Source organism: Ruegeria sp. HKCCA5839, from assembly GCF_013035585.1.
Classification (GTDB): domain Bacteria; phylum Pseudomonadota; class Alphaproteobacteria; order Rhodobacterales; family Rhodobacteraceae; genus Ruegeria.
The window spans coordinates 343,215-399,056 of record NZ_WQIE01000002.1 but is presented as its reverse complement, the minus strand read 5'-3'; the positions used below and the strand labels follow the sequence as shown (position 1 = coordinate 399,056).

Annotated in this window: 59 protein-coding genes (2 of these 59 running past the window's edge); 19 read left to right on the top strand and 40 right to left on the bottom strand. The window is 57.9% G+C overall.

Annotated features, from left to right (window positions below):
* From GOV38_RS07525 to GOV38_RS07455, 15 genes are all read right to left on the bottom strand, one after another.
* On the bottom strand, positions 1–459 hold the 5' portion of the coding sequence (locus tag GOV38_RS07525; RefSeq protein ID WP_371808512.1) for an ABC transporter permease. 405 nt of this gene lie to the left of the window's left edge; the window shows 459 of its 864 coding nt (coding positions 1–459); its start codon is at positions 457–459; its stop codon lies beyond the left edge, outside the window.
* A 21-nt stretch (positions 460–480) separates the two neighbouring features.
* Complete coding sequence (locus tag GOV38_RS07520; protein WP_171208687.1) at positions 481–1,521, bottom strand: PotD/PotF family extracellular solute-binding protein; 1,041 nt, start codon at positions 1,519–1,521, stop codon at positions 481–483.
* A 36-nt stretch (positions 1,522–1,557) separates the two neighbouring features.
* Complete coding sequence (locus GOV38_RS07515; RefSeq protein ID WP_171208686.1) at positions 1,558–2,490, bottom strand: PfkB family carbohydrate kinase; 933 nt, start codon at positions 2,488–2,490, stop codon at positions 1,558–1,560.
* The gene (locus GOV38_RS07510) at positions 2,487–3,521 is read right to left on the bottom strand and encodes an ADP-ribosylglycohydrolase family protein (protein ID WP_171208685.1); all 1,035 of its coding nucleotides are present in this window, start codon (positions 3,519–3,521) and stop codon (positions 2,487–2,489) included. Before GOV38_RS07510 ends, GOV38_RS07515 begins: the two co-directional genes overlap by 4 nt.
* A 2-nt stretch (positions 3,522–3,523) precedes the next feature.
* Positions 3,524–4,225 (bottom strand): GntR family transcriptional regulator, encoded by a 702-nt coding sequence (locus GOV38_RS07505; protein ID WP_254430515.1) that lies wholly within the window; start codon positions 4,223–4,225, stop codon positions 3,524–3,526.
* A 626-nt stretch (positions 4,226–4,851) separates the two neighbouring features.
* Positions 4,852–5,952: a M56 family metallopeptidase gene (locus tag GOV38_RS07500; RefSeq protein WP_171208683.1), complete on the bottom strand. Its 1,101-nt coding sequence runs from the start codon at positions 5,950–5,952 to the stop codon at positions 4,852–4,854.
* On the bottom strand, positions 5,939–6,334 hold the full coding sequence (locus GOV38_RS07495; protein ID WP_171097950.1) for a BlaI/MecI/CopY family transcriptional regulator: 396 nt from the start codon (positions 6,332–6,334) through the stop codon (positions 5,939–5,941). The genes GOV38_RS07500 and GOV38_RS07495 overlap by 14 nt, the downstream gene beginning before the upstream one ends.
* 66 nt (positions 6,335–6,400) lie before the next feature.
* Positions 6,401–6,670: a DUF2160 domain-containing protein gene (locus tag GOV38_RS07490; RefSeq protein ID WP_371808515.1), complete on the bottom strand. Its 270-nt coding sequence runs from the start codon at positions 6,668–6,670 to the stop codon at positions 6,401–6,403.
* Between the two features lie 140 nt (positions 6,671–6,810).
* On the bottom strand, positions 6,811–7,608 hold the full coding sequence (locus GOV38_RS07485) for a carbohydrate ABC transporter permease (protein WP_170401963.1): 798 nt from the start codon (positions 7,606–7,608) through the stop codon (positions 6,811–6,813).
* On the bottom strand, positions 7,605–8,468 hold the full coding sequence (locus GOV38_RS07480) for a carbohydrate ABC transporter permease (RefSeq protein WP_170670891.1): 864 nt from the start codon (positions 8,466–8,468) through the stop codon (positions 7,605–7,607). The genes GOV38_RS07485 and GOV38_RS07480 overlap by 4 nt, the downstream gene beginning before the upstream one ends.
* Entirely contained in the window at positions 8,465–9,541 is a 1,077-nt protein-coding gene (locus tag GOV38_RS07475) for an ABC transporter ATP-binding protein (RefSeq protein ID WP_171131162.1), read from the bottom strand. The genes GOV38_RS07480 and GOV38_RS07475 overlap by 4 nt, the downstream gene beginning before the upstream one ends.
* A gap of 1 nt (position 9,542) precedes the next feature.
* Positions 9,543–10,592: an ABC transporter ATP-binding protein gene (locus tag GOV38_RS07470; RefSeq protein WP_171097944.1), complete on the bottom strand. Its 1,050-nt coding sequence runs from the start codon at positions 10,590–10,592 to the stop codon at positions 9,543–9,545.
* Positions 10,593–10,673: 81 nt separating this feature from the next.
* Positions 10,674–12,413 carry an ABC transporter substrate-binding protein gene (locus GOV38_RS07465; RefSeq protein ID WP_171097942.1) on the bottom strand — a complete coding sequence of 580 codons (1,740 nt, stop codon included), beginning with the start codon at positions 12,411–12,413 and terminating at the stop codon, positions 10,674–10,676.
* Positions 12,414–12,925: 512 nt separating this feature from the next.
* The gene (gene gyrB, locus GOV38_RS07460; protein ID WP_171208647.1) at positions 12,926–15,343 is read right to left on the bottom strand and encodes a DNA topoisomerase (ATP-hydrolyzing) subunit B; all 2,418 of its coding nucleotides are present in this window, start codon (positions 15,341–15,343) and stop codon (positions 12,926–12,928) included.
* Between the two features lie 102 nt (positions 15,344–15,445).
* Complete coding sequence (locus GOV38_RS07455; RefSeq protein WP_171208646.1) at positions 15,446–16,018, bottom strand: TetR/AcrR family transcriptional regulator; 573 nt, start codon at positions 16,016–16,018, stop codon at positions 15,446–15,448.
* Positions 16,019–16,117: 99 nt separating this feature from the next.
* Here GOV38_RS07455 and GOV38_RS07450 point away from each other — a divergent pair, with 99 nt between their 5' ends.
* On the top strand, positions 16,118–16,684 hold the full coding sequence (locus tag GOV38_RS07450; RefSeq protein ID WP_171097937.1) for a carboxymuconolactone decarboxylase family protein: 567 nt from the start codon (positions 16,118–16,120) through the stop codon (positions 16,682–16,684).
* Here the strand turns inward: GOV38_RS07450 and recF are convergent.
* The 6 genes from recF to mutM all read right to left on the bottom strand — a co-directional run bounded on the left by recF (position 16,681) and on the right by mutM (position 23,288).
* A complete protein-coding gene (gene recF, locus GOV38_RS07445) occupies positions 16,681–17,778 on the bottom strand; it encodes a DNA replication/repair protein RecF (RefSeq protein WP_171208645.1) in 1,098 nt (365 codons plus the stop codon). The two genes, GOV38_RS07450 and recF, sit on opposite strands and share 4 nt — an antisense overlap.
* 59 nt (positions 17,779–17,837) lie before the next feature.
* Entirely contained in the window at positions 17,838–18,959 is a 1,122-nt protein-coding gene (gene dnaN / locus GOV38_RS07440; RefSeq protein WP_171208644.1) for a DNA polymerase III subunit beta, read from the bottom strand.
* Between the two features lie 228 nt (positions 18,960–19,187).
* Entirely contained in the window at positions 19,188–20,564 is a 1,377-nt protein-coding gene (dnaA, locus tag GOV38_RS07435; RefSeq protein ID WP_171208643.1) for a chromosomal replication initiator protein DnaA, read from the bottom strand.
* Positions 20,565–21,100: 536 nt separating this feature from the next.
* The gene (gene rpsT / locus GOV38_RS07430; protein WP_171097928.1) at positions 21,101–21,364 is read right to left on the bottom strand and encodes a 30S ribosomal protein S20; all 264 of its coding nucleotides are present in this window, start codon (positions 21,362–21,364) and stop codon (positions 21,101–21,103) included.
* A 229-nt stretch (positions 21,365–21,593) separates the two neighbouring features.
* On the bottom strand, positions 21,594–22,370 hold the full coding sequence (locus tag GOV38_RS07425; protein ID WP_171208642.1) for an enoyl-CoA hydratase: 777 nt from the start codon (positions 22,368–22,370) through the stop codon (positions 21,594–21,596).
* Between the two features lie 66 nt (positions 22,371–22,436).
* Positions 22,437–23,288: a bifunctional DNA-formamidopyrimidine glycosylase/DNA-(apurinic or apyrimidinic site) lyase gene (mutM, locus tag GOV38_RS07420; RefSeq protein WP_171208641.1), complete on the bottom strand. Its 852-nt coding sequence runs from the start codon at positions 23,286–23,288 to the stop codon at positions 22,437–22,439.
* 86 nt (positions 23,289–23,374) lie between these two features.
* On the opposite strand from mutM, the gene ubiE reads away from it, so the two are divergent.
* Both ubiE and ubiB read left to right on the top strand, forming a co-directional pair.
* Complete coding sequence (gene ubiE / locus GOV38_RS07415) at positions 23,375–24,127, top strand: bifunctional demethylmenaquinone methyltransferase/2-methoxy-6-polyprenyl-1,4-benzoquinol methylase UbiE (RefSeq protein ID WP_171208640.1); 753 nt, start codon at positions 23,375–23,377, stop codon at positions 24,125–24,127.
* Positions 24,128–25,657 (top strand): 2-polyprenylphenol 6-hydroxylase, encoded by a 1,530-nt coding sequence (gene ubiB / locus GOV38_RS07410; protein WP_171208639.1) that lies wholly within the window; start codon positions 24,128–24,130, stop codon positions 25,655–25,657. It begins immediately after the preceding gene.
* 98 nt (positions 25,658–25,755) lie between these two features.
* Here the strand turns inward: ubiB and GOV38_RS07405 are convergent, their stop codons facing one another.
* Positions 25,756–26,931, bottom strand: a complete 1,176-nt coding sequence (locus tag GOV38_RS07405) for an acetyl-CoA C-acyltransferase family protein (protein WP_171208638.1) — start codon at positions 26,929–26,931, stop codon at positions 25,756–25,758.
* 111 nt (positions 26,932–27,042) lie between these two features.
* Between GOV38_RS07405 and GOV38_RS07400 the strand changes: the two genes are divergently transcribed.
* The 10 genes from GOV38_RS07400 to GOV38_RS07355 all read left to right on the top strand — a co-directional run bounded on the left by GOV38_RS07400 (position 27,043) and on the right by GOV38_RS07355 (position 35,212).
* A complete protein-coding gene (locus GOV38_RS07400; protein WP_171097917.1) occupies positions 27,043–27,609 on the top strand; it encodes a helix-turn-helix domain-containing protein in 567 nt (188 codons plus the stop codon).
* Between the two features lie 109 nt (positions 27,610–27,718).
* The gene (locus GOV38_RS07395; protein WP_171208637.1) at positions 27,719–28,906 is read left to right on the top strand and encodes a glycine C-acetyltransferase; all 1,188 of its coding nucleotides are present in this window, start codon (positions 27,719–27,721) and stop codon (positions 28,904–28,906) included.
* Positions 28,903–29,853 carry a cysteine synthase family protein gene (locus tag GOV38_RS07390; protein WP_171208636.1) on the top strand — a complete coding sequence of 317 codons (951 nt, stop codon included), beginning with the start codon at positions 28,903–28,905 and terminating at the stop codon, positions 29,851–29,853. Before GOV38_RS07395 ends, GOV38_RS07390 begins: the two co-directional genes overlap by 4 nt.
* Positions 29,854–29,872: 19 nt before the next feature.
* Positions 29,873–30,901: an L-threonine 3-dehydrogenase gene (gene tdh / locus GOV38_RS07385; protein ID WP_171208753.1), complete on the top strand. Its 1,029-nt coding sequence runs from the start codon at positions 29,873–29,875 to the stop codon at positions 30,899–30,901.
* Between the two features lie 72 nt (positions 30,902–30,973).
* The gene (locus tag GOV38_RS07380) at positions 30,974–31,801 is read left to right on the top strand and encodes an alpha/beta hydrolase (RefSeq protein WP_171208635.1); all 828 of its coding nucleotides are present in this window, start codon (positions 30,974–30,976) and stop codon (positions 31,799–31,801) included.
* 170 nt (positions 31,802–31,971) lie between these two features.
* Positions 31,972–32,526, top strand: a complete 555-nt coding sequence (locus GOV38_RS07375) for a putative glycolipid-binding domain-containing protein (RefSeq protein ID WP_171208634.1) — start codon at positions 31,972–31,974, stop codon at positions 32,524–32,526.
* Positions 32,527–32,791: 265 nt separating this feature from the next.
* On the top strand, positions 32,792–33,064 hold the full coding sequence (locus GOV38_RS07370; RefSeq protein WP_171133615.1) for a PepSY domain-containing protein: 273 nt from the start codon (positions 32,792–32,794) through the stop codon (positions 33,062–33,064).
* A gap of 23 nt (positions 33,065–33,087) precedes the next feature.
* Positions 33,088–33,582, top strand: coding sequence for a LuxR C-terminal-related transcriptional regulator (locus tag GOV38_RS07365; protein ID WP_171208633.1), 495 nt, complete (start codon positions 33,088–33,090; stop codon positions 33,580–33,582).
* Between the two features lie 154 nt (positions 33,583–33,736).
* Positions 33,737–34,426, top strand: coding sequence for an outer membrane protein (locus tag GOV38_RS07360; protein ID WP_171208632.1), 690 nt, complete (start codon positions 33,737–33,739; stop codon positions 34,424–34,426).
* Between the two features lie 54 nt (positions 34,427–34,480).
* The gene (locus GOV38_RS07355; RefSeq protein WP_171208631.1) at positions 34,481–35,212 is read left to right on the top strand and encodes a glycosyltransferase family 25 protein; all 732 of its coding nucleotides are present in this window, start codon (positions 34,481–34,483) and stop codon (positions 35,210–35,212) included.
* Between the two features lie 73 nt (positions 35,213–35,285).
* Here the strand turns inward: GOV38_RS07355 and GOV38_RS07350 are convergent, their stop codons facing one another.
* Positions 35,286–35,936, bottom strand: coding sequence for a peroxiredoxin (locus tag GOV38_RS07350; protein WP_171097899.1), 651 nt, complete (start codon positions 35,934–35,936; stop codon positions 35,286–35,288).
* 222 nt (positions 35,937–36,158) lie between these two features.
* Between GOV38_RS07350 and GOV38_RS07345 the strand changes: the two genes are divergently transcribed.
* The gene (locus tag GOV38_RS07345) at positions 36,159–37,598 is read left to right on the top strand and encodes an aldehyde dehydrogenase family protein (RefSeq protein ID WP_171097898.1); all 1,440 of its coding nucleotides are present in this window, start codon (positions 36,159–36,161) and stop codon (positions 37,596–37,598) included.
* 112 nt (positions 37,599–37,710) lie between these two features.
* On the opposite strand, the gene GOV38_RS07340 is transcribed toward GOV38_RS07345, so the two are convergent.
* The gene (locus GOV38_RS07340; protein WP_171208630.1) at positions 37,711–38,418 is read right to left on the bottom strand and encodes a helix-turn-helix domain-containing protein; all 708 of its coding nucleotides are present in this window, start codon (positions 38,416–38,418) and stop codon (positions 37,711–37,713) included.
* A 142-nt stretch (positions 38,419–38,560) separates the two neighbouring features.
* Between GOV38_RS07340 and GOV38_RS07335 the strand changes: the two genes are divergently transcribed.
* Entirely contained in the window at positions 38,561–39,367 is an 807-nt protein-coding gene (locus GOV38_RS07335) for a class I SAM-dependent methyltransferase (protein ID WP_171208629.1), read from the top strand.
* Between the two features lie 209 nt (positions 39,368–39,576).
* On the opposite strand, the gene infB is transcribed toward GOV38_RS07335, so the two are convergent.
* The 6 genes from infB to pip all read right to left on the bottom strand — a co-directional run bounded on the left by infB (position 39,577) and on the right by pip (position 46,879).
* Positions 39,577–42,051 (bottom strand): translation initiation factor IF-2, encoded by a 2,475-nt coding sequence (infB, locus tag GOV38_RS07330; RefSeq protein ID WP_171208628.1) that lies wholly within the window; start codon positions 42,049–42,051, stop codon positions 39,577–39,579.
* Positions 42,052–42,059: 8 nt separating this feature from the next.
* On the bottom strand, positions 42,060–42,683 hold the full coding sequence (locus GOV38_RS07325) for an RNA-binding protein (RefSeq protein ID WP_171208627.1): 624 nt from the start codon (positions 42,681–42,683) through the stop codon (positions 42,060–42,062).
* A 22-nt stretch (positions 42,684–42,705) separates the two neighbouring features.
* Positions 42,706–44,319: a transcription termination factor NusA gene (gene nusA, locus GOV38_RS07320; protein WP_171208626.1), complete on the bottom strand. Its 1,614-nt coding sequence runs from the start codon at positions 44,317–44,319 to the stop codon at positions 42,706–42,708.
* Entirely contained in the window at positions 44,319–44,909 is a 591-nt protein-coding gene (gene rimP, locus GOV38_RS07315; protein ID WP_171208625.1) for a ribosome maturation factor RimP, read from the bottom strand. Before rimP ends, nusA begins: the two co-directional genes overlap by 1 nt.
* A 174-nt stretch (positions 44,910–45,083) precedes the next feature.
* Positions 45,084–45,905, bottom strand: coding sequence for an ABC transporter substrate-binding protein (locus GOV38_RS07310; protein ID WP_171208624.1), 822 nt, complete (start codon positions 45,903–45,905; stop codon positions 45,084–45,086).
* A complete protein-coding gene (gene pip, locus GOV38_RS07305; protein WP_171208623.1) occupies positions 45,902–46,879 on the bottom strand; it encodes a prolyl aminopeptidase in 978 nt (325 codons plus the stop codon). Before pip ends, GOV38_RS07310 begins: the two co-directional genes overlap by 4 nt.
* 48 nt (positions 46,880–46,927) lie before the next feature.
* Between pip and ubiG the strand changes: the two genes are divergently transcribed.
* Complete coding sequence (ubiG, locus tag GOV38_RS07300) at positions 46,928–47,674, top strand: bifunctional 2-polyprenyl-6-hydroxyphenol methylase/3-demethylubiquinol 3-O-methyltransferase UbiG (RefSeq protein WP_171208622.1); 747 nt, start codon at positions 46,928–46,930, stop codon at positions 47,672–47,674.
* A 2-nt stretch (positions 47,675–47,676) separates the two neighbouring features.
* Here ubiG and GOV38_RS07295 read toward each other — a convergent pair whose 3' ends face one another.
* The 4 genes from GOV38_RS07295 to GOV38_RS07280 are packed head-to-tail and all read right to left on the bottom strand — an operon-like array spanning position 47,677 to position 50,022.
* Entirely contained in the window at positions 47,677–48,117 is a 441-nt protein-coding gene (locus GOV38_RS07295) for a MarR family winged helix-turn-helix transcriptional regulator (protein WP_171208621.1), read from the bottom strand.
* A gap of 14 nt (positions 48,118–48,131) precedes the next feature.
* Positions 48,132–48,962: a carbon-nitrogen hydrolase family protein gene (locus GOV38_RS07290; protein ID WP_171208620.1), complete on the bottom strand. Its 831-nt coding sequence runs from the start codon at positions 48,960–48,962 to the stop codon at positions 48,132–48,134.
* The gene (grxC, locus tag GOV38_RS07285) at positions 48,962–49,219 is read right to left on the bottom strand and encodes a glutaredoxin 3 (RefSeq protein ID WP_171208619.1); all 258 of its coding nucleotides are present in this window, start codon (positions 49,217–49,219) and stop codon (positions 48,962–48,964) included. Before grxC ends, GOV38_RS07290 begins: the two co-directional genes overlap by 1 nt.
* A 38-nt stretch (positions 49,220–49,257) precedes the next feature.
* Positions 49,258–50,022, bottom strand: a complete 765-nt coding sequence (locus tag GOV38_RS07280; RefSeq protein ID WP_254430511.1) for a ComF family protein — start codon at positions 50,020–50,022, stop codon at positions 49,258–49,260.
* Here GOV38_RS07280 and GOV38_RS07275 point away from each other — a divergent pair.
* On the top strand, positions 50,003–50,833 hold the full coding sequence (locus GOV38_RS07275) for a methyltransferase domain-containing protein (RefSeq protein WP_171208618.1): 831 nt from the start codon (positions 50,003–50,005) through the stop codon (positions 50,831–50,833). The genes GOV38_RS07280 and GOV38_RS07275 overlap by 20 nt on opposite strands.
* Positions 50,834–50,890: 57 nt before the next feature.
* Entirely contained in the window at positions 50,891–51,940 is a 1,050-nt protein-coding gene (gene hemH, locus GOV38_RS07270) for a ferrochelatase (protein WP_171208617.1), read from the top strand.
* Between the two features lie 65 nt (positions 51,941–52,005).
* Here hemH and GOV38_RS07265 read toward each other — a convergent pair whose 3' ends face one another.
* Both GOV38_RS07265 and GOV38_RS07260 read right to left on the bottom strand, forming a co-directional pair.
* Entirely contained in the window at positions 52,006–52,188 is a 183-nt protein-coding gene (locus GOV38_RS07265) for a hypothetical protein (RefSeq protein ID WP_171097871.1), read from the bottom strand.
* A gap of 139 nt (positions 52,189–52,327) precedes the next feature.
* On the bottom strand, positions 52,328–52,927 hold the full coding sequence (locus GOV38_RS07260; RefSeq protein WP_171097869.1) for a L,D-transpeptidase: 600 nt from the start codon (positions 52,925–52,927) through the stop codon (positions 52,328–52,330).
* 170 nt (positions 52,928–53,097) lie between these two features.
* Here GOV38_RS07260 and GOV38_RS07255 point away from each other — a divergent pair, with 170 nt between their 5' ends.
* Positions 53,098–53,613, top strand: a complete 516-nt coding sequence (locus GOV38_RS07255; protein WP_171097867.1) for a CAP domain-containing protein — start codon at positions 53,098–53,100, stop codon at positions 53,611–53,613.
* A gap of 52 nt (positions 53,614–53,665) precedes the next feature.
* Here the strand turns inward: GOV38_RS07255 and GOV38_RS07250 are convergent, their stop codons facing one another.
* The 4 genes from GOV38_RS07250 to GOV38_RS07235 all read right to left on the bottom strand — a co-directional run.
* Entirely contained in the window at positions 53,666–54,130 is a 465-nt protein-coding gene (locus GOV38_RS07250) for a PTS sugar transporter subunit IIA (RefSeq protein WP_171208616.1), read from the bottom strand.
* A 61-nt stretch (positions 54,131–54,191) separates the two neighbouring features.
* Entirely contained in the window at positions 54,192–54,755 is a 564-nt protein-coding gene (gene hpf, locus GOV38_RS07245; protein ID WP_171097863.1) for a ribosome hibernation-promoting factor, HPF/YfiA family, read from the bottom strand.
* Between the two features lie 253 nt (positions 54,756–55,008).
* Positions 55,009–55,767, bottom strand: coding sequence for an LPS export ABC transporter ATP-binding protein (gene lptB / locus GOV38_RS07240; protein ID WP_171208615.1), 759 nt, complete (start codon positions 55,765–55,767; stop codon positions 55,009–55,011).
* Positions 55,767–55,842: the final stretch of an LptA/OstA family protein gene (locus GOV38_RS07235; protein WP_171097860.1), read on the bottom strand. Its footprint extends 419 nt past the window's final position; 76 of the gene's 495 nt are visible here — the last part of the coding sequence; its start codon lies off the right edge, out of view; its stop codon occupies positions 55,767–55,769. The genes lptB and GOV38_RS07235 overlap by 1 nt, the downstream gene beginning before the upstream one ends.

The window sequence follows — 55,842 nt, the reverse complement described above, 5'->3', positions numbered from 1 at the left end:
CAGGCCCAGACGAATGTCAAAAGGCAGCACCCAGTTTACCGCCAGTTCCAAAACGCCGTTGCCACGCAGCACGATTGCCCAGGAAAAGATCCGCACCAGCGAATTCGACCAGAAAGGCAAGATGATCAAAAGGAAAAGCGCCTCGCGCGAGCGGCCCTGGATCACCTTTGCCAACACCAATGCGCAAGGAAAGCCAAGCAGGACACAGATAACCGTGACCGTCAGGCCCAGCTTGATCGACTTCCACAAAAGCGAGGCATAGGTGCCGGTTTCGAAAAACGCTCTGTAGTTCTCGGACGTGTAGTACCAGTCAGCCTCAGGTCCAAAGGGAACGTCCGACAGAAAGCTGAAATAGAGCATGGCCACAAGTGGCAGAAAGATCGCCACCGTCAGCCACAGATAGGCAGGGGTCAAAAGGCCCGCCGCACGCCGCGTATCCTGTGAAAGAATGTTTGCCACGGGCAGGCCTCCTGTCAGGTCTTACTGCGCAGCTTTCAGCGCCTGCCACATCTCAAGATAGGCCTCGCGGTTCTCCTCCGAAACAGGCTCCATGAACTGGACCCGCGCAGCCACCTCTGGATCACCCAATACCTTGCGATTGAAGGCGTCCTCGGGCAGAGCTGCCGCTGCGGCAGCGTTGGCAGAAGCCGGTGCGCCATTCGCGTTCCATTCCGAGTAGAATGCCGGGTCGATCATCCAGTTGATGAAGGCATGGGCAGCGTCGACATTCTCTGAGGAGGCTGGAACGGCCAGGCCGTCAAGCCAGCCGATTGCACCCTCTTCGGGTACCACGAACTGCACCGGCAGGCCCGATGCAGCCGATCGCTCGGCGGAACCAGACCAATAGCTCGCCACGTCAAGTTCGCCCGCAGCCATGAACTGGTTCCAGTCGTTTTCCGATCCCCAGAATGTGCGGATTTGCGGCATCAACGCACCGAGTTTGGCCTCGACCGCGTCCATGTCCTGGATGTCGTTGATGTTCTGGCCTGTCGCCAGCGCCGCCAATTGCACCGCCTCAACCGCGTCATCGCGGATCGACACACGCCCCTTATGGGCCTCATCCCACATAACGTTGATCGAGCTTGGCGTCTCGGAAATGGTTGAGGAGTTGATCGCGATCGAAGTTAAGCCCCAGGTCCACGGCACGCCATATAGTGAGCCGTCGACGTTCAGACTGTCATTGGCGGCAAAGTCCGGGGCCACATCGGCGAAGTTCGCGACCTTCGAGGTGTCGATCGGTTGCAGCAAATCCTCGGCCAGCACGTCCGGGAAAAAGGCCGCGTTGATCAGCACCACGTCATAGGCGCCGGGGTTGGTCCTGAGCTTGGTGAGCATCTCCTGTTCCGAATTGAAATAGTCGTGGACGACGGTGTGGCCGGTCGCCTCGGTAAATGGTGCAAGTGCGAATTCCTGATCCGTGCCATAGCCTTGCCAGTTCAAGACACGGATTTCGTCGGCCATCGCGCCCGAAGCGATCAGAACCAGCGCAGACGCTACAGCAGCCTGTTTTTTCATGTTCATGTCAGTCTCCCTTTCAATTTGGTTTTCCGTTGGTTTCTATCCCGCTTCTTTTAGGCGAAGCGTTTCCTCGATTGTGGTCAGGTCCGGCGCAGTTGCAGGCCCATGCTGCGTGGTCGAAATCGCGGCGGCGATATTGGCGTAGAGCGCGGCCTCGGCCGCGTCTTGTCCCCGCGCCAGGGCCGCGATGAAAGCGCCGATATGGGCATCCCCCGCGCCGTTGGTGTCTACCGCCACAACTGGGTTGCCTGGAACCCGCCGGTGGCGCCCGTCCCATGCCACGATAGAACCTTCGCTTCCAAGACGAACCACTGCGCCACCAGCGCGATCCTCGGCCAGCCTTTGAGCGGCGTTCAACGGGTTGCGTTCGCTCGTCAAAACCGCGGCTTCGGCGGCATTCGCACTGACCCATGCCGCTCGGGACAGAACTGCAGCAATCGCTTCGGGTCGGACAGAAGCAATCAGCGGTCCGGGGTCAAATACGAGGTTTGGAATCTTCGGCTCAACCTCAAGCCAGCGGGTCAAAGCCGGGCCGGAACCTTTGTAGTAGAGCGTATAGCCCGATATGAGGCTCCAATCGAATTCCGCCGTCGCTATGCGACGTAAGTCGGGCTCGGCAATATGTCCCTCGGCACCCTCAGCAGCAACGAATGTGCGTTCGCTCGCTTCGTCGATCATCACGCTGCAGCACCCCTGATCGCGCTCGCTATCGCGCGGATGCAGGCATTCGATCTCTTCGGCGTCCAACGCAGCACGCACCATCTCACTCAGCGGACCGGTCCCCAAAGACCCGGCATAGATGACGGTGAGCCCCGACCGCTTGGCCGCCACCATGGCATTATACCCGCCACCGGGGGACATATCGAAACCGTGCACGATGGTCTCGCTGCCCGGCCTTGGAACAGCCTCGACGCGGTAGATCAGATCTACAATCACACCATGAAGCTGCAGCAAGCGCGCGGGAGCACTCATGATACAACCTCCCTCGAATGGACGGGTGCGCGCCTACGCAAGGCAATTAATCCCTCCGATATGTCTTCGATTTCAAGGGCGTTCGCCGATTTCAGCCTTTCGAGATGCTCTTGCGGGAGTCCATCCATGCCACATCCCGACGCACACATTGCACAAGCCATCGCTCCGATCGTGTCGGTGTCATCGCCGATATTCGCCGCCAACAACCCCGCGCGCCAGACATCGCCCGCCGCCATGCGCATCAGACCGAACGCGGCGGGGACAGCCTCGTGGCTGACCACCGAGGTGCCGACACGTTCGGCAAAGACATCCACCAGGACCCCCGCTCCCGCAAGTTTGACCGCATGCGCGATGCGCTCTGCCATGTCACCGATACCAGCCGTGTGGCCCCGCTTTTGTCCCAACTCGGCAGCTCTGATGGCGGTTTCGAAAGCAGCACTGTCACCGGCGCCCCCGACCCGCGCGCTGATGTAACCTGCCACAGCGGCCGCAGCGGCGATGGCCTCGCCAGTGTTGTGGGTCACGCGACATGTCACTTCAACCGCAGCCACCAGAGCGTCGATATCCTCGGCCGGAACCATGATGCCCACAGGGGCGATGCGCATTGCCGCCCCGTTTGTTGTTCCCGACTTGCCCGCCTCTGCAGGGTTAGCTCCGTGGCGGATCGCCTCCAGTGCGGCTTTGCTTGAAGGCCCGAGCAGATCCAAAAGGCCGCGCGCCTTAACCCCGGCTTCCCACTCAAGCAGGTCCTCTGTCCAACCTTTGGCGTCAAACGCACCCGGGCAGTCGATCAATCGGCGTGCCAAGAGAACGGTCTGCTCGGTGTCGTCGGTGACCTGGGCAGCATCAAGCCCGTCGGAAACCGGGTGGCCCGCGAATGGGGCCACGAACCCTTCTATGGTCCCATAGTTGCGGCGGATCTCTTCCCGCGTGAGGGTCTGTGACGGCATCCCGAGCGCGTCCCCCAAGGCCAGCCCGTAGAGCGTCGCCGCCGCCCGATCCCTCTCTATATCCTGACCGTCGGCGCTCATGGTCAAAACTCGAAGCTTAGGGCGAAGAGGTCAGGGTCCAGCAGGCTTTCGACGAACTCCACTACGCTGTTGTTCGCAGCGCGGCTAACCCTGCGAAGCTTCAGCATCGGCAGCCCGGGGTCGCAACCCAAAAGCGCTGCGTCCTCCTCGGACAAAGCGCGTTCCACACCAGCCCATTCACGCCCTCCAAGTGCAGTCAGGCCGCGTGATGTCAATGTCTCGGTAATCGAGCCTTCGACCAGGCCATGTTCGAGAACATTCGCAAACCCGTCGTGCCACGGGATACGGCTGCGTTCCAGCGATACGCCCCGCCCGGTTTCGACGCGGAACCGAATGCGGTCCACTTTCAGGCAATCACTGCCCAATGGCAGTTCGTGGCAATCAATCTCCATCGGGCCCCGTGACAAGGACAGGATACGGGATTGTAGCCTTGAGGCTTTTGCGGACAACGAAACCGACCATCCTGCCGCGCTGTCAATTACCTCTCCGTCATAGGTCACGAAAGATCCGCTGCCGACCCGCGTGGAGATCAGCCCCTTCTCGACGAGCAGAGCAAGGCTCTTGCGGATCGTATTGCGGCTCACCGAAAACCGGGAAACCAGCGCGGCTTCACTGGCCAGAGCATCCCCAAAGGCAATCCGCCCAGCACGGATATCTGCCTCGATGGTAGCAGCGATCCGCTCGAATTTCGCGAGATGGGCCATCTGTTCTAAGTTCCTCATCTAATAAGGAACAGGTTAGTACAGATATTTTGATGGTGTCAACATGGCCTGGTTTTTCGGACGCGCTTGATAGCTATTACCGCTCCCTCAAAGCTCGGCTATTTCCACCAACCGGTCATTGCCCAGAGGAAAAGGCCGACAAAGCCACGGAGAATAGGATTGCGAATAGGAATACCTCTGGGCATCTGTCGTAACGGGCTGCCACACGCTGGCCATCCCATCAGCACCTGCGCAAAGATGCCCTTATCGTTCCATCACTTCCAACGTTCATCGAGCGTTTACGGGGTTTTCGCGGTTTTACAGAGGCCAAGATCCCGTTCAACTAAGTTGACCGTATTCCTTTGGTGTTTCAGGCCAGCGTGAGCCATCGGGGCTGCAAAAGACAATCTCGTACAGAACCTGTTTTTCATCAACGCGAGGCGCGCCGTGGGACTTGGAAACAAAGCTCTAGAGGCGCGAACTGCGCGTCGCTCAACTAGGAAAGATCAGACAGTTCCCGCTCTCGTTGTTGAGACGTGAACCATCCCCATTTTCAGCGGTCGATGGGCCCTGAACCTTGCAAAAACGGCAAGTAAAACCCTCAGCCCGCAATGGACGTAAATTACAGCTTATTCACTGCCCTGATTCCGAGCTTCCAGCCGTTCCAAGTTTACGACCGTCGAAAGCATAATACGATCATGGCTCCAGTTTTGAGTTTGACGAACCGAGGCCGAGCCAATTGCAAGCACAACGACCAGGGAAAGTGTTAGGCCAAAGAAGATAGCTGACAATTGGGTTGTCTTCACTGGCGCGTCGGTCAAGGCAATCACACGCTGACGCAGAACACGCTTTGCTTTCGGCCCATTAACCAGGGCCACATGAAGAATACGCGGGACTTTCAGGTTAACCGATCGTGCGCAGTAGTCCAGCAAACAGGCCGTATAGTCGGTCGCCTCAATCCCTTTGCGCGAGACGACGGACTGATCGCATGCCAATTCGCGAAGCCGGTCAAACTGATGCTTTATGGCCAGATAGGCCGGGTTCCAAAACAGCAGCGGGCGCAAAAGCTCGAAACCCAGCTCCCATTCCACGTCGAGTGCGCGGATATGCTGGAATTCATGTGCCAGAGCAAAGCGCAAATCGCGTGGCGAGTTCAGCAGATGGCTGGGCAAAACGACGTGACGGCGACGCAGGCCGCGTACAGCAAAGGGCACGGTCACGCGATCTGAAAGACGAATGTCCACTTTAGCCGATTGTCGCCATAGAAAGCTGGTCCGAACGGCCTTGCGAATTGCAAGCGCGTTCAGCGCAACCCGAATTGCCAGAACAGCCGCCAGCAAAGCAAGTACGCTCAACGCGAAAACCACAAAGGCAGAGCCGCCTGACAGGACATGATCAACCCAACGTTCGCGTGTGTTCAGAAGGGTTTCAAACTGCGCAGCCGGCATGGCGATTTCGCCGCGCAGATAGGCCGCCACTGCGATATCCCCTAGCGCGACAGCGCGTTCTGGCCACACCTGACTGACAAAGCTTGAAACACCCATCGCCAAGGCCGGGCTGAGCATAACGCCGATGCAAAGTATCTTGAGCGAACGAAGCTGAGCAACAAAGCCATACCGCATTGGCGTAAGCGACAATGTCCCACGCACTGCCAGCCAGATCAGCGCCGAAAATCCAAGCACAACGTTGAACTCAAGAAACGCATCGAGAACCGGTTTAACCGCTGTCATTTTGCAGTCTCCTCTCTACCAGTGCTCGAATTTCCTCCAAGTCATCTTCTGTCAGCCCTTCATCGTCTACCAGCCTAGCAACCAATGTTGCGGGTGTATCGTCAAACAGGGTCCGGGAAAGATTCTGCAGCGACCGCGACTGGTACCTGTCTTTTTCCAGCAGCGGTCGGTAGGTCAGCGACTTGCCGTTCTTTTCGCTTTCAACGAACCCTTTTTCATCAAGGATCCGCAGAATGGTCGCGCCGGATGTGTAGGCGAGATTGCGATCAGGTGGCAGGCGATCAAGGACATCGCGGACCGAGCCCTGACCCAGCGCCCAGAGCTCGTTCATGAACTCCAGTTCCACTTCGGTCAGTAGATTGGATGTCTTTTTCTTTCGCATCGGTCCAAGTGTCGCCATTTCTTAGTATGCCTGCCAGACAAGCATCCTTTCATCATTTCTCAAAGCCTAAACTTTCCAGAAAACGAAAATGCCCCAGCCGATTGACAGGAAAAGAGGGGTCCAGACCGGTTGTCCAACCAATCCAAGCCAGGCGAGGAAAATGTACGCCGATCCCAGCAGCGTGATAAACAGACGATCCCCAAGCGTGGTCGTCAAACCCAGAACTCCGCGCCGTTCTATCCCGTCACGGAACTTGAAGCCCTCAAGCAAGCCGATCAGAGTTATGGCCGAGAAAATCCCGACAAATAGCGCCAGTGTTGCCGGGGTCCAGGCCATCCAGAAATCAGGCCACAACGGATCGGTCAAAGAGAAACCTTTTTCTTCTTGCTGGCCGACATTGCCCCAACCGGCCTGTTGGGCAAATGCGGCAGTGGGGAGAAAGGGCAGGATGAGAAGACGTTTACGCATTTCGAACCTCACACACGTCCCATCGCGAAACCGCGCGCGATGTAGTTGCGGACAAACCAGATGACGATGGCGCCGGGAATGATGGTCAGGGTGCCGGCTGCGGCCAGCAGGCCTAGTTCATACCCCGCACTGGACGCGGTCCGGGTCATCACAGCGGCGATGGGCTTGGCTTCAACTGCGGTCAGCGTCTTGGCCAGCAGCATTTCCACCCATGAGAACATGAAACAGAAGAAGGCCGCCACCCCCACACCCGCCTTGATGTTGGGCAGGAAGATTGTGACAAAGAAACGTGGGAAGGAATAACCGTCGACATAGGCCGTCTCATCCAGTTCCTTCGGGATGCCGCGCATGAAGCCTTCGAGAATCCACACCGCCAGCGGCACGTTGAACAGCGTATGTGCCAGCGCCACGGCCAGATAGGTGTCGAAGAGGTGGATCGACGAATAGAGCTGAAAGAACGGCAGCGCGAACACGGCTGCAGGGGCCATCCGATTGGTCAACAGCCAGAAGAACAACTGCTTGTCACCCAGGAACCGATAGCGCGAGAATGCATAGGCAGCTGGCAGGGCAACACAGACCGAAAGCACGGTGTTGATCGTCACATAGATGATCGAGTTGATATAACCCCAGTACCACGTCGGGTCGGTGAAGATCGTGACATAGTTCTCCAGCGTGAATGTCTGGGGGAACAGGGAAAAGCCCGACAGGATCTCGTTCGTGGTCTTGAAAGACATCGCCACCAGCCAATAAATCGGCAACATCAGGAACGCGATATAGAGGATCGGGATAAGAGACCGCTTCTTCATTGCGCGTCATCCTTTGTCATCAGAGTGTAAAAGACCCAACTGACCAGCAGCGTGATTGCGAAATAGATCAGGCTCATCGCCGCCGCAGGGCCAAGGTCGAACTGTCCCAGCGCGATCTTCACAAGGTCAATCGACAGCAGGGTGGTCGAATTTCCGGGGCCACCGCCGGTCAGAACGAAGGGCTCGGTATAGATGTTGAAACTGTCCATAAATCGCAGCAGGACAGCGATGGTAAGAACCGTTTTCATCTTGGGCAGTTGAATGTAACGGAACACCGACCAGGGGCTTGCACCATCGATCTTGGCCGCCTGGTAGTAGGCATCCGGGATCGACACGAGCCCTGCATAGCACAGCAGTACCACCAAAGAGGTCCAGTGCCACACATCCATGACGATAACCGTGATCCAGGCCGACAGCGGCTGTTGGGTCATGTCATAGTTGATGCCAAGAACGTCATTCAGGAAATAGCCCATCAATCCGATTTTGGGCAGGGTGAAGATGTTCCACATCGAACCGACCACGTTCCATGGGATGAGCATCGGCAAGGCCATCAGCACCAGACAAACAGGCACCCAAAACCCTTTGCGCGGCATCGACAGAGCCACGATAATACCCAAGGGCACCTCGATCAGCAGGATCAGGAAGGTAAAGAGGAACTGCCGACCGAGGGCCGCTTGGAAACGGTCCGAGCGCAGGATTTGCTCGAACCAGCCCAACCCTTCCCAGAAGAATTGGTTATTGCCGAAGGTTTCCTGCACAGAGTAGTTGACCACCGTCATCATCGGCACCAACGCGTTGAAAGCGACAAGCGCCAGAACCGGCAGGACAAAGAACCAGGCTTTTTGGTTTTCCGTTCTCATTGCGCCCGCTCCTCGGTTGCGATCCAGCCGTCGCGGTAGACGCGCGATTGTTCGGCTTTGAAATTCAGATAAACATGCGATCCGGGGTCGGGCGCGTTGTGTTCAGCGACAGCTTTCACTGCGGTATTGCCGACCATTGCGCTGACCACGAAATGCCGGCCAACATCCGACACTTTGGTGACATGTGCCGGAATGCCGGTCTCGCCAAAACTGATGTATTCCGGGCGGATACCCAGATCCGTGCGGCCGCCTTCGCCGTTGGTCGTACCCTCCAGCAGCACCTCGTGACCTTCAAAAATTGCACGGTCACCTTTGGCTTCGCACGGTAGGACGTTCATGCCAGGTGAGCCGATGAAATGGCCAACGAATGTGTGTTGAGGACGCTCGAACAAGTCCACCGGCGTGCCGATCTGGACCACTTCACCTTCCTGCATCACCACGACTTCATCGGCAAAGGTCAGAGCCTCGGTCTGGTCGTGGGTCACATAGATCATCGTGGCTTTGACGCGCTGGTGCAGTTCTTTCAGCTTGGACCGCAGCTTCCATTTCAGATGCGGATCGATCACGGTCAGCGGTTCGTCGAACATGACCGCGTTCACGTCGTCGCGCACCAACCCGCGCCCCATTGAAATCTTCTGTTTGTTGTCCGGGCTGAGGCCGCTGGCACGGGTGTTCAGCATATCCGTGACATCAAGCATCTCGGCAATCTCATCGACTCGGCGCTTGATCGTGGCCGCGTCTACGCCCCGGTTCTTGAGTGGAAACGCCAGGTTCTCGCCCACGGTCATCGTATCGTAGATCACAGGGAACTGGAAAACCTGCGCGATGTTGCGCTGATCCGGAGGGAGTGCGGTTACGTCCTGGTCATCAAATAGTATCCGACCTTCTGAGGGGGTTAGAAGGCCGGATATGATGTTCAGCAGCGTAGACTTGCCGCAGCCCGACGGCCCGAGCAGAGCATAGGCCCCTCCGTCGCGCCAGGTCACATCAATTTCCTTCAGCGCATAGTCCTCGGGACCTTTCGGCGCGGGCATATAGCTGTGTCGCAGGTTGGAAAGTTTGATTTGTGCCATCTTAGGCCACCCTTTTGCCGTCTTGGCCGAAATACCGGCAATGGGCCGGGTTCATGTAGAAACTGTGATCCTCGCCCACCTGATAAGGATGCACACCGGCAGCCAAAGACACCCAGTCATCCGCCCCATGCCGAAAATGCGCGCTTGAATCTGAACCAGACAGCTCGGTCACGATAACACGGCCCGTCAGTTCGACATCAGCATCCGAAGCGCGAAACGGTGTCACCCGATGCGGACGCACTGCCACCATGTATTCACCGTCAGCCATATCCGAGACAGACCAGCCGCCACCGCCTTCCAGTTGAGCTTGCGCACCTGAAACGGTGATCCGGGCCACGTTGATTGGCGGGTCCGAGAAGACGCGGGCGGCAGCCAGATTATCAGGATTGCGGTAGATATCCGCAGTCGGGCCAAATTGGGTAACGCGGCCGTCTTCCATCAGGGCAGTGTGACCACCCAAAAGCAGCGCTTCTTCAGGTTCCGAGGTGGCATATACCACCACCGCACCGCGCCCGGCGAACAGGTCCGGCAGTTGCTCACGCAATTCCTCGCGCAGCTTGTAGTCGAGGTTCGCCAAAGGTTCGTCGAGGAAAACGGCACGGCTTTCTTTGGCAATCGCGCGGGCCAACGCGGTCCGCTGTTGTTGACCACCGGACAATTCATGCGGACGGCGGTTTAGCATCGGGCGCAATTGCAGCAGGTCGGCCGCCTCTTCTACACGACCTTCAATTTCGGATTTTGCCATCCCCGCAACGCGCAGGGGCGAGGCGATATTATCGAAAACGGTCATATGCGGATAGTTCACAAAGAATTGGTGAACCAGGCTGATTTGCCGCTTCTGCGTGTTCAGCTTTGTGACGTCCTGCCCATCCATCAGGACCTTGCCCGAGGCCATTGGATCCAGCCCGGCCATCATCTTGATCAGCGAGGTCTTTCCCGATCCTGTAGCGCCCAACAATACGTTGAAATGGCCAGTCTGAAGCGTCAGAGACGTCGGTTTGATATGGATGACGTTGCCAACCCGTTTGGTCGCGTCTTGAAGTTCAATCATGTCCGTGAATTCCGATCCCGCAGCGCGATCACGCTGTCTTGGTGTGGGGATGCCGCGAACGGCACCCCCGGTTGCTTTGGTTTACTGAGACTGCCAGCGCGCAACCAATTCGTCATAGTTGACGGTCTGGCCTTGCGGCTTTTCGTTCTCAAGCTTGGCCTTTGGCGAACCTGGCTTTTCCAACCAGAAGGCAGCGTCCTGTGGCTCGTTCAAGCGCGGACCACAGCCACCGTAGACACCGGCGCTTTCATCCGCGGCCTGCATCCGGGCCATGGTGATGTCCATCTCTTCTGCCAGACGGTCCATCGCCTCTTGCGGGGTGAATGCGCCCGAGTTCACGTCACCGATCTGCTGCCACCAGATCTGGGCCAGCTTCGGATAGTCCGGCACGTTGATGCCGGTCGGCGACCATGCCACGCGATCAGGCGAGCGGTAGAACTCGACCAGACCACCCAGCTTGGGCGCGCGCTCGGTGAACGACTCGTGGTTGACCGAGCTGTCGCGGATGAAGGTCAGACCCACATGGGACTTCTTCACGTCGACAGTCTTGGAGGTCACGAACTGAGCATAGAGCCACGCAGCCTGAGCACGATCTTCCGGGGTCGATTTCAGGAAGGTCCACGACCCCACGTCCTGATAGCCAACTTTTTGGCCCTCTTCCCAGTAGGGGCCATGTGGGCTGGGCGCCATCCGCCATAGCGGCGTGCCTTCGTCGTCCACAGTGTTGTTGCCTTCAGACTTCGGCTTTACCATGTCGGCGGTGAAGGCCGTGTACCAGAAGATCTGCTGGGCCACGTTGCCCTGGCTAAGCGCCGGCAGCGACTGATAGAAGTCATACGACGCCGCGCCCGGAGGCGCATAGTTCCGCAACCACTCGTCCCATTTGCGGATCGCATAGACCGCAGCCGGACCGTTGGCCGCACCACCGCGCGAGACAGATGCCCCGACAGGGTTACAGGTGCCCGCTTCCATGCGGATGCCCCATTCGTCGACCGGAACACCATTCGGCTCGCCGACGTCACCGGCACCAGCCATAGACAGCCAGGCATCGGTCATACGCCACCCCAGGTCGGGTGCGCGCTTGCCATAGTCCATGTGGCCATAGATCGCGACACCATCGACTTCTTTCACGTCATTGGTGAAGAACTCGGCGATGTCTTCATAGGCCGACCAGTTGACCGGAACGCCTAGGTCATAGCCGTATTTCGCCTTGAACGCGGCCTTGTTGTCTTCATCGTCGAACCAGTCCTTCCGGAACCAATAAAGGTTCGCGAACTGCTGATCAGGCAATTGGTACAGTTTGCCATCCGGACCTGTCGTGAACTGAATGCCCATAAAATCATCCAGATCCAAGGTTGGCGAGGTTGTCGCCGCCCAGCTGCCTTCCATCATATCGGTGAGCGGATAGGCCAGTTGCAGTCGCGAGTGCGTACCGATCAGGTCACTGTCATTGACGTAGCCGTCATAGAGGTTCCGGCCGGTTTGCATCTGCGTTTGAACGGCTTGAACCACTTCGCCTTCACCGAGGATCTGGTGATTGACCTTGATCCCTGTGATTTCCTCGAACGCCTTGGTCAGAACCTCGGATTCGTAGGAATGCGTCGGAATACCCTCGGACAGGACGTTGATTTCCATGCCCGAATACGGTTGTGCAGCTTCGATAAACCACTTCATTTCGGACAATTGCTCGTCCTTCGACAAGGTCGAAGGCTGGAACTCGTCGTCAATCCAACGTTGTGCTGCGGCTTCGTCGGCCCAAGCAGGACCGTGCCCCGCAATGACGGCCGCTGCCGCCACTGCGGAAAGTAGATGTCTCCGCATCTGTCTCCTCCCAAAGATAATGTGATCCGGCGCACACCGGATGACAAACAGCATCGGTGATATTCGGCGCCGCTGTCAAACTAAAATTTTAGTAATAGAGGTTTTTCAGCATATAATATTGATTTTATGGAAAAATTTATACCTAGTGGAATGCTAAAGTTTGAATATACGTTCAAACATCTGCTGTCCGTTGGAGCTCAAAGCATCGCGAAATGGTTCGTTCAAAGTTGACTCAACATCAGCCGTTCCAACGCAATTTAGGTGAAAGACAACGCTCAACGTCGGCCAATTTCAAAGCTCAACTAGCATATTCGCTGTTGCGGCGAACGACCGTCTCCCACCTACTAGTAAGGTTTCAAAGATGGCTCGCGCCGCTCTAATACGCAAGGTGTGGTGCCTGAGCGGACCTAGTCCAGGCCCGACTGATTTCAGCCGAACCGCAGCGATACCCATTTTTCTGTGGATCAGTTCCAAGTTCGCTCGCGAACGATTATGGGCATCCCTAAAAGGCTCTAAAAGTCCAGATTCTCCACGCTCAGCGCGTTTTGTTGGATGAACTCGCGACGCGGCTCGACAACATCGCCCATCAGCTTGGTAAAGAGGTCATCGGCCTCGACCATATCATCCACGCGCACTTGCAGCAGCGTGCGGGCATCGGGGTCCAGCGTGGTTTCCCACAGCTGATCGGGGTTCATCTCACCCAGACCCTTGTAACGCTGTAGCGACAGGCCCTTTTCGCCCTCTTCCAGAATGGCACGCAGCAGGTCCAGCGGGCCGTGGATGACCTGAGTCCGGTCACGGCGCACCAGGGTTGCTGGCGTGTTGTAGATCTCTTGCAGGCTTTGGGTGAAACTGCCGGTCTTGCGTGCCTCGCCCGAACGCAGCATCGGACCGTCCAGTGTACGCACCTCTTCTACACCGCGCAGGATACGTGCCAGTCGAATGCCATGATCCTGGGTGATCCGGCCCTGCCAGCCGCGCTCATATTCCAGCGCGATCAGATCCAGACGCGCGGCAACCTTGTCGGCCACGCCTTGCAGGTCGGCATCTACCGCGCCGGGAACAAAGGCCCCGGCAACAGCGGCCTGTTCAAGAATGTGGCGCGGATAGTGTGTCGGGAACGCATCCAGCACACGTTTCAACTGCCGCGCTTCGTCGACTACGCGGGTCAAATCCTGGCCGATGATCTCTTCGCCCGAGCCGAGTTTCAGCACCGCACCTTCGACGCCCTGATTGATCAGATAGTCATCCAGCGCCGCTTGGTCTTTCAGGTAAACCTCTGATTTACCACGCGAAACCTTATAGAGCGGCGGCTGCGCGATATAGAGGTATCCGCCTTCGATCAGTTCCGGCATCTGCCGGTAGAAGAAGGTCAGCAGCAGGGTGCGGATATGCGCGCCGTCCACATCCGCATCGGTCATGATGACGATCTTGTGGTAGCGCAGCTTTTCGATGTTGAACTCATCGCGGCCGATCCCGGTGCCCAGCGCCATGACCAGATTGCCGATCTCCTGGCTCGACAGCATCCGGTCAAACCGCGCCCGTTCCACGTTCAGGATCTTGCCGCGCAGGGGCAGAACTGCCTGTGTCAGGCGATCCCGACCCGTTTGGGCCGACCCACCGGCCGAATCCCCCTCAACCAGAAAGACTTCTGTTTTGGAGGGGTCTTTCTCGGAACAATCCTTCAGCTTGCCCGCCAGATAGTTCACGTCCATCGCTGTCTTGCGACGGGTCAGTTCGCGCGCCTTGCGGGCGGCCTCGCGGGCCAGAGCGGCCTCGATGATCTTGCCAACGATGGTTTTGGCCTCGTTGGGGTTTTCTTCGAACCACTCTGCCAGCTTTTCGTTCATCAGCCCTTCGACCGCCGGGCGCACTTCGGAGCTAACCAGCTTGTCCTTGGTCTGGGATGAGAATTTCGGGTCCGGCACTTTGACCGACAACACGCAGGTCAAACCCTCACGGGCATCGTCGCCGGTGAAGCTGACCTTTTCCTTTTTCGCAATCCCGCTGGACTGCGCATAGTTGTTGATCGTTCGGGTCAGAGCACCGCGGAAACCGGCCACATGTGTGCCGCCGTCGCGCTGCGGGATGTTGTTGGTGAAAGGCAGGACCGTCTCGTGATAGCTGTCGTTCCACCACATGGCGATTTCAACACCGATCTCATCGCGCTCGCCTTTGATATAGATCGGCTCGGGCATCGCAGCCGTTTTTGACCGGTCGAGATACTTGACGAATTCCTTGACGCCACCTTCATAGAACAGCTCGGTTTCAAGCCGTTCCGCTGGGCGTTCATCAATCAGGATGATCCGCACGCCCGAGTTCAGGAACGCCAGTTCGCGCAAGCGCTTTTCCAGCGTTTCAAAGGAATATTCGAGGTTCGAGAACGTATTGGTCGAGGCCAGAAACCGCACTTCCGTTCCGGTGCGGTCGCCGCACTCACCCACCACTTTCAGGTGCTCAGCGGTCTCGCCACCCTCAAAGCGTGCCACATGCTCATTGCCATCGCGCCAGATCCGTAGCTCCAGCCAATCCGACAGCGCATTCACCACCGAAACGCCCACCCCATGCAGACCGCCCGATACCTTATACGAGTTGCTGTCAAATTTGCCGCCCGCGTGCAGCTGGGTCATGATGACCTCGGCCGCCGATACGCCTTCTTCGGGGTGAATATCCACCGGAATTCCGCGCCCGTTGTCGCTGACCGATACGCTGGAATCCGCGTGAATTTTGACGGTAACGTGGTCGGCATGCCCGGCCAAAGCTTCGTCGATCCCGTTGTCGACGACTTCATACACCATATGGTGCAGACCCGAGCCATCATCGGTGTCTCCGATATACATGCCGGGGCGTTTACGAACAGCCTCCAAGCCCTTGAGAACCTTGATGGATTCCGCGCCGTATTCCTGGGGTGCCTGTGCGTCTTCGGACATTCAGTCAGTACCTATATTATTTTCGTATTTTATACGTTTTCTGGTAGGGAATGTCACGCGATCCCCCAATATTTTGTGTGGAATTGGGTGTTTTTTTGTGGATCAAAGCCGATCCAAATCAGCCGCGATTTCATTGGCGATTTCAACACCATTCACGTCATCACGTTCAGCCGACAGTCGCAATCCCAACAGGTCAGATTGATAACGCGCGGCCAACCGATCGGGATCATGGTCTGTACCTATTTCACCCGCTTCCTGAGCGCGCCGAAAAAGCTCTGCAAAACACGCCTTCATCTCAACCATATGCGCCCGCGCCTGAGCTGCCAACTCGTGATCCCGAGCCTGCAACTCGGCGTAGGTCTTTGACAGCATACAGGCCTTGGTCGGTATGTCCGCAGCTTCGATCACACGCAACGGCTGAGCCTTGAGCGCTCCAAGCGGCCCTAACTCTTGCGCCATGACCATCATGTTGGTCACGCCGTCCTGCGCATACCGCTCGAGCGCCAGGGCATAAAGCGCGTCCTTTGACCCAAAGGCCGCGTAAAAGCTGCCGGGCTTCAGCTTCAACTCGCGCTCCAGATCTTTCAGCGACGTCCCGGCCCAACCGTAACGCCAAAAGATATCACGCGCCTGTGCGATCAGCGCGTCTCGGTCATAGGACGGTTTGCGGGGCATGGGATCACCATTTCTTGAACGTTCGCTCAAATATATACTTGAGTGATCGCTCAATAAAGCCTAAATACGACTCATCCCGCCAGAAACAGGAGTTTTGATATGGCCGATTTCCCGTCACACGACCTCACCACCGCACCCGAAGCGTCCAAACCGCTGTTGGAAAAATCTCAAGCTGCTTTTGGGCGGCTGCCCGGCCTGCACAAGGTCATGGCGGAAAGCCCCCAGCATCTGGAAGGCTATCAGGTACTGCACGGCCTCTTCATGCAGACCGATTTCGACAATGATGAAAAAACCGTTGTCTGGCAGACGATCAACGTCGAGAACGAGTGCCACTATTGCGTCCCCGCCCACACGGGCATCGCCAAGATGATGAAAGTTTCGGACGAGATCACCGAAGCTCTGCGCAATGAAACGCCATTGCCGTCGGCCAAGCTCGAAGCGCTGCGCACCTTCACCCTGCAAGTGATGGAAACCCGCGGCAACCCGACCGAAGCGCAGCTTCAGGCCTTCTTCGACGCAGGCTATTCGCACCGCGCGGTTCTGGATGTTGTTCTAGGTCTGGCGCAGAAAACCATGTCGAACTATGTCAACCACATGGCCCAAACACCCGTAGACGAGGTCATGCGCGGCTTCCTGTGGGAACGCAAAGTCAGCGAACCTGCCTAGCCGGCCACGGTTGAGCCTTCGGTGCCTTCGGTCACAACCAGCATCTGGGCTCTGCTTTCCAATTCCGCAAACAGCTCTGGCCCGGTGCCCGTCATCCAGGCCTGAGCACCCAGCGCGCAAATCTCGTCGTAAAGCGCCGCCCGCCGACCCGCATCCAGATGCGCGGCCACCTCATCCAATAGAACAATTGGGGGTGCGCCAATCAGGCGTGCCAAAGCCCGGGCATTCGACAGGATCAGCGACACCAACAGCGCTTTTTGCTCACCTGTCGAACAATCCCGTGCGGGCACGCCCTTGGCGGCAAATACCCCATAAAGATCCGACCGGTGCGGCCCGACCAGCGTGCGCCCCGCCGCCAAATCGCGGAACCGGCTTTCACTGAGTGCCTCGCGCAGATCCTCTGCTGTTTCAGGCATCGCGCCTTCGGTCTGGATCAGATCCAGCTCCGCCGACGGAAACGCGGTTTCGGCCTGTGCCTGTGCTGCGCGCAGATGCTCCAAAGCTGCTAAACGCGCCTCGTGGATCCGGTGTCCCGTCTCGGCCATCTGCGTCTCAAGGGCTGCATACCAATGCGCGTCCCGCACCTGCTCTTTCAACAGCCGGTTACGCTCACGCATGGCCTTTTCATAACTCAGTGACGCATCGGCATGAGATGGATCAAAGCTCAGCGCAATACGGTCCAGAAACCGCCGCCGCCCATCGGCACCTTCGATCCACAAACGATCCATCGATGGCATCAACCACACGACGCGGGCCAGCTTGCCCAGATCAATCTGGCTCGCCGCCTTGCCGTCAATCCGAACCTGCCGCGCCGCGCCGCCTTCAGACCAGGTCTCGATCTCATAGCGTTGACCCTGCGCATCCAGAACCGCCGACAGCTTCCACCCCAACGCCTCGGGGCGACGAGTCATTTCGGCCGCGCTCGCCCGCCGCATCCCGCGCCCGGGTGAAAACAGTGACACCGCTTCAAGAATATTGGTCTTGCCTGCCCCGTTCGGCCCATGGATCGCCACCGGTCGCCCATCCAAAGACAAGCGTGCCAGTTTGTGCGACCGAAAATGCGAGACCGTAAGCTCGGTCAGGGCCAATACCATGACCCCTCCCTTCTTCTGTTCAAAAATACCTCCGCCGGAGGCATCGCGCGTCAGCGCGATCAGACGCGCATCGGCATGACCACATAAACCGCGCTTTGATCATTGCCTTCACGCATCAAGGTCGGATCACCCGCCGAGTTGAACATAAACACCGCGTTTTCGCGATCCACCTGACTGGCGATCTCCAGCAGATATTTGGCGTTGAACCCGATTTCCAGCCGCTCGTCGCCATAGGCCACGGCCAGCTCCTCCTCGGCGGCGCCGCTGTCAGGCGCATTGACTGAAAGGATCAAACGGTCCCCGTCCAGCTGCAATTTCACCGCCCGCGAGCGTTCTGACGAGACGGTCGCCACACGATCCACGGCCTGGGCAAATTCCGCCGCATCCACTTCGAGCTTGCGGGTGTTGCCCTGCGGAATGACGCGTGTGTAATCGGGGAAAGTCCCGTCGATGACTTTCGAAGTCAGGGTAATCTCTGGAGTTGCAAAACGCACCTTGGTTTCGCTGACAGACACCGCAATGTCCATCTCGTCATCTTCCAGAAGCTTGCGCAGCTCACCCACTGTTTTACGCGGAACAATGACGCCCGGCATATCCGCTGCGCCTTCCGGCAGATCGGCATCAACACGCGCAAGCCGGTGTCCATCGGTCGCCACACAGCGCAGCACTTTGCCACCATCCGATCCATCTGCCACATGCATATAGACGCCGTTCAGATAATAGCGTGTTTCTTCCGTCGAGATCGCAAATTTCGACTTGTCGAACAACCGACGCAGCAACGCGGCTGATGCTGTAAAGTTCGACTGGTATTCCGAGGACGCCATCACCGGGAAATCCTCTTTCGGCAGCGTCGCAAGCGAGAAATTCGACCGACCAGCTTCAACCGTCAACCGACCCGCCGCACGGTCAGCGGTCAGGGTCACCAGCGCCCCGTCTGGCAGCTTGCGCACGATCTCATGCAGGGTTGTGGCCGCAACCGTTGTTGCGCCTGCCTTTTCGACCTGCGCTGGCGCCTTGTCCACCACTTCGATATCCAGATCGGTCGCGCGGAACTGTACCTGATCGCCTTCAGCCTCAATCAGCACATTGGCCAGTATCGGGATAGTGTTGCGACGTTCCACAACGGATTGGGCCTGTGAAACGGCCTTGAGAAGGGTGCCGCGTTCGATGCTGATCTTCATACCCTCTATTCCTCTGACTTGAGTGCCAAAATGGGCGGGACTGGCACGTTAGCGTCTCAGCCCGCGGGCACAAGGAGTTTTTACGGTTTTCTGGGTCGGAATACCCAAAGCGTCAAGGGGCGCGTGCACGATCCAAGACAGTTAACTATGGATCGTGGACAATTATGCACAAGAAAACGCCCCGAACCTGCAAGTTCGAGGCGTTCTGTGAGTGGCTGGTTTTATGTCTCAGGCTTCCAAAGCGCGGCGCAGCATCTCCACGTCTTCGGCAATCTGACCATCGGTCAGTTTCAACTCTTCGATGCGTTTGACCCCATGCATGACTGTTGTGTGGTCGCGCCCACCAAAACGACGCCCGATCTCGGGCAGCGATCGGCTGGTCAGCTGCTTGCACAGATACATGGCCACTTGGCGCGGACGGGCGTAAGACCGCAAACGCTTGGGGCCGACAATGTCACTGATACGGATGTTGTAATATTCCGAGACCTTGCGCTGGATCTCTTCAACCGTGATCTTGCGTTCGGACGCGCGCAGCACATCCGCCAGACAATCCTGTGTCAGCTCCATGTCAATCTCGCGCCCGACCAATGAGGCGAAGGCGAAGAGGCGGGTCAGTGCGCCTTCCAGCACGCGCACATTGGTCGAGATGCGGTGGGCCAGAAACTCCAGAACGCCATCCGCTATGACCAGATCAGGATAGGTTTTGCTGTATTGCTGTACCTTGTTTTGCAGGATGCCCAAACGCAGCTCATAGTCGGTTGGATGCAGATCCACGACCAGACCACATTGCAAACGGGATTTCACGCGGTCCTCAAGATCCTTGATCTCACCGGGTGCGCGATCTGCCGAGATAATGATCTGTTTGTTCTGATCAACCAAGGCATTGAAGGTGTGAAAGAACTCTTCCTGAGTAGAATCCTTGCCGGCGATGAACTGCACGTCATCCACCATCAGCACATCGACAGACCGGAACAGATGTTTGAAATCCATCATCCGACGTTCGCGCAGTGCCTGAACAAAGCGATACATGAACTGCTCGGCCGACAGATACAGGACATTCAGTTCCGGATGTTTGGTTTTCAGCTCCCACGCGATGGCGTGCATCAGGTGGGTTTTGCCAAGCCCTACACCACCATACAGCACCAGCGGGTTGAACGTGACCGGCCCACCTTCGGAGACCCGACGCGCTGCCGCATGAGCCAGCTCGTTGGGTTTGCCCACAACAAAGCTGTCAAAAGTAAAGCGTGCATCAAGTGGTGCTGCCTGCAGCGATTCCATCTGGCCCTGCGCAGGCGCATGGACGGGTGGATCAGCCTGTACCATGTCCGGCTTTTCCGCGGTGTCCGACGGACGTACCGGAGAATTCGCCGCCGTGCGAAACGACAGGCGTTGTACAGTCTCGCCTGCGGTATTCAATTCATACAATATCAGATCAGCAAAATTCTGGCTAACGTAGTTACCCATAAAATTGGTCGGTGCCGAAAAGACGGCAACGCCATCCTTCAACTCTTGAAACTCCAAAGGCTCGATCCAGGTCGTAAAATTGTTCTGTCCAATGGCCTTCAGCAACTTGTTACGCAGTAGTCCCCATTTCTCTTGTGTCATTAAGCGCCTCACGCATCCCATTCTTTATTGGCCTGTCGGCCTTATTCATGTCGCCCGGTCCCCCGGATCGCGGAACTCACACACACAGGAACCCTATCGCCAGACCAAGAGATCTGACGGTTTGGTTTTCCGTCGCTCAACGCAATACCTCTCGATACCCCGCAGTAGGGCAGCCCAGATCGGTAGGCGCATCACGCTTCAATTTTGACAGGGCTAAGATCGTCGGCAAACCCGAGACCCAGAGCAGATCGTCCATCCGGCATAAACCGGTTTTCGAACATTCGTCCCATGTGATCCAGTCAATGCCCGTCAGCAAGATCGTTGGAACAGCCTGTCCCCCCAAGCGAGTGAATCGCTGAATCAGTGGTAGCAAGAGCCGGGCGCTTCGGGCAACGAAACTCTGATATTGACTCGGGTCTGAGAGCGAAAGAATCTCTCGGTTTCGTGAGGGCGCGGCATTCTGGCAACAACAAAAAAGGGCGCCGCAATGCGACGCCCATGCTTAGCAGCATTTGCTGATTTTGGCTAACGTCAAGTTAACCCAGCGCTTTCACCCGCGCCGAAAGGCGCGACATTTTGCGAGACGCTGTGTTCTTGTGAAAAACGCCTTTGGTGACGCCGCGCATCAGTTCGGGCTGAGCTGCGCGCAATGCTGCGGATGCAGCTTCCTTGTCACCGGATTCGATTGCTTCTTCTACTTTGCGCAGGAAAGTACGGATGCGCGAACGACGTGCTTTGTTGACTGCGAAACGCTTTTCGTTCTGACGCGCGCGCTTCTTTGCCTGGGGCGAATTTGCCATGTGTCTCTGACCTTTGTTCGGTACGGTTATCTAGGGTTGCGCGCCACGGAATTATCCGCACCGGATCAGAAATCACGAGTGTGAGTCGGGCCAAGCGGGCCGCACGCGCATGTATGACGGCGGTTACTATCCAAGTTGTCCGGCTTTGCCAAGCGGATTCTTGATCGTAACCAGCGCCCACAAAAAAGGCGGGCATTGGCCCGCCTGATCGTTGTGTTCAGACCCCGGCCTATTTGTCGCGGAACTGCGCGGCCCGTTTTTCAAGAAACGCGGCCATGCCTTCTTTTTGATCTTCGGTGGCAAACATCGAATGGAAAACCCGACGTTCGAACAACATACCTTCGCTCAGCGGCAGTTCATAGCTGCGGTTCACAGCCTCTTTGGCCGCAATTGTGCTCAGCTGCGATTTTTCTGCAATCTTCTGTGCGGCACCCACAGCTTCCTCGATCAGCTTTTTGGCAGGTACCACCCGGCTGACTAGACCAGCTCGTTCTGCTTCTTCGGCATCCATAAAACGGCCGGTCAGGTTCATATCCATCGCTTTGGATTTACCCACGAACCGCGTCAGGCGCTGTGTTCCACCCAGGCCGGCGATGACACCCAGATTGATCTCGGGCTGACCGAACTTGGCCGTATCAGCGGCGATGATGAAATCGCACAGCATCGCCAGTTCACACCCACCGCCCAGCGCATAGCCCGCAACGGCGCCGATGATCGGCTTGCGAATGGCAGACACACGGTCATTGGCATCGGCAAAGAGGTTAACGTTGAACACGTCAACAAAGCTCATCTCGGACATCTCTTTGATGTCCGCACCAGCGGCAAACGCTTTGTCCGAGCCGGTGATGACGATGCAGCGCACCTTGTCATTCTTATCCGCGTCTTCCAGCGCATCGCACAATTCCCCCAGCAACTGGGTGTTCAGCGCGTTCATCGCATCTGGACGGTCAAGTTTGATGAGGGCGACGTGGTCTTCGATTTCGACGATGATCGTCTCAAAAGCCATGAGGTAAAAGCTTCCGGTTGTTCCGTTCAGATACGATTCCTTATCATCTGATTTCGTCGGATCAAGTTATCTTTGGCATTGCGCACAATAGAAGGATGAGCGACCAGACTGGGTGATTCTCTTGATCGTCCCACCGCATCCTGCGGTGCGGCAGGGTTCACCTTCGCGCCCATACACGTCAAAGCTGTGTTGAAAATATCCAAGCTCTCCATCAGCTTGGCGGAAATCGCGCAGGGACGATCCGCCCGCTTCGATGGCATCCTGCAACACTTGCCGAATGATCGGCACAAGCGCCGCAATACGCGCCGCAGAAATCTGCCCTGCTTTGCGACGTGGCGACACCTTGCCGCGAAAAAGGGCTTCGCAGACGTAGATATTTCCCAAACCCGCAACGATTCCCTGATCCAGCAAGGCCGATTTGACCGGTGAGTTCTTGCCTTTAAACGCCTCAATCAGATGCTGCTCATGAAAATCATTGCCCAAAGGCTCAGGCCCCAGAACCGACAGCAGCTTGTGCTGCTCCGCCGTTGCGGTTGGCAGCAGATCCATCGCGCCAAAGCGACGCGGGTCGTTGAAAGTGATGCGCGCACCATTGGCCATGTGGAACACCATATGGTCATGCTTTTGCTTGGCGGGATGATCATGCACGAACTGCCCCAAAGGATCCCCCGAGACCGTCATCCGCCCCGACATGCCCAGATGGATCAGCAATGTCTCTGCACTACTGAGATCGGCCAGAATATATTTCGACCGTCGCCGCAACCGCTCCACCCGCTTGCCCGTCAGCCGTTCGGCCATATGGTCCGGGAAAGGCCAGCGCAGATCTGGGCGATTGACGTCAGCCCGCGCAATCACAACCCCTTCCATCGCCGGGATCAGACCGCGCCTTACTGTCTCGACCTCGGGCAATTCGGGCATGACTTGGCTCCTGTTCCAAAGGGCCGCATTGTGCCCGCCTGTTATGGCCCTATAACAGAGGCGAAATTCGACAAACGGCAAGGCAAATGTCCGACAGCAACGACAAGACCACTCATTTCGGGTTCGAAACCGTGCGCGAGGCTGAAAAGGCCGGGCGGGTGCAAGGCGTATTCAACTCGGTCGCCTCGAAATATGACGTGATGAATGATGTCATGTCGATGGGCATTCACCGGGTCTGGAAAGACGCAATGATGGATTGGTTGGCCCCGCGCCCCGGTCAGCACCTGCTGGATGTGGCAGGCGGCACCGGCGACATTTCCTTCCGCTTTCTCAAACGCGCGGGCCACGGCCACGCCACCGTTTTGGACCTGACCGAACCCATGCTGGTCGAAGGCCGCCAGCGCGCCGAAGCCGACCAGATGGCCGATAGCCTGAACTGGGTGGTCGGCGACGCGATGGCCCTGCCCTTCGACGACAACAGCTTTGACGTCTATACGATTTCTTTCGGCATCCGGAACGTGACCCGCCCGCAAGAGGCTCTGAATGAGGCATATCGCGTTCTGAAACCCGGTGGCCGCCTGATGGTGCTGGAGTTCAGCCAACTGCCCAATGATGGACTTCAAAAGCTCTACGACCTCTACAGCTTCAACGTCATTCCCCACATGGGCAAACTGATCGCCAACGACTATGACAGCTATCAGTATCTGGTGGAATCGATCCGCAAATTCCCCGACCAGGATACCTTTCTGGGCATGGTCCGAGCCGCTGGATTTGAAAACGCCAAATACCGCAATCTCAGCATGGGCATCGCGGCGCTGCATTCCGGTTGGAAGATCTGAATGCGCGGCCCCCACAACATCATCCGCCTGATCCGCACAGGCGCCACGCTGGAGCGCACCGGCGCCATGAACGTGGTGTTGGACGCGTTCGAGGCCCCGCGCGCCTTGCGGATCGTGGCGCATGCGTTGGGCAAACCGTTCCAATGGCTGGGCTACAAAGGCGACCCGTCAATGCCTCCGGCCACCCGCGCGCTCACGGCTCTGGGCCCGGCCTACATCAAGTTCGGACAGGTGCTCTCGACCCGCCCCGATGTGGTCGGGGATGAACTGGCCGAACAACTTCGCGTGTTGCAAGACAAGCTGCCTCCTTTCTCCAAAGCCAAGGCCATGGCCGAAGTTGAGAAAGAGCTGGGTCAGCCCGTCTCGGACATCTTCAGCGAGTTCAGCGAACCCATCGCAGCCGCCTCGATCGCGCAGGTACACAAGGCCAAGCTGGTCAGCACCGGCGAGGATGTTGCGGTCAAAGTGCTGCGCCCGGGCATCGAACGCGCCTTCCGCAAAGATGTCGACGCGTTCTATTTCGCAGCCCGCATCGTTCAGCTTTGTGCCCCCGGGGCCCGCCGTCTGCGCCCGATGGAAGTGATCGAGCATTTCGACGGCGTGGTCCGAGGTGAGTTGGACCTGCGCCTGGAAAGTGCCGCAGCCTCGGAATATGCCGCAAACACCAAGGATGATGCAGGGTTCTGGCTGCCGCCGGTGGTCTGGTCCCTCTCTGCCCGCCGGGTGATGACACTCAGCTGGGCAGATGGCATCCCGTTGGGCGAAAATGACGCCCTGGATGCGGCTGGCCATAATCGCCACGACCTGGCCCAACGCGTTCTGCGCCTATTCTTGCTGCACGCCCTGCGCGATGGCTATTTCCACGCCGATATGCACCAGGGCAACCTCAAGGTCGCGGCCAATGGGGATATCATTGCGTATGACTACGGCATCATGGGCCATATCGACGAATACACCCGCCGGGTCTATGCCGAGATCCTCTTTGGCTTCATCCGCCGCGACTATAAACGCGTCGCCGAAGTGCATTTCGAGGCTGGATATGTCCCCGCCAACCAGGACGTCGACGAATTTGCCCGCGCCCTGCGCGCCGTGGGTGAACCGATCTTTGGCATGGACGCCACCCATATCTCGATGGGTCGCCTTCTGAACTATCTGTTCGAGGTCACCGAGCGTTTCGGCATGGAGACCCGCACCGAGCTGATCCTGCTGCAGCGCACGATGGTGGTGGTCGAAGGCGTCGCCCGTTCGCTGGACCCCCATATCAACATCTGGGAGGTCGCGCGCCCTGTGGTCGAAGACTATATCAAACAGTCGATAGGCCCGCGCGCGGCGCTCCGCGATTTTGGCAAAACCGCTTTGGTACTGGCTCGGTTCGGCCCACGCCTGCCTGCGCTGGTCGAAGACGCCCTGATCGCCCAAACCCAAAAAGACGACCCCAGCGGCAAGGGGCTTGGCGCGACCCTGCTACCGGCGTTCATCGGCGCTGCCGCGGGCGTCGTCGCAACACTGTTGATCATGACACTCGGATAAACCCAACCCGTTTGCTTTGTCTGGCTGAAGATATCCTCGCGGGGAAACACTCCCTCAGCGTGAAGGGGGGCGGACAGCCCCCTTCCTAAACAGGCGGATCAAAGTCGCTCTATGGCAATCGCTATCCCCTGACCACCGCCAATACACATGGTGATCAGCCCTTTTGAGCCTCCGATACGCACCAGTTCATACAGAGCCTTCAAGGTGATGATCGCGCCGGTCGCACCAACCGGGTGCCCCAAGGCAATCGCACCCCCGTTCGGGTTCACTTTGGCAGCGTCCAGTCCAAGTTCCTGATTGACCGCCAAAGCCTGCGCGGCAAAGGCCTCGTTGCTTTCGATCACATCGAAATCATCGGCGGACAAGCCGGTCTTGGCAAACAGGTTCTGTACCGCAGGAACGGGACCAATGCCCATCACCTCAGGCCGAACACCCGCGTGGGCATAACCGAGAATGCGCGCTTTAGGCTTCAAACCGGCCTTCGCTGCCGCATCCGCCGTGGCCAGAACCATCGCTGCCGCACCATCGTTGATGCCCGATGCATTGCCCGCAGTCACGCGCCCGTCTTTCTTGAACACCGGACGCAAACCGGCCAGTGCCTCAGCCGTGGTCGCTTTGGGATGTTCATCCACCTTGAAATCGACCACGTCGCGTTTGACCTTGACCTGCACCGGCGCGATTTGGGTGTCGAAATACCCGGCCTCAATCGCCTCCGCTGCCCGGCTCTGACTGGTCAACGCAAACGCATCCATCTGTTCCCGGCTGATCTGATGCTCGTCCGCGACATTTTCCGCCGTCACACCCATATGACCAGTGCCAAAGGGACAGTTCAACGCGCCCAGCATCATATCCAATGAGGTCACATCCCCCATCTTTGCGCCCCAGCGCGCCTGCGGCACGATATACGGACTGCGCGACATGCTTTCGGCCCCACCTGCCACGGCAAACTCGGCATCGCCTAGCATCAACGATTGAACCGCCGAAACAATCGCCTGCGCGCCCGATCCACATAACCGGTTCACATTCATTGCAGGCGTTCCGTTGGGAATGCCCGCCTGCATCGCAGCGACCCGCGACAGGTACATATCGCGCGGCTCGGTATTGATGACGTGACCGAATACAACATGCCCGATCTGCGCGCCTTGAACACCAGACCGTTCCAGTGCTGCCTCGGTCGCGACTGTCGCCAGATCAATCGGGGCTGTCGAAGACAAAGCGCCACCAAACGTGCCGATGGCGGTCCGCGCACCATCCAGAATTACTACATCCGTCATGTTTTCTCCTCCAAACTCTGCGCGTTTTGCTCTTGCAACATGATCTGCATATTCCGTGAGCTGTCACGACCGGAATTGACATTACGTTACGCAACACGCATGGATTCCGTCATGACGGAAGACACAGACGATATCCTGAACCTTTTGCCCGCCCGACTAAAAGAGGCGCGCCGCGCCAAAGGGCTGTCCCTTGAGGCGGTTGCAAATCTCAGCGGTGTCTCACGCTCGATGGTCAGCCAGATCGAGCGCGGTGAAAGCAGCCCAACGATATCGACATTGTGGAACCTGACACGCGCCTTGCAAGTGGACTTTGCCGGGCTGCTGGATGGCACCAAAGCCGAAGACCAGATCGAGGTGCTCAGAAAAGCCGAAGTGCCCAGCATCGACAATATGGGGCAGAACTGTCGGATCCGCATTCTCTCACCCCCTGAAGAAGCGGGGGGGCACGAGGTCTATGACATCCGTTTCGACACAGGTGGCGCGTTGCACAGCCAACCGCATATGCGCGGCGCGCAGGAACAGCTGACTGTGTTGGAAGGTGACGTGAGCGTCACTTCAGGCAACGCAACCTCAGAACTGACGCAAGGCGACACTGCCCGTTATAATGCGGATGTTGCCCACTCCATCGCATCACTTGGTGGCCCGGCGCGGGTCTTTCTGATCGTCAAGAACGCCTGACACGGCAGATTTCCGCCTTCACGGAAACTTTTCCGTAATTACGAACATCCCCTATTTGGGAAATCCATCCGTTATGTTAGATACGCGACTCAGATGAACGGAGATCGCCATGGCAGATGCATTCCTGTCCCACATTGCGGACACCCTTGTGCAAATCGAATCCGAGGGGCTTTATAAACACGAACGCATGATCACCTCGCCCCAGGGCGGAGAGATCACGGTGGGCGACCGTCGCGTAATCAACCTCTGCGCCAACAACTATCTGGGTCTGGCCGATCACCCGGCGCTGATAGACGCGGCCAAGGGCGCGATGGAACCCAAAGGGTTCGGCATGGCCTCGGTCCGCTTCATCTGCGGCACGCAGGATATTCACCGTGAGTTGGAACAGAAGCTGGCGCAGTTTCTCAACAAGGACGACGCGATCCTCTTTGCTGCCTGTTTCGATGCGAATGGAGGTCTGTTCGAGCCTTTGTTAGGCCCGGAAGATGCGATCATTTCGGACAGTCTGAACCATGCGTCGATCATCGACGGCGTGCGCCTGTGCAAGGCCAAACGGTATCGTTACATGAACAATGACATGAACGACCTCGAAGCCTGGCTCAAACAAGCGCGCGCTGATGGTGCGCGGCATATCATGATTGCCACGGACGGCGTGTTTTCGATGGATGGCTATTTGGCCAATCTGCCCAAGATCCGCGAACTGGCCGACACATATGACGCGGTTGTCATGGTCGATGATTGCCACGCCACTGGTTTCATGGGGCCACGCGGTGCAGGAACACCAGATCACTTCGGTGTGGACGTCGACATTCTGACGGGAACCTTGGGCAAAGCACTGGGGGGAGCAATCGGCGGCTATATCGCAGGGCCGCAGCCAGTGATCGACCTGCTGCGGCAGCGGGCGCGGCCCTATCTGTTTTCGAACTCGCTGCCGCCCTCGATCGTTGCTGCCGGGCTGGAGGCGATCCAACTGGTTGAACATGGTGAGCAGTTGCGCGCGCAGCTGTTCGACAATGCAAAATATTGGCGCGCGGGGCTAGAGGCCCTTGGCTTTGACCTTTTGCCTGGTGAACACCCCATCATCCCAGTGATGCTGGGCGAAGCAACGCTGGCGCAAGAGATGGCCTCGCGCCTGTTTGACGAGGGCGTTTATGTGTCGGGCTTTTTCTTCCCGGTTGTTCCACGCGGGCAGGCCCGGATCCGTACTCAGATGAACGCCGCTTTGACTCAAGATGAACTGGACCGCGCCCTGGCGGCCTTTGGCAAGGTTGGCAAAGCGCTTGGTGTGATCTCGTGATCCTGCCCTCTGTCATCGACGCAATTGGAAACACGCCGCTTGTCGAGTTGACTCGGTTGAGCCAGCAGCTTGTCCTGGACGGCCGCATTCTGGCCAAGCTCGACTATTTGCTGCCAGGATTTTCCAAGAAGGACCGTGCCGCCAAAGCGATCATCGAAATGGCGCGCGCGGACGGCACATTGGCCCCGGGGCAAACCGTGGTCGAATTGACCTCGGGCAATATGGGAACCGGTCTGGCGATAGTCTGCGGCATTCTGGGCCATCCCTTCATCGCGGTGATGAGCGCAGGAAATTCGGTCGAACGCGCCCGAATGATGCGCGCCTTGGGGGCCGAGGTTGTGATCGTACCGCAGGCCGATGGCAGCAAACCCGGCGAAGTTTCGGGCGCTGATCTGGCCCTGGTGGACGAGGCGGCACAACGGATCACGCAGGAACGGAACGCCTTTCGCGCAGATCAGTTTGGCCATGTCGGAAACCCCTTGGCCCACGCAACAGGCACCGGGCCCGAAATTTGGGACCAATCAGGCGGCGCTGTCACCGCCTTCTGCGACTTCGCCGGTTCGGGCGGCACACTGGCAGGAGCAGCGGAATACCTGACACCGCGCGGCGTGAACTGCTATGCGGTTGAGCCGGAAGGGGCCCGCGCATTGGCCGGGGAACCCATCAACGCACCGGATCATCCCATTCAAGGCGGCGGTTACGCGATGAGCGAACTGGCGCATCTGAATGAAACGGTTTTGGCCGGTCACCTCTCTGTTTCTGGCGACGCAGCCCGCGATTGCGCACGGCTGCTGGCGCGGACCGAAGGCATTTTCGCGGGCTACTCCGCCGGGGCCAACCTGGCCGCCGCGATTCAACTGCTGCGCGGGACAGAAAGAGGCGGCTGCGTTGCCATCATCATGTGTGACAGCGGATTGAAATACCTGTCCACCGATCTGTGGGAGTGACCCCATGAAACCCAACACGATGAAAGCGCTCGAAAAGTCCAAGCCCAAGGAAGGTCTGTGGATGGTACAGGCTCCAGTGCCCGAAATCGGACCGGATGAGGTTCTGATCCGCGTCACCAAAACCGGGATCTGCGGCACCGATATCCATATCTGGAACTGGGATGAATGGGCCGCCGCAACCGTTCCTGTACCGATGATCACCGGACATGAGTTCGCCGGTGAGATTGTCGAGATCGGGCGCAACGTCACCGGGTTGAACATTGGCCAGCGCTGCTCGGGCGAAGGGCATCTGATCACTCCAGACAGCCGTCAAAGCCGCGCAGGCAAGTTCCACCTTGACCCGGGCACGCGCGGCATCGGTGTGAATGAACAAGGCGCGTTTGCGCAATATCTGAAGCTGCCAGCCTTTAACGTTGTCCCACTGCCCGATGACATTCCTGATGAGATCGGAGCGATCCTTGATCCGCTGGGCAACGCTGTGCACACCGCGCTGAGTTTCGATCTGCTGGGTGAGGATGTACTGATCACAGGCGCCGGCCCCATCGGGATCATGGCCGCCGCTGTCGCCCGCCATGCCGGGGCGCGGCATGTGGTGATCACCGATATCAACGCCGACCGCCTGACCCTGGCCGAACACGTGGTGCCAACCGTGCGCACCGTGAATGTGGCGAAAGAAGCACTGCCCGACGTCATCACGGAACTCGGCATGACGCAGGGCTTTGATGTCGGGCTTGAGATGTCAGGCTCACAAGCGGCGCTCGACCAGATGGTCGAAGCCCTTGTCATGGGCGGTAAGATCGCCTTGCTGGGGATCCCACCCGGCACGTCGCCGGTGGATTGGTCGCAGATCGTGTTCAAGGCCATCACCATCAAAGGCGTCTATGGCCGCGAGATGTTTGAGACCTGGTACAAGATGATCGCCATGTTGCAGAACGGTCTGGATGTCAGCCGGGTCATTACCCATCGCTTTGCCGTGGATGATTTCGCCCAAGGGTTCGCAGCGATGAAGTCCGGCCAATCGGGCAAGGTGGTTCTGGACTGGCGCTAAGCGGTTGGCAAACCCGTGAAGTGCCCTCTAAACATAAGGCACAGGGCAACCCAGCGGAGCCAAAATCACCCCATGCTGTATCGCGGATTTTCGCAAGACGAACTTGAACAGGCCTATTCCCCAAGCTCGATGGTCGGGGGCGACATCTCCCCCTATCTGGCCAGCTATGCCGCCCTCAGCGCGCAGGCCCGGGCAGACAATACAGTGCGCGAAAATCTGCGCTATGGCGACGCGCCCATGCAGGTTCTTGACTTCTTTCCAGCGCGCGATGCGAATGCGCCGTTACATGTGTTCATACATGGTGGCTATTGGCGCGCGCTCAGCCAGCGCGACTCGGCCGTGATGGCCCCGGCAATCGTTGATGCCGGGCAGAGTTTTGCGACACTGAACTATACGCTGGCCCCCGATGCCCGTTTGCCTCAGATGATCTCGGAATGTCGCGATGCTCTGCTCTGGCTCGCCCAAGAGGCTCAGGCGCTGGGCATAGACCCGCGTAGGATCACCCTGTCGGGCCACAGCGCCGGCGCGCATCTGGCCGCCATGGTGATGGCCACATCCGCCGACGCGCTCGCCAAAGCAGGGCTGCGGTTGCGCGAGGTTATTCTGATCAGCGGCGTTTTTGATCTGGAACCGATCAGCCTTGTATCGGTGAACGAGCCCCTTCAATTGACCCCCGTCGACATTCACGACCTGTCTCCGATCCTGCACCTCCCCACCCCCGGCCCGCACTATCACGTGACGGTGGCCGAACACGACACACCCGAATTCATCCGCCAAAGCCGTGAATACGCCGAAGCCCTGCGCAAGGCCGGGCATTCGGTGAGTTTCGAATTGCAACGCGGCATGCAGCATTTCGACATCATCATGCACCCAAAGACGTTTTTGTCGGGCACGCGGTAGGCGGTGGTTTTAGGGTTGGGCGATTTTGCCACTAACTCACGAGCCAAAGATACAACAAATCGCGTATTCGCGTGGCGCCGTGAGATGGCCCAAACTGCCGCTGTTGTCGCCCATAATAGAGCGTGCCAACATTATTTGGATTCGAAGGCACGGTTACAAAGGTTCGGCATATGCGCACTGCTTGCATACTTTGGCAAAGATTGGATGTTCGAGGTCATGATGCCTGTCGTCTTGAAAAATTGGATGATGGATGGGCATTGAGAGGGACGACAGTTTTCTTAGAAAAGCAAACCGCGACCAGCATCAATTATGAAGTGCGCCATGACGCGGATTGGAAAACGCAAGCGGTTTACGTTTCAGGCTGGGCCGGTGAGACCAACCTGAGCATTGAAATTATACGCAAGGCCAGCGGCACATGGATTCTCAATGGAAGCGTCGCCGAAAGTGTTCGCGGTTCCATAGATATTGATCTGGGATTTACACCCGCGACGAACACCACCGCAATAAGGCGGCTAAACCTTGATGTGGGCCAAAAAGCGCAAGGAGTAGCAGGGTGGCTTGATACTGCTGATTGGCAGCTAAAGCCTCTTGAGCAGTATTACCTGAGGCGGTCTCAGTTTTCGTATGAATACGGCTCGCCAGCTCATCAGTTTCGTTCGGACCTCACAACTAACAGTAGTGGTCTGGTGACGGATTATCCGGGCTTCTGGACTTGCGATAAATGATAGCTTTGTCCGCAGGACGGGCTTTCTTCAAAAACGCCGCGGAACATAGCCACCGCCACATGAAACCCAAAGCCGATAAATCTTAAAATAACAATATATTATACTGAACATCAAGAGTCTTCCAATCTCCTACTCGGGCAGCGGTTGGAATGAAAACCGACATAAACCTTAGTCCAATCCGGCTCATTTCAACCAAAATCCAATCGCAACCACCCTGCCCCGCCCCCAGCTCAATGGCATCGAAACGCGAAAAAGGAGATGCGATATGGAAAACCTGAAAATGCTGACACTTGCCGGATTGATTGCAGCCGTCCCCGCCCTGGCTTTGGCCAATGTCGGGCTCGGCGACAAGCTGGGTACGGATGAGGCCGAAATCCGTGCGGCGCTGGAAGCGCAAGGCTATGTCATCGAAGAGATCGAGTTCGAAGATGGCGAGATCGAGGTTGAACTCAGCAAAGATGGTGTGGAAACTGAACTGGTTCTGTCCGAAACAGAAGGTGTCGTGACCGCCATCGAATTGGAGCAGGACGACGACTGAACGCATGTTGAAAAAGGGGCCCTATGAAGATCTCGCAAACGTCTTTGCTTTGGCTCCTTCTGGTGGTGCAGGCGGTCTGCGCCACCTTCTTCCTGACCGATGCCGCGATGGACTGGACCGGAGGTGAAAGCCCTGGTTTTCGCCATTTGCACGGGTTCGAACTGTTTCTGTCCTTGGCTCTGATCGCAGGGTTGATGGCCACCGTCACATTGATCCGGGAACAGGCCAAACGCGTCCGCGACCTGCAGCGCCAATTGGGTGTGGCCCAGGGTGCCTTCGCGCAGATCATCGAAGCGCAATTTACCGAGTGGAAGCTCAGTAACGCCGAGCGAGACGTGGCGATGCTGTCGCTCAAAGGTCTCTCGATTGCCGAGATCGCCCAGCTGCGGCAAACCAAAGAGGGCACAATCAAAGCCCAAAGCGCCGCGGTTTATCGCAAAGCCGGTGTCACTGGCCGTTTGCAGCTCCTCAGTTTTTTCGTTGAAGAGTTGCTGCCGGACACCGTTTCAAGCCAGTGACATCCTTAACCTAAGCCTGGTCAAGATCAGTCACGGATTTGTGCCCTCACACCGGCCCAACAACCTGTGACACAACGTGAATCCCGCGCGTCTTTCCTTTGGCTTCGCCATCCCCCATCTGAGGGGAAAGCCCAATGAAATAAAGGACGTGAACATGATCTCTCGAATTCTTCTGACCGCAGGTGTCCTTTCGCTCAGCGCCTCAGCCCTTGCAGCGCAAAGCTTGAATGATGGGCTCTATGTTCAGGGCTTTTTGGGCTATAGCCAGCTGCAGGACAGCATCTTCAAGGGCTCTGTCAACGGCGCAAGCCAATCTGTCGACACCGACTTTGACTCGGGCTTTGGCCTCGGCGCTGCCATCGGCAAAGAAATCCCGCAATGGTCAAACGAAACGGTTGGCACCCGGATCGAACTGGAACTGTCCTACCGTGACAATGACGTCGACGGCGTCAACTTTTCCAGCAACGGTCCAACCGGTGAAAGCAATGTGTCAGGCGACATCACGCAAACCTCGCTTTTTGCCAACGTCCTGTTTGACTTCAAGCGCGAAGGCGACTGGACCCCTTATGCAGGATTTGGCTTGGGCGCGACCTATTCCGATATCGACATCAACTATGGCCCAGGCGTTTCACTGGATGACAGCGACACCAATTTCGCAGCCCAGCTGATCGCCGGTGTCGCCTACGACATCTCGGCCACAACCGCGTTCACCGTGGATGCCCGCTATGCCCGCGCTTTCGATGTTTCATCCCAACGTCTCGCCCCAAACGGCGCATCCACCGGCTCGGTCGAGGATGATCTGGACACGTTCAGCATCAATTTCGGCCTGCGCTACAACTTCTGAACCCGACAACAAGGCGACTTCCCTCCTCTGCCCCCGTGTTTTATGCACGGGGGCATGCGCTCATTCGTCATCCATATGTCTTCCAGCACCGCACGTCGCGCCAATGCTGATCGCCTGTGCGCGCAACTGCCGAACGCGGAGCTGTTTGAGGCTGTGAATGGACGGGACCCACAACAGATTGCAAGCGTGGATGTATTTCCCGGAACACTCCACCGCCCGCACTACCCGTTTCCGCTCAAACCTGCGGAAATCGGTGTATTCGAAAGCCATCGTGCCATTTGGCGCAAGATGGTCGAAAATCACATCGATCTGGCCATCATCACGGAAGATGACCTGAGGTTAGACCCTGATCGTTTGGCTAAAGCGCTTGACCTGCTGACCCCGATTGCAACGCCTGATCATTATATTCGAATTCCGGTGAAACAACGCGAAGTACCTGCTGAAGTCCTGGCTGAGAAAGATGACTTGCGTCTGATCCTGCCCAAGGTGATCGGTCTGCAATGCGTGTGCCAATTGGTTGGCCGCCGCGCCGCCGAACGCCTGCTCGCCGCTACAGATCAGATCGACCGCCCGGTCGACACGTTCCTGCAAATGCACTGGATCACTGGTCAGCCCATTCACGCGTTGCAAGGCAGCGGCAACAGGGAAGTCGCGCAAGAGATCGGCGGCTCGACGATTCAAACCAAACCGCCGATGTCAGACAAGCTGACTCGCGAAGTCAAACGCGCGCTGTACAGGGCAAAGCTCCACCTGCATCCGCAACGCCCACCTGCTTCATCTGACTAAAAATATCCTCGGGGGGGATTGCGCCTGCTGGGCGCGATGGGGGGCTGACAGCCCCCCTGACCCGGACCGACCTTTACGACGGCGCCTTGGTCTTGCGCAGATATGGGAAGATCGTCTCGAACTCGCCAAACTTGGCTTTGGCGTCTTCGTTCGACACCGCAGGCGGGATGATCACATCCTCGCCCGGAACCCAATTGGCCGGGGTCGCGACGCCTTTGGACGACATCTGCAACCCATCCAGCGCACGCAGGATTTCGGCAAAATTCCGACCTACAGTCATCGGATAGGTCATCGACAGTTTCAGCTGTTTGTCTGGCCCGATGATAAAGACCGACCGAACCGTCGCACTGTCGGCAGGGGTGCGACCGTCGGGCAAATAGGCCTCGGCGGGTAGCATGTCAAAGGCCTTGGACACAGCCAAGCCATCATCGGCAATGATCGGAAAGCCCGGATTGGCATTGCCATAGGCTTCGATGTCTTTCTTCCACTTCTTGTGGTCCTCGACACCGTCAACCGACACGCCAATCACCTTGGTGTTGCGCGCGGCCCATTCATCGTTCAACTGCGCTACCGCCGAAAACTCGGTGGTGCAGACAGGGGTGAAATCCTTTGGGTGCGAAAACAAAATGGCCCAGCTATCACCAATCCAGTCGTGGAACTGAATGGTCCCCTGGTCCGTTTCGGCTGTGAAATTCGGGACGGTGTCGTTGATACGCAAACCCATGGTGTTCTCCTTTCTTGAGACGCAAGGCGAGTCGGATGCCGCAAACTTAATCACTTTGACCACAGGTTAAACCATTGATCCCCACCCCACGGTCAAATTTCAGGCATCAGTGAAAGTGAAACACCTCTCCGATTTCATCTTGCCTGCCCCGGGGTCTCCTGACAGAGTAGCCCACAAAACCGACCGTATGGTCGGCTAAATCTCGGATCAGGAGGACTGACCATGATCGAAAAGCGTGACTTCTATATCAATGGTGCCTGGGTGGCCCCGTCGGTGTCTCAAGATTTCGAAGTGATCAACCCGTCTACCGAAGAACCCTGCGCCGTGATCTCTCTGGGTGGTCAAGCGGACACAGATGCCGCGGTCGCCGCCGCCAAAGCCGCTTTGCCGGGCTGGATGGCCACACCGGTCGAAGACCGGATCGCGCTGGTGGAAAAGCTGGTCGATATATACGCAACCCGATCCGAGGATCTGGCCCAAGCCATGTCACTGGAAATGGGCGCGCCCATCGACATGGCCCGCAACCAGCAGTCGGGCGCGGGCATCTATCACCTGAAAAACTTCATTCGCGCGGCCAAAGCCTTCCCCTTCGAACGCCCGTTGGGCGATCATGCGCCCAATGACCGGATCATCTACGAGGCGGTGGGCGTGGCCGCTCTGATCACGCCTTGGAACTGGCCGATGAATCAGATCACGCTCAAGGTTGGAGCTGCGGCCATTGCGGGCTGTACTATGGTGCTGAAACCTTCTGAACAAAGCCCGCTCAACGCGATGATCTTTGCCGAAATGATGGATGAGGCCGGTTTCCCCGCGGGCGTCTTCAACCTTGTGAATGGTGATGGCGCGGGTGTCGGCTCACAGCTTTCGGCGCACCCGGATGTGGACATGATCAGCTTTACCGGCTCGACCCGGGCAGGCACCGCGATCTCCAAAAATGCCGCAGATACACTGAAAAAAGTGCATCTGGAACTGGGCGGCAAAGGCGCAAATGTGGTTTTTGCCGATGCCGATGAAAAGGCGGTGAAACGCGGTGTGCTACATATGATGAACAACACCGGCCAAAGCTGTAACGCCCCCAGCCGCATGCTGGTCCAGCGCCCGATTTACGATCAGGCCGTCGAGACCGCCGCGCAGGTGGCCAATAAGGTCTCGGTCGGTCCGGCCTCGGACGAAGGGCGCCATATCGGCCCGGTGGTAAATGAGCTGCAATGGACCAAAATTCAGAACCTGATCCAGAAAGGTATCGACGAGGGCGCGCGGCTTGTGGCCGGAGGCACCGGTCGCCCTGATGGACTAAACAAAGGCTATTACGTGCGCCCGACCGTCTTTGCCGACGCCACCAACCAAATGACCATCGCCCGCGAAGAGATCTTTGGCCCTGTCCTGACTATGATCCCTTTCGACACCGAAGAAGAGGCCATCGAAATCGCCAATGACACGCCCTACGGGCTGACAAACTATGTGCAGACCCAAGACGGAGACCGCGCCAACCGCATGGCCCGCGCCCTAAGGTCCGGCATGGTCGAAATGAACGGCCAATCCCGCAGCGCAGGTGCGCCATTCGGAGGCATGAAACAATCCGGCAACGGCCGCGAAGGCGGGGTCTGGGGTCTGGAAGACTTCCTTGAGGTCAAAGCCGTCGGAGGCTGGGCCGCGGAATAGCCTGGTTCGCGCGTACCGGAGCGACTTTTCGCAGCTGGCGCGATCCGAGATGTCGCAATGTTGCTTGGAGCCCATACCTCCCAAATGCTGCACGCTAAGCGAATGTCCGCTGTTACTCCGGGTTCAGCGGGAGGATGCGAGGAACCTTCGCGAAGGGTGCGGGGGGCAGCCAGTTTTGGAATGTCCGAGCCAGTCGTGGATCACCACTCAGAAAAAATGACCCCCGCTCAGTCTCTTTGGCCAATGTGGTGCGTCCCATTATGATTCCGCCCATCGCGACCAACGTAGTTTCCACATACAGGTCAACATCCAGATCAGGATCGTGAACGCAAAGTTCAGGAGGCGCTCCTCGCTGGGCCAGAAACCAAAATGTGTCGTAGTCTGTTGGCTCGTCTCTGAAATGAAAGCGGATTACTGACCGCTTGTCAGGCAGAGCATCTACCTGGAGGACGCTTTGACATTTCCACATCATCGGCGAGGCCAGCGTTCCAGCGAGAGCGACCTCTGCCTCAATATTCTGTTGCGCCCAGACACCGAGCGCCTTGATGACCGGTTCCAGAGCTTCGGACTTGGGCGTGCGAAAGTAGTCTACAGAACCAGTCGCATTATCTTTGACACGCTCCACCAGACCATTGCGCTCCATTTCGGAAAGTCGCCGAGACAGAACGCCGGGGGAGATGCTGCCAAGGCGTCGCCGCAACGTGTTGAACCTGGTGGCTCCGGCCCAAATCTCAGTCAGGATTGGAATAGTCCATCGAGGTTCCAGCAATTGGCTGGCGCGTGAAATCGGGCATAGAAGACCGTATGGTTTGACGTTCATAAGAAACTCCTCAGCGTCCATAATACCCAGCAAAGGCACTTGGGCTAGTACGTCTGAAGTACCAGCGTCAGTACTTCCCACGCACTACTCTGATAGGACTGCGCCATGGTTGTGTTGGTCATCGCAATGTGAGGAAAATACGATGACACAGAACACCAACATGACTGGGATCACCAACGGGGAGTTGTGGGGCCACCGGGCGCAGGATTGGGCCAAGTATCAGGAAGCCTCAATCGCTCCCGTATTTGATGCGGTTCTTGAGCGAACTGGCGTGAGCGAGGGGACCAGATATCTTGATATTGGCTGCGGGGCGGGAATGGCGGCAGCAAAGGCCAGCGCTCTGGGGGCGGTGGTGACTGGTCTCGATGCATCAAGCGCATTGATCGATATTGCCCAGTCTCGGTTACCTGCAGCCGCCTTTCACATAGGGGATTTGCAGGAACTCCCGTTCCCTGGCGACAGCTTTGATCTGGTGACAAGCTTCAACGCAATCCAATATGCCGGGGATGTCGCCGAGGCTTTGTCAGAGGTAAATCGCGTCCTTGCGCCCGGTGGCACAATAGCTATCGCGACTTGGGGCGACCCGAAAGGTATGGAGGCAGCTGAAGTGGTGACAGTCCTAAAGCCGCTTTTGCCGCCGCCGCCACCCAACGCACCTGGCCCATTTGCTTTGTCTGATGACAGCACGTTGCGGCAGTTCGTAGAGAAAGGCGGGTTTGACGCATACGATGTATTCGATGTCGAGAGTCCTTGGAGCTACCCTAACGAACCGGCGGCAATCGCGGGCCTTGCTGCATCGGGTGTCGCGGCCAAAGCAATAAGCTTGGCAGGAAAAGATACGGTGGATAAGGCGCATCGCTCGGCCATCGCAGCTTACCGAAAAGCAGATGGCCGGATCGAATTCGGTGCCACTTTCAAAGTGGTTCTGGCTAGATCACAAACCGAATAGTGTTCGACTCGAAAACCTGTACCTCGCAAAGCGGCCTTTGCTCACCATTCAACCATTGGCCGCTTTGTCCCGCAAATCAGCCCAAGGCCTAGACCTCAGTTCATTTGTTCCACTGCTAGCCTCGTCCAAAGGCTGGCCAGCACCCGGCACCCCACAAAAAAACAGCGGCCCAAAGGGCCGCTGCGTTACATTTCACTCACCAGACCGGATCAATCCAGTGTGCGCGTGACCTCTTCGCGTTCGAAGATTTCGATCACGTCGCCCTGACGGATGTCGTCGTAGTTCTCAAACGCCATACCACATTCCTGGCCTGACTGAACTTCGGCCACTTCGTCCTTGAAGCGTTTCAGCGTCTTCAGCGTGCCTTCGTGGATCACCACGTTGTCGCGCAGCAGGCGGACGCCGGCGGAGCGGCGGGCAACGCCTTCGGTGACCAGACAGCCGGCAACCTTGCCGACGCCGGTAACTTTGAAGACTTCGCGGATTTCGGCGTACCCGATGAACTTTTCGCGGATCTCGGCGCTCAGCAGGCCGGATGCGGCAGCTTTCACGTCATCCACAAGGTCATAGATGACCGAGTAGTACCGGATCTCGACACCCTTCTGGTTCGCCGTGTTCCGCGCCGATGCGTTGGCGCGGACGTTGAACCCGAAGACCGGTGCGCCAGAGGCTTCGGCCAGGCCCACATCGGTTTCGGTGATCGCCCCAACGCCTGAATGCAGCACGCGTACGCGGACCTCATCATTGCCAATCTTTTCCATAGCCTGAACGATGGCTTCGGCAGAGCCCTGCACATCGGCTTTGACGAGGATCGGCAGCTCGGCCACGTTCTCGTCTTCCTTGGCCTTCTGCATCAGCTGTTCAAGCGTCGTTGCAGCACCAGCAGCAGCGCGTTTGTCCTTGGCGGCTTTCTCACGGTATTCCGCGATCTCACGCGCCTGCGCTTCGGTTTCGGTCACGTTAAGAACGTCACCGGCCTCTGGCGTGCCGTTGAGGCCCAGAACTTCGACCGGTACCGAGGGGCCTGCTTCTTTGACGCGGTCACCCTTGTCATTGATCAGTGCGCGGACCTTACCGTATTGCTCACCGACAACGAAGATATCGCCCTGATGCAGCGTGCCATTCTGAACCAGAACGGTGGCCACGGGACCACGGCCCACATCCAGCTGCGCTTCGATCACGGCACCTTGGGCAGCGCGGTCGGGGTTGGCTCTGAGCTCCAGAATCTCGGCTTGCAGCGCGATGGCCTCAAGCAGTTCGTCCAGGCCCTGGCCGGTCATGGCCGAAACCTCGACGTCCTGAACCTCACCCGACATCTTTTCGACGATCACTTCATGTTGCAGAAGGTCAGTACGCACCTTGTCCGGGTTTGCCTCGGGTTTGTCGATCTTGTTGATCGCCACGATCATCGGAACACCGGCGGCTTTGGCGTGATTAATCGCCTCAACCGTCTGCGGCATCACCGCGTCATCGGCGGCCACAACCAGAACCACGATATCCGTGACCTGAGCCCCGCGCGAACGCATCGAGGTAAAGGCCGCGTGGCCCGGCGTATCCAGGAAGGTCAGCGTGGTGCCGCCATCGGTTTTCACCTGATAGGCACCGATATGCTGGGTGATCCCACCCGCTTCGCCAGCCACAACGCGTGCGTCGCGGATTGCGTCCAGCAATGAGGTTTTACCGTGGTCAACGTGACCCATGATGGTGATGACCGGCGGGCGCGATTTCAGATCTTCGTCCGTGTCCTCGACCTCTTTGATGACGTCTTCAACGTCCGAGTCCGAGACGCGGGTGACCTTGTGGCCAAATTCTTCGATGATCAATTCTGCGGTATCGGCGTCGATGGTCTGGTTCTGCGTCACCATCATGCCCATCTGCATCAGCGACTTGACCACATCGGCCACGCGTTCAGCCATACGGTTGGCCAGTTCCGAGACCATGATGGCCTCGGGCAGTTGCACATCGCGGATCACCTTTTCCCGTTCGACCGGGCCGCCCATGGCTTTCTGGCGCGCGCGCTCTTGTTTGCGCTTCATCGCCGCCATCGAGCGTTGGCGATTGCCTTCGCCACCGGTGGCTTGACCCAGTGTCAGTTTGCCCGAACGACGGTTGTCATCACGGCCTTTGCCACGACCACGCTGCTCGCGTTCACGGTCTTGTTTGCGCGGGGTGGCTGCGGGTGCAGGTTTGTTGGCCGGGCCGCGCGCGGGCTTGACCTCTTCCGGCGCGGGGGCAGCAGCAGCACGTTTGGCAGCTTCTTCCGCTTCCTGACGCTTGCGCTCTTCTTCTTCGGCCTTCGCGCGGGCGCGTTCTTCGGCCTCGCGCTGTTCACGCTCTTTGGCTTCCTGTTCCGCACGACGACGGGCGCGTTCTTCCTCGCGCGCCTTTTCAGCCGCTTCACGCTCAGCGGCCTCTTCGACCTCGCGGGCCTTGGCCGCTTGCAGCGCTTTCATCCGGCGCGCCATTTCCGCGTCAGAAATACCCGCTGGGCGACGCGACGGATCACCCGAAGGCGCAGCTCCGCCACCCGGCTTGCTTGCGCCCGGCTTGGGGACCACGACGCGTTTGCGTTTGGTTTCCACCACGACATTCTTGGTGCGTCCGTGGCTGAAACTCTGTTTCACATTCCCGGGGCGTGCCCCGCCACGAAGACCCAATGTCTTTTTGCCGTCACTATCGCTCATAAAGCTTCTTACCCTTCCGAGCGGCCCTTGCCGCCGTCATCCGTTTCGCGCAAGCCACGCAGGCGCTGCGCTTCCTCTACAACACGTTTGGCGAGTCCGCCAGAGGCCAGCGCCGCATGAATCACGGTTTGGCGCCCAAATGCCTGTCCTAATTCATCCGCAGTCAGCCATCCGATGTATTTCCCGAAATGCGGCGTGCTCAGTTTCGACTTGCCGCGTCCCGATCCATCGCTGGCCTGAATCAGCACCTGGGCCTCATCCCGGTCCAGCCACGTCTTGACCTTTTCATACCCGGCGACCGCATCACCGGACTTGCGCGCAAGGCTGATCAGTTCGATCACCCGTCGCGAAACCTGTTTTTCGACCTCTTCCACCAGGTCCTTGGGCACGGTCACCTGAGCCTTGAACCCGCGCGCGAACAGCTTTTTGCCCACCGCAGTGGTCAGCGCGTCGCGGTCAGCCGCCACATAGACCCCGCGTCCCGGCAGTTTTGCCGCGACATCGGGATAGACCTGACCGTCCGGCCCCGTCACAAAGCGGACCAGCCCATGTTTGGGCTGAATCTCGCCTGTGGCGATGCACTTGCGCTCGGGGCCTTCCGACCGATCCTTATGGACGCCACCGCGACCCATCTAAGCCACCCGAGGCCTGAGATCAGGCCTCGACCTCCTCGTCGGTCGCTTCGCCATCTTCTTCGATCTGTTCCAACTCGGCCGGATCAACCCAGCCCAGCATAATGCGTGCGGTCATCACCAGATCTTGCGCTTCTTCCAGCGTTACGCCGAAAGGCTCTAGCACACCGTCATCCTTGATACGCTCACCATCAACTGTGGTCCAGCCTCCGGCCAGTTCCCAGTCGGCGCAGGTTGCGAAGTCTTCCAGCGTCTTCACATCATCCTTGGCCAGTGCTTCCACCATTTGGGGTGTCAGGCCTTCGAATTCAATAAGGCTTTCTTCGGCGCCCAGAGCACGTGCGGCATCCAGCGCGGCCTTGGCCTGCGCCTCGAGGAACTCACGGGCACGGGTTTGCAATTCTTGCGCGGTACCTTCATCCACACCGTCGATGACCAGCAGTTCTTCGATCTCGACATAGGCCACTTCTTCCAGGTTGGTGAACCCTTCAGAAACCAGCAGCTGAGCGAAGAATTCGTCCAAATCCAGGCTGTCCATGAACAGCTGGGTGCGGGCTTCGAATTCCTTCTGGCGACGCGCCGATTCTTCAGCTTCGGTCATGATGTCGATATCCAGACCGGTCAGCTGGCTGGCCAGACGCACGTTCTGACCACGACGACCGATGGCGAGGCTCAGCTGTTCCTCAGGCACCACAACTTCGATCTTGCCAGCCTCTTCGTCCAAAACCACTTTGGAGACCTCGGCAGGCTGAAGCGCGTTCACAAGGAAGGTCGGCTGATCTTCGTTCCAGGGAATGATGTCGATCTTTTCGCCCTGCAACTCGTTCACAACGGCCTGTACCCGGCTGCCGCGCATACCAACGCAAGCGCCGACAGGGTCGATAGAACCGTCATAGGAAATCACAGCAATCTTGGCACGCGAACCGGGGTCACGCGCCACGGCCTTGACTTCGATAATGCCGTCATAGATCTCGGGGACTTCCATCTTGAACAGCTCGGCCATGAATTCCGTCGCTGTCCGCGACAGGAAGATCTGATGGCCGCGCACTTCGCGGCGGACCTCTTTGATATAGGCGCGCACGCGGTCATTTGGGCGATAGCTTTCGCGACCAATCTTGTCATTGCGGCGCAGAACGGCCTCGGCACCGCCCAGATCAACGATGACATTGCCGAACTCTTCGCGTTTCACGGCGCCATTGATGATGGTGCCTGCGCGATCCTTGAATTCTTCGTACTGACGATCCCGCTCGGCCTCACGCACCTTTTGCAGGATAACCTGCTTTGCAGATTGCGCGGCGATACGGCCCATTTCGACCGGAGGAACTTCTTCGACGAAGACGTCACCGACCTCGGGGTTTTCCATATACTGCTTGGCTTGCTCGACGGTGAACTCGGCCTGATAATTCTCAAGCTCTTCATCCTCGACCACGGTGCGCACGCGGGTAAAGGTCGCCTTGCCGGTTTTGCGGTCGATGGACACGCGGATGTCCATCTCGGCGCCGTAACGGCTCTTGGCGGCGCGGGCGAGCGATTCCTCCATCGCTTCGACAACCAGACCGGGGTCGATCATCTTTTCGCGGGCCACGGCCTCGGCGGTCTGCAACAGCTCCAGTTGGTTGGCTGAGGTGATTGCCATCAGTTCGTCTCCTCTTCGGACCCTTCGGTCTCAATCTCGTCGAAAGCGTTTTCGTTCAGGGCACCGGCGTCTTTGCGCTGGCGCAGCATTTCCTTGATCAGATCATCGGTCAGGACCAGCTTGGCATCGCTCAGCCAGGCAAACTGCAGACCGATGGTGATCGTCTCGGACCCTTCGGGGATGTTGATCAAAACCTCGTCCCCTTCGATCCCGGCCAATTCGCCTTTGAACCGGCGGCGTCCATCGATCAATTCTGCGGTCTCGATCTTGGCCTCATACCCTTCGAAAGTCTCAAAATCCTTGAGACGGGTCAAAGGGCGGTCGATCCCTGGGCTGGATACCTCAAGCGTATAGGCGTCGAGGATCGGATCCTCGACATCCAGCGTAGCGCTGACCGCGTTCGAAATCTCGGCGCAGTCATCCACTTCGATGCCACCATCGGGCTTGTCGGCCATGATCTGCAACGTGGTCTGCTTACCGCTCATCAAACGGATGCGCACCAGCTCATACCCCAGATCCTCGATCACGGGGGTGATGATCTCCGCCAGTCGCCGGTCAATGGCAGCTTTGGCTATTAGGTCATTTGTCATCAGGTTCTCTACCCTTCAGTCGGGCACAAAAAAACGGGCGCGCGGCCCGTCGAACTTTCCGGTGGAGCCTCAGACCTTCGCCCGACACGCCGCTGTTACGGAGGCATATACGCAGGATGGCCCGAGTCTGCAAGACGATTGTCTGAGAATGTGATCAAGGCGATCTTTTTCGCCTTAGGCGATCCACCATCTTTCGGCCAATCGCCCATCATCCAACGCGCGGGACTGACCCAATTGGCGCGGCAAACCAACCATCGAGGCCACCGCAAGCGCCATGTCCGATTCGGACGGGTGAAAGCGCAATCCGCGCACGCCCTTCAGCCCGGCGGCATCAGGCAAGGCTGCAACATCCACGTAACCATCGCGCAGCGCCTCCGCCCGCACGGAGGGATCGGGGATTACAATCACCTCAACCGCATCGGCCCAACCGGCGGTTCCGGCCTTATAGTGATTTTCCACGCGGCGGCCCAGGAAATGGCGATTGTCTTCGGCGCGCTCAACCCGGTAACAGCCGGTGCCATTGGCCGCGTACAGAGGCGAAACCTCTTGCCCGGCGCGGGTGATCACAAAGGGGCTGTCGGCCAGAAGAAACGGCAAACCAGGGTTGCTGTCGACCAGCTCCAACCGCAATTGATGGGATGACAGGGCCTCGGCCCGGCCAACGCGCCCCAGAACAGCCAGCACATCGGTCACGTCCAGCGCAGCACTATCGTGGAACAGCACGTCTTGGCGCAGATCAAAGGTCCAAACGCGCGCCTCGGCGTCCGTATGCCAGCCTGTCGCCAGCTCACCGCGCAAGGTGCCATCGGGTGCAATCTCGGTCAGCGTGTCAAAAACGGCCCCTCGCGCGACCTGATCCAGACTGTCATCACGCGGCACCGCCAGACGCAGGGTCCCGCCCTGTTTCGGCGTATCCGCCAAGGTCGCGCCGGTGGCCGCCAGCAACGCTGCGGCGGCACCTGAGGCGAACAAGGCACGACGGTCAATCCGGGTCATGACAGGCCCTCGGCAATCCGATCCATAATGCGGATCAACTCGGCACTGATGCCGGGTTCGGACAAGGCATGCCCAGCGTTACGAACCATCTTCAGCTCGGCATTGGGCCAACGCTCTGCCAGCTCCCAAGCAGCTTGCGGCGGGCAGATCATATCATAGCGCCCCTGCACGATATACCCGGGGATATCCTGAATCTGATCCATCTGATCCAGAATCTGGCCATCTTTTTCAAGGAACGCCTTGTTGATGAAATAGTGATTCTCAAGCCGCGCAAAGGTGCGCGCATATTCGCCCGGGCTTTCCCCAACCGAACCATTAGTATGCACCGAAGCCAGCGCGTTCTCCCAATGCGACCAGGCCCGCGCATAGAGGATTTCCGTCGCGCGATCGCCTGAGAAGAGGCGTTTGTTGTAGGCTGCAATCGTATCCTTCAGCTCGGCATCGGAAAGAAGCGCGGTGAACTTGGCCCATTGCTCGGGCCAGAACTTGCCTGCGCCGCCGCCATAGAACCAATCGAGTTCGGATTGTGTAGCCAAAAAGACGCCGCGCAGCACCAGATGACTGACACGATCCGGATGGGTCTGCGCATAAATCAAGGCAAGGGTCGCGCCCCAGCTGCCCCCAAACACAAGCCACTCTTCAATCTCAAAGAGCTTTCTCAAACGTTCGATATCGGCGACCAGGTGCCATGTGGTGTTGTTTTCCACCGACGCGGTGGGCCTTGATCGCCCACACCCTCGCTGATCAAACAGAATCACCCGATAGACCTGCGGATCGAAATACCGCCGCATTGCCGGGCTGCAGCCACCACCTGGGCCACCGTGCAGAACCACAACCGGGATCCCTTTGGGATTTCCGCATTGTTCCACATAGATACGATGCCCATCGCCCATATCCACCATCCGCTGATCGAACGGGTCGATCGGCGAGTACAGATATTGAACTGCGCGCTTTTGGTCCGGGTACTTGTCCATTATGGCCCTATATAGTCCTTAAGCGTAAAAGAGCACACGGAGACAGGAATGCAAGCGCATCCGAACACGGTGGACCCGTCCGAGATCGCAAAATTCGAGGCTATGGCCGCAGAATGGTGGGATCCTCACGGAAAATTCAAACCTTTGCACATGCTGAATCCGTGCCGGCTGGACTATATCACGCAGCAAATCGCCGGTGAGTTTGATCGTGACCTGACCGCGCCGAATCCCTTTGCGGGCCTGCGCCTGCTGGATATCGGCTGTGGTGGCGGATTGCTGAGCGAACCGATGGCGCGTTTGGGCGCCGAGGTCGTGGGCGCCGACGCGGCCGAGCGCAACCTGCCCGTCGCGCGCATCCATGCCGAGCAATCAGGGCTTGAGATCGACTATCGCCACACCACCGCCGAAGACATGGCCGCCGCAGGCGAACAGTTCGACGTCGTGCTGAACATGGAAGTCGTCGAGCATGTGGCCGATCCCTTGGGCTATCTGACCGCTACGCAACAGCTGCTGAAACCCGGCGGCTTGCAGGTCTGTTCCACCATCAACCGCAACCCGAAATCCTATGCGATGGCCATTTTCGGAGCCGAGGTCGTCATGCGCTGGCTACCGCGTGGGACGCATGAATGGAACAAGTTCATCACCCCCGACGAGCTCTTTGACCTGCTGCACCAGGCCGGGCTGGAGCCGGTGGACCGCAAGGGCTTCGTGTTCAACCCGATCCTGTGGAGCTGGTCGATCTCGGATCGCGATCTGAGCGTGAATTATGTGACGGCGAGTGTGAAGCCTGGGTAGGGTTACTCCCCCTCCAACTGCAACCGCAAATCACGTAGTACGGGCAGCGTATTCCGCACCCGTTCCAGCCCCAGCTCTCCGACCACGCGGTTGATCAGCGGGGCAATCGACGAAATCGCCTGATCGCGCGCGCGGCGGCCGGCGGGGCTGATGGCGACCATTTTGCGGCGGGCGTCGTCCCAGTCGGGGCGGATGTGAATGTATCCGGCCCATTCCAGCTTGGCCAAGGTGTTGGTCATTGCGCCGCGCGTGACGTGGAAGGTGCTGGCCAGCTGCGCTGGCGTCCGCTCATCCCCCACAAACACCAAGTGGTTCAGCACCGAGAAATGCGAGATTTCCATGCCCTTGGGCAGCACCCGGCTCAGCCGGTTGCGCAACAGTTGATCGGCGGTCAGGATCTCGCTGAACAGCGTGACCGCCAGGGCATTTTGTTCGTCCGTCATATCTCGGTTCTGGATCAGGGCCCTGTAAAAGGCCGAACATGCGTCAATGAGGGCACGCGGCGGCGCGCCTCTGACACAGAACTATCATCCAAATCGAAAATGTGAATGCCCGGATCGGTGCCTGCGTCGATCAGCACCTCTCCCCACGGGGCGACAACCAGGCTGTGCCCATGGGTCTGGCGGGTTTTTCCGCGCGTCTTCGGGTGCGTGCCGGTTTGCGCCGGGGCCAGCACCCAGCACCCGGTTTCAATCGCCCGCGCCCGCAACAGCGATTCCCAATGGGCCGCACCAGTGACCGGAGAAAAAGCCGCCGGAACCGTCAATATCCGCGCCCCTGCCTGCGCCAGCGCGGCGTAAAGATGCGGGAAACGGATGTCATAGCAAATCGTCAGCCCGACCTTGCCAAAATCCGTCTCGGCAATCACCGCTGTTTCGCCCGGGCGATAGTTCTTCGATTCGCGAAAGGTTTCGGATTCGGTAACCTGCACATCGAACATATGGATCTTGTCATACCGCGCCACGATCTGACCCTGCGGGTCGATCATGAAACACCGGTTGGCAAAGCGGCCATCCGCATCATGCGTCTTGATACCCAACGAGCCGATCAGCAGCCAAATGCCCAGCTCGGCGGCCTGCGCACGCAGACCTGCCAAAGTGATGTCGTCTTCTTCATGCTGCAGAACCGCGCGCTGCCGCGTGGTGCTGGTCGAGACGCAATTCGTCACCTCGGGCGTCAGGACAAAGCGCGCACCCTGCGCGGCCGCGTCAGTCATCATCGCGCGCACCATGTCCAGATTTTCGGCCGGATCGTCCGATGAGGTGATCTGCAGCAGGGCTGTTTTCATTAGGCCGCGAGCAAACTGTCCAGCTTGCCTTGGCGCTCAAGCTCATAAAGATCGTCGCAGCCGCCCACATGCTGCGAGCCGATGAAAATCTGAGGTACAGTGCGTTTACCACCCGCACGCTTGATCATCTCGGGCTTGCGTTTTGGGTGTATCAGAACGTCGACTTCCTTGAACTCGACACCCTTTTGTTTCAGCAAATGCTTGGCCGCGTGGCAAAAGCCACAAAGCGGCGATGTATAGATCTCAACCGGTTTCATTTTCCGTTTCCTTCGGGTTTCGCGCAATCTTGAGCGAATTAGGCATCCTTGGCAACGCGCGCCAGAGCCAACACGAAAATATGATTTGCCCCTGCGGCCTGACACACACGGGTACACGCCGCCAGAGTCGCGCCCGAAGTCATGACATCATCGATCAGCAGGACATCGCGCCCTTTGATATGGTGTCCCCGTTTGGGATGCGCAGCGATTGCACCGTCCAATATGTCCGCGCGCTCGCCAGCGGTTTTATCGTCCAGAACTGACGTTCGCACCCTTCGCAGTAACAGATCCGGGATGCATTCCTGCCCGATCTCGCGCGCAAGGTTCTGCGCCAAAAGGGCAGACTGGTTATAGCGCCTCTTGAGCAGGCGTGACCAATGCAATGGCACCGGCGCGATCAGAATGTTCGGGCGAAACAGTCCTTGCCCTGCCTGCGCCAGCCATCTTGCCGCTGGTCGGGCCAGCTCGGGCCGATCACCGTGTTTAAGGGCCAGGATCAAGGATCGCGCTTTGCCGTCATACAACATCGCAGCGCGACCCGCCTGCCAAGGGGGTGCAGTCTTTAGGCAATCGTCACATTCGATGCGATGATCATCCTCTTCACCCATCACCGGAACACCACAGCTGTCACAGACGGCTCCACCAATAAACGGCGTCTCGCGCCAGCACGCGCCACACAGACCGAAATCGGATTCGGTCAACGCACCGCACCCCATGCAGCGTGGCGGATAGATCAGCGCAAGAGCTGTTTGAATCCGCTGCGTGATGCGATACTTGCGCGCTATGAAACTGCCTGAACCCAACGCACCCTCTTTGTTTGACCGCACGGCCATCCTGCGACACCGCGCGCGTGCGCGGGACGAAGCGCTGTTTCTGCACCGCGCCGCGATCGACGAGGTGCAGGATCGGCTCTCCATGGTTAACAAAACCTTTACGGCGCCCGCGATTGTGACACCGTTTCCGCATGTCTGGTCTGATGTCTTACCCGGCGCCATCACCGCCACCGATGACGAAGTGCTTGCTCTGCAATCCGGCGCCCATGACCTGGTGATCCACGCAATGGCGCTGCACTGGGCCAATGATCCGGTGGGGCAGCTGATCCAATGCCATCGCGCGTTGCAACCAGACGGGTTGCTTCTCGTGCTTTGCCTGGGCGGAGAAACCCTGCATCAGCTACGCGCCGCTCTGGGTCAGGCCGAGATCGAGGTTTCCGGAGGCCTTAGTCCTCGCGTCGCACCCATGGCCGAGCTGCGAGACCTGGGGGGGCTCCTGCAACGGGCCGGGCTTGCTCTGCCGGTTGCGGATGCCGTGCCCTTGACCGCGGAATATCGCGATATCTGGCATCTGATGCGGGACCTGCGCGAAATGGGAGAGACCAACACGCTGTCGGCACGGTTGAAATACCCGACCCGGCGCGCCGTATTTGACACCGCCCAGCAGATTTACGCTCAACATTTCCCAACCGCTTCGGGCCGTTTGGCAGCCACCTTCGAGATGATCTGCCTGACCGGCTGGTCGCCCGATGACAGCCAACCCAAACCCTTGCGCCCGGGATCAGCACAAATGCGGCTGGCAGATGCATTGCGGACCGAAGAAGGTAAACTGCCTGATTGACGCCGGGTTGAATCCCCTTATCTCAGGCCGGAACAAAAGAAAGTCAGGACGCCCGATATGTTTGATGCCACTCGCCCCGCCCATGCCCCCGCCGACCATCCCAAGGTCAAAATGGGGCGCGTTGGGATTCTGCTGGCCAATCTGGGGACGCCGGATGACTTTACCTATTGGCCAATGCGCCGGTATCTGAACGAGTTCCTGTCCGATCAGCGGGTCATCGATTATCCCAAATGGAAATGGCAGCCGATCCTGCAGGGGATAATCCTGACCAAGAGGCCCTTCAGCTCGGGCGAGGCCTACAAGTCGATCTGGAACCATGACAAGGGTGAAAGCCCATTGATGACGATCACCAAGGATCAGACCGCCAAGCTGCGCGATGCGATGCACAATCGGTACGGAGATCAGGTGATGGTCGATTTCTGTATGCGCTATGGCAACCCATCGACCAAATCCAAAGTGCGCGAAATGGTCGAGGCAGGCTGTGACCGCATCCTGTTTTTCCCGCTTTACCCGCAATATGCCGGGGCTACGACGGCCACGGCCAACGACCAGTTCTTCCGCGCCTTGATGGACGAGGCCTGGCAACCCGCCAGCCGCACCGTGCCCGCCTATTTCGACGAGCCGGCCTATATCGATGCTTTGGCCGGGTCAGTAGAGGCCGCCTATGCCGCGATGGAGACCAAACCGGATGTACTGGTCTGTTCCTATCACGGCATGCCGGAACGCTATCTGATGCAAGGCGATCCCTATCACTGCCAATGCGCCAAAACCTCTCGTCTGTTGAAAGAACGGTTGGGCTGGGCAGATGATCAGCTTGTTTCAACTTTCCAGTCGCGGTTTGGCCCGGAAGAGTGGCTAAAGCCCTACACCGTCGATCATGTGGCTGACCTTGCAAAACAGGGCAAAAAGAACATCGCGGTCATTGCCCCGGCCTTTTCAGCCGATTGCATTGAAACGCTGGAAGAGATCAATGAAGAGATCAAAGAGAGTTTTGAAGAGGCTGGCGGAGAAAGCTTTACCTATATCCCATGCCTAAACGACCAAGACGCCCATATCGCGGCGTTGGGGAAGGTCATTCAAGACAACCTGCGCGGCTGGCTCGAGTAACCAGCGCCTCAAACAAAAAAGGCGGTGGAACGATCCACCGCCTTTTTCAGGAATTGTGTATCGAATTAGCTTGCGGCAACAGCAGCAGCAACAACGACCAGCAGGATCAGCGGCAGGATGATGCCCTGCGAAGAACCTTGAGTTTCCTCGACGATAACCGGCGCTTCAACGACCGGCTCTTCCAGGTTACCCGCATAAGCGGTCGAAGCAGCGGCGGTCAGTGCAGCGGCGAGAACGAGTTTCTTCATATTAACCTCCAGAATTTGCACGATTCCAATTAGCGAAACCGCACATCTAAGACTTACCTCGTGAGTTTTTCTAATCAGCAATGCCCGAGGAATGCAATTGCAACTTGCGATTCAGCCCGCGCGCTGCGCGAAAATGTCGTCATATTAGCAACACTTGCGTGCCGACTTTGGCCATCGAAAACAGCTCGGCGATGTCTTCGTTGAACAAACCTATGCATCCGTTCGACGACCTGCGGCCGATTTTGCGCGTGTCATGTGTTCCGTGGATGCGATAATACTTCCAGCTGAGGTACAAAGCGTGTGTTCCCAGTGGGTTATCCGGTCCAGGCGGAATGAAGTCCGGCCATTCGGGGTTCCGCTTTTTCATCGAAGGGGTCGGTGCCCAGCTGGGACCTTCAACTTTGCGGATCACGCTGGTCCGTCCCCGGCGGGTCATTTCTTCGGTCAAAGGCACCGAAGACGGGTAGAGTTTGTACACGGATTGATCATCTGACCAATAATGCAGCGCACGCGAGACCGTATCGACAAGGATCGCGCCGTTTTTGGTGTTTGAAAAGTAAGGCTGCCAGTCCAGCGCCCGGAAACCCGAGATATTGCGGCGCACAGCGGGCTCGGGTTCCGGTGCCGGGCGCAAAGGATCGCCTGGGATGTATTGCGCGACCGCGGGCGAGGCCAAACTTACGGCGGCACCAGCCAAAAATCCCCGGCGCGTGGTGTTCGAAATTGGTTTCTTGACCATCGGATACGGTCCTTTTCCAAGCACAAATGCGAATATCTATGGTATTTTATGGCGATAATGCTTCAGTCGCAAACCAAACCGGCAGATTCACGCAACATTCTCTCATTGCATGTTTGCCCCCTAGGCTTTCGCAAGCTATTTCCGGTGAGGACACAAATTTCGGACCCATCATGACGCGTATTCTTCCCTTTCTGTTGATTTGTTTGGTCGCTCTGGCGGCTTGTACTGATTCGGCGACGACCACTTTGGGCACCGATGGAAGGCCGTTGCCGACGGTCTACAAAATCCGCGGCAACCCGGAAAAGCTGCAATTCCGCATGGTTGATTCGGTGAACGCTTTGCGTCAGGCCTCTGGCCTGCAACCTGTACAACTGAATGCGCAACTCAACGCTGCAGCTGCTACGCATTCCAAGGACATGGCCCGCCAGAACCGGCCCTGGCATTTCGGGTCCGATGGTTCATCACCATTGGATCGTGCCGCGCGGGTCGGCTATTTCGGGACATTCCTCGGCGAGGCGATCTCGGAGACGTTTGAGACCGAAACCGAAACGCTGGCCGCCTGGATGCAAGAGCCAGGGCCGCGATCTGTCATCATGGATCCGCGCGCCACGCAAATGGGATTCGCGTGGCATCAGGAAAACAACGGCAAGATCTGGTGGACGTTGGAAATGGGCACCGGCGGCTGAGCGCAGCCTGTCTCATTCAAATGCCCCCGTTTTTCCGGGGGCTTTTTTTGTATCACGCGGCCTGAACCGATTGTGCTTCGGTCAGGATTGCGTAGATTTTGACCGGGTCCGGATTGGCTCTCAGCTTGGCGCAGACGGACTGTTCACGCAGTGTCCGCGATACAAGGGCCAAAGCCTTCAAATGGTCAACACCTGCATCTTCTGGCGCAAACAACGAAAAGGCTAGGTCGACCGGCTGACGATCGACCGAACCGAAATCAATCGGCTTTTCCAAAAGCACGAAAACGCCAGTGACAGAGTCAATGTATGGCAGCCTCGCGTGCGGCAAGGCGACACCATGGCCTACTCCGGTAGGGCCCAGGCTTTCTCGCTCCAACAGGCTTTCGACAATGGCCTGCGCATCCATGCTCAGCGCCGCAGACGCAACGTCTGCGATTTCCTGAAACAATCTCTTCTTGCTAGAGGCCGCAGATAGAATGCGTACCGCCTCGGGCTTCAATATGCTCGAAAGCTCCATGATCACGCTCCAATGACGCAACAATCGCAATCGCGAAAGTTCGTCTTAGTATCCTTGCCTGTTACGGATCGATCCAACCGATATTACCGTCATCGCGACGATAAACGACATTCAATCCATCCTTGTTTTCATTTCGGAACACCAAAACAGGTGCGCCCGCAAGTTCCATTTGCATAACGGCCTCGCCCACGCTGAGAGATGGAATTTTTGTTTCCATTTCAGCCACAATCATGGGCTGCAGCGTTTCTGGCTCGTCTGCCACGTCCGAATCGTCAGACGCGAGGATATAAGAGGACGCACCAAAGAGTTCAACCGGCTCGACCCGGTCCTTGTGATGGTCTTTCAAACGGCGCTTGTACCGCCGTAATTGCGTTTCCATTTTGTCACAACACGCCTCGAAAGCTGCATAGATTTCGGTTGCGTGGGCTTTGGCCTGCGCCGTCAGCCCTGTGGACAAATGAACAGTGGTTTCACACACATATTCATGCGCCGAACGGGAAAACACGACATTGGCGTCGGTCGGTCTTTGAGCATATTTGCCCACAACCTCGCCCAGCTCGGTCTGCACATGGGTCTGCAGAGCCGCACCGATGTCGATCTGTTTTCCGCTGATTTGGTAACGCATGTGGTCTCCTTCACAATTCACACCCATTCTGACATTGCGTCGCGCAACGTGCCTGTTTTTATCGGGTGGGGGATAGCGACATGTCCCAGGATTGTCTGAGATCACACCCTTCAAAGAAGGGGCATCCTGATCCAGATTGGAACCGAAGAAATGCCATGTGCCAATTGAGGCAAGAGACAGCCGAAGAGTCAATCAAAACAGGTCGTGTATATACGCGATTTCGCCTAACAATTTGGCGTCTTTCCGCGCAACGTCATGAAATCTTGAAGTTTTCGCCCAGATAAACACGGCGCACGTTTTCGTTTTCCACAACTTCCTCGGGAGTGCCGGACATCAGCATCTGCCCGTCATGCAGGATGTAGGCACGATCGACAATCTCAAGCGTTTCCCGCACGTTATGGTCTGTGATCAAAACACCGATCCCGCGCTTCTTCAGATCGGCCACCAGATGACGGATATCGCCGACGCTGATCGGATCGACCCCTGCAAAAGGCTCGTCCAATAACAGATACTTGGGATCTGCAGCCAAGCAGCGCGCTATTTCGACGCGCCGCCGTTCACCCCCGGACAAGGCCAGGGCGGGTGCGCGGCGAAGATGCTCGATCGAGAAATCCGACAGCAGCTCTTCCAACCGCTCTTTGCGGCGGTGAACGTGGTCCACGGTAATGTCCAGAACGGCGGCGATATTGTCTTCGACGCTCATGCCCCGAAAGATCGACATTTCCTGCGGAAGATAGCCGATGCCCAACCGGGCCCGGCGATACATCGGCAGGGTTGTCACGTTTTGACCGTCGATTGTCACCGTACCGGCCTCGGGGAACACCAGACCTGCAACGGAATAGAAGGTCGTCGTTTTGCCCGATCCGTTAGGGCCCAACAGCGCCACCACCTCGGAACGATCCAAAGTCATCGAGACGTCGCGGATGACGGTTTTCTTGCGATAGGATTTACGAAGCTTTTCGATCCTCAGACCAGATGAGCCTTCTGCAACCGTAAGTTTGGGTTTCGCCATCAGTTGCCGCCACCCTGCTGCAATATGGTTTTGACATTGCCGCTCATGGTTGCGGTGCCTGTGGTCAGGTTCGCT

What these genes read in the sequence shown, in the direction of transcription:
- mutM (WP_171208641.1), bottom strand. Translation starts at nt 23,288, where the DNA reads ATGCCCGAATTGCCCGAGGTCGAGACAGTAAGGCGCGGTCTGATCCCG.
- GOV38_RS07510 (WP_171208685.1), bottom strand. Translation starts at nt 3,521, where the DNA reads ATGAGCGCCGACGGTCAGGATATAGAGAGGGATCGGGCGGCGGCGACG.
- grxC (WP_171208619.1), bottom strand. Translation starts at nt 49,219, where the DNA reads ATGAAACCGGTTGAGATCTATACATCGCCGCTTTGTGGCTTTTGCCAC.
- tdh (WP_171208753.1), top strand. Translation starts at nt 29,873, where the DNA reads ATGAAAGCGCTCGAAAAGTCCAAGCCCAAGGAAGGTCTGTGGATGGTA.
- GOV38_RS07475 (WP_171131162.1), bottom strand. Translation starts at nt 9,541, where the DNA reads ATGGCACAAATCAAACTTTCCAACCTGCGACACAGCTATATGCCCGCG.
- ubiE (WP_171208640.1), top strand. Translation starts at nt 23,375, where the DNA reads ATGTCCGACAGCAACGACAAGACCACTCATTTCGGGTTCGAAACCGTG.
- GOV38_RS07350 (WP_171097899.1), bottom strand. Translation starts at nt 35,936, where the DNA reads ATGGGTTTGCGTATCAACGACACCGTCCCGAATTTCACAGCCGAAACG.
- GOV38_RS07365 (WP_171208633.1), top strand. Translation starts at nt 33,088, where the DNA reads ATGAAGATCTCGCAAACGTCTTTGCTTTGGCTCCTTCTGGTGGTGCAG.
- GOV38_RS07405 (WP_171208638.1), bottom strand. Translation starts at nt 26,931, where the DNA reads ATGACGGATGTAGTAATTCTGGATGGTGCGCGGACCGCCATCGGCACG.
- GOV38_RS07450 (WP_171097937.1), top strand. Translation starts at nt 16,118, where the DNA reads ATGGCCGATTTCCCGTCACACGACCTCACCACCGCACCCGAAGCGTCC.
- pip (WP_171208623.1), bottom strand. Translation starts at nt 46,879, where the DNA reads ATGGACAAGTACCCGGACCAAAAGCGCGCAGTTCAATATCTGTACTCG.
- recF (WP_171208645.1), bottom strand. Translation starts at nt 17,778, where the DNA reads ATGGTATTGGCCCTGACCGAGCTTACGGTCTCGCATTTTCGGTCGCAC.
- hemH (WP_171208617.1), top strand. Translation starts at nt 50,891, where the DNA reads ATGTTTGATGCCACTCGCCCCGCCCATGCCCCCGCCGACCATCCCAAG.
- GOV38_RS07500 (WP_171208683.1), bottom strand. Translation starts at nt 5,952, where the DNA reads ATGACAGCGGTTAAACCGGTTCTCGATGCGTTTCTTGAGTTCAACGTT.
- nusA (WP_171208626.1), bottom strand. Translation starts at nt 44,319, where the DNA reads ATGGCAATCACCTCAGCCAACCAACTGGAGCTGTTGCAGACCGCCGAG.
- GOV38_RS07470 (WP_171097944.1), bottom strand. Translation starts at nt 10,592, where the DNA reads ATGATTGAACTTCAAGACGCGACCAAACGGGTTGGCAACGTCATCCAT.
- GOV38_RS07325 (WP_171208627.1), bottom strand. Translation starts at nt 42,683, where the DNA reads ATGGGTCGCGGTGGCGTCCATAAGGATCGGTCGGAAGGCCCCGAGCGC.
- GOV38_RS07355 (WP_171208631.1), top strand. Translation starts at nt 34,481, where the DNA reads ATGCGCTCATTCGTCATCCATATGTCTTCCAGCACCGCACGTCGCGCC.
- GOV38_RS07375 (WP_171208634.1), top strand. Translation starts at nt 31,972, where the DNA reads ATGCGCACTGCTTGCATACTTTGGCAAAGATTGGATGTTCGAGGTCAT.
- GOV38_RS07505 (WP_254430515.1), bottom strand. Translation starts at nt 4,225, where the DNA reads ATGGCCCATCTCGCGAAATTCGAGCGGATCGCTGCTACCATCGAGGCA.
- lptB (WP_171208615.1), bottom strand. Translation starts at nt 55,767, where the DNA reads ATGGCGAAACCCAAACTTACGGTTGCAGAAGGCTCATCTGGTCTGAGG.
- GOV38_RS07455 (WP_171208646.1), bottom strand. Translation starts at nt 16,018, where the DNA reads ATGCCCCGCAAACCGTCCTATGACCGAGACGCGCTGATCGCACAGGCG.
- ubiB (WP_171208639.1), top strand. Translation starts at nt 24,128, where the DNA reads ATGCGCGGCCCCCACAACATCATCCGCCTGATCCGCACAGGCGCCACG.
- GOV38_RS07370 (WP_171133615.1), top strand. Translation starts at nt 32,792, where the DNA reads ATGGAAAACCTGAAAATGCTGACACTTGCCGGATTGATTGCAGCCGTC.
- GOV38_RS07250 (WP_171208616.1), bottom strand. Translation starts at nt 54,130, where the DNA reads ATGGAGCTTTCGAGCATATTGAAGCCCGAGGCGGTACGCATTCTATCT.
- GOV38_RS07260 (WP_171097869.1), bottom strand. Translation starts at nt 52,927, where the DNA reads ATGGTCAAGAAACCAATTTCGAACACCACGCGCCGGGGATTTTTGGCT.
- GOV38_RS07295 (WP_171208621.1), bottom strand. Translation starts at nt 48,117, where the DNA reads ATGACGGACGAACAAAATGCCCTGGCGGTCACGCTGTTCAGCGAGATC.
- GOV38_RS07340 (WP_171208630.1), bottom strand. Translation starts at nt 38,418, where the DNA reads ATGAACGTCAAACCATACGGTCTTCTATGCCCGATTTCACGCGCCAGC.
- dnaA (WP_171208643.1), bottom strand. Translation starts at nt 20,564, where the DNA reads ATGACACAAGAGAAATGGGGACTACTGCGTAACAAGTTGCTGAAGGCC.
- GOV38_RS07465 (WP_171097942.1), bottom strand. Translation starts at nt 12,413, where the DNA reads ATGCGGAGACATCTACTTTCCGCAGTGGCGGCAGCGGCCGTCATTGCG.
- GOV38_RS07345 (WP_171097898.1), top strand. Translation starts at nt 36,159, where the DNA reads ATGATCGAAAAGCGTGACTTCTATATCAATGGTGCCTGGGTGGCCCCG.
- GOV38_RS07495 (WP_171097950.1), bottom strand. Translation starts at nt 6,334, where the DNA reads ATGCGAAAGAAAAAGACATCCAATCTACTGACCGAAGTGGAACTGGAG.
- GOV38_RS07480 (WP_170670891.1), bottom strand. Translation starts at nt 8,468, where the DNA reads ATGAGAACGGAAAACCAAAAAGCCTGGTTCTTTGTCCTGCCGGTTCTG.
- GOV38_RS07275 (WP_171208618.1), top strand. Translation starts at nt 50,003, where the DNA reads ATGAAACTGCCTGAACCCAACGCACCCTCTTTGTTTGACCGCACGGCC.
- dnaN (WP_171208644.1), bottom strand. Translation starts at nt 18,959, where the DNA reads ATGAAGATCAGCATCGAACGCGGCACCCTTCTCAAGGCCGTTTCACAG.
- GOV38_RS07400 (WP_171097917.1), top strand. Translation starts at nt 27,043, where the DNA reads ATGACGGAAGACACAGACGATATCCTGAACCTTTTGCCCGCCCGACTA.
- GOV38_RS07515 (WP_171208686.1), bottom strand. Translation starts at nt 2,490, where the DNA reads ATGAGTGCTCCCGCGCGCTTGCTGCAGCTTCATGGTGTGATTGTAGAT.
- GOV38_RS07395 (WP_171208637.1), top strand. Translation starts at nt 27,719, where the DNA reads ATGGCAGATGCATTCCTGTCCCACATTGCGGACACCCTTGTGCAAATC.
- GOV38_RS07485 (WP_170401963.1), bottom strand. Translation starts at nt 7,608, where the DNA reads ATGAAGAAGCGGTCTCTTATCCCGATCCTCTATATCGCGTTCCTGATG.
- ubiG (WP_171208622.1), top strand. Translation starts at nt 46,928, where the DNA reads ATGCAAGCGCATCCGAACACGGTGGACCCGTCCGAGATCGCAAAATTC.
- rpsT (WP_171097928.1), bottom strand. Translation starts at nt 21,364, where the DNA reads ATGGCAAATTCGCCCCAGGCAAAGAAGCGCGCGCGTCAGAACGAAAAG.
- gyrB (WP_171208647.1), bottom strand. Translation starts at nt 15,343, where the DNA reads ATGTCCGAAGACGCACAGGCACCCCAGGAATACGGCGCGGAATCCATC.
- hpf (WP_171097863.1), bottom strand. Translation starts at nt 54,755, where the DNA reads ATGCGTTACCAAATCAGCGGAAAACAGATCGACATCGGTGCGGCTCTG.
- GOV38_RS07520 (WP_171208687.1), bottom strand. Translation starts at nt 1,521, where the DNA reads ATGAACATGAAAAAACAGGCTGCTGTAGCGTCTGCGCTGGTTCTGATC.
- GOV38_RS07310 (WP_171208624.1), bottom strand. Translation starts at nt 45,905, where the DNA reads ATGACCCGGATTGACCGTCGTGCCTTGTTCGCCTCAGGTGCCGCCGCA.
- GOV38_RS07290 (WP_171208620.1), bottom strand. Translation starts at nt 48,962, where the DNA reads ATGAAAACAGCCCTGCTGCAGATCACCTCATCGGACGATCCGGCCGAA.
- GOV38_RS07255 (WP_171097867.1), top strand. Translation starts at nt 53,098, where the DNA reads ATGACGCGTATTCTTCCCTTTCTGTTGATTTGTTTGGTCGCTCTGGCG.
- GOV38_RS07380 (WP_171208635.1), top strand. Translation starts at nt 30,974, where the DNA reads ATGCTGTATCGCGGATTTTCGCAAGACGAACTTGAACAGGCCTATTCC.
- GOV38_RS07425 (WP_171208642.1), bottom strand. Translation starts at nt 22,370, where the DNA reads ATGGCTTTTGAGACGATCATCGTCGAAATCGAAGACCACGTCGCCCTC.
- rimP (WP_171208625.1), bottom strand. Translation starts at nt 44,909, where the DNA reads ATGACAAATGACCTAATAGCCAAAGCTGCCATTGACCGGCGACTGGCG.
- GOV38_RS07265 (WP_171097871.1), bottom strand. Translation starts at nt 52,188, where the DNA reads ATGAAGAAACTCGTTCTCGCCGCTGCACTGACCGCCGCTGCTTCGACC.
- GOV38_RS07360 (WP_171208632.1), top strand. Translation starts at nt 33,737, where the DNA reads ATGATCTCTCGAATTCTTCTGACCGCAGGTGTCCTTTCGCTCAGCGCC.
- GOV38_RS07490 (WP_371808515.1), bottom strand. Translation starts at nt 6,670, where the DNA reads ATGGCCTGGACCCCGGCAACACTGGCGCTATTTGTCGGGATTTTCTCG.
- GOV38_RS07335 (WP_171208629.1), top strand. Translation starts at nt 38,561, where the DNA reads ATGACACAGAACACCAACATGACTGGGATCACCAACGGGGAGTTGTGG.
- infB (WP_171208628.1), bottom strand. Translation starts at nt 42,051, where the DNA reads ATGAGCGATAGTGACGGCAAAAAGACATTGGGTCTTCGTGGCGGGGCA.